Source organism: Enterococcus sp. AZ095a (assembly GCF_050546735.1).
GTDB lineage: Bacteria > Bacillota > Bacilli > Lactobacillales > Enterococcaceae > Enterococcus_D > Enterococcus_D entomosocium.
Genome location: NZ_CP172953.1, coordinates 633500 through 680000, shown reverse-complemented (window position 1 = coordinate 680000; position 46501 = coordinate 633500). Strand labels below are relative to the sequence as shown.

Genomic DNA, 46501 nt, shown 5'->3' with positions numbered 1-46501 from the left:
ATCCCCACCTTCCTCCGGTTTGTCACCGGCAGTCTCGCTAGAGTGCCCAACTAAATGATGGCAACTAACAATAAGGGTTGCGCTCGTTGCGGGACTTAACCCAACATCTCACGACACGAGCTGACGACAACCATGCACCACCTGTCACTTTGCCCCCGAAGGGGAAGCTCTATCTCTAGAGTGGTCAAAGGATGTCAAGACCTGGTAAGGTTCTTCGCGTTGCTTCGAATTAAACCACATGCTCCACCGCTTGTGCGGGCCCCCGTCAATTCCTTTGAGTTTCAACCTTGCGGTCGTACTCCCCAGGCGGAGTGCTTAATGCGTTTGCTGCAGCACTGAAGGGCGGAAACCCTCCAACACTTAGCACTCATCGTTTACGGCGTGGACTACCAGGGTATCTAATCCTGTTCGCTCCCCACGCTTTCGAGCCTCAGCGTCAGTTACAGACCAGAGAGCCGCCTTCGCCACTGGTGTTCCTCCATATATCTACGCATTTCACCGCTACACATGGAATTCCACTCTCCTCTTCTGCACTCAAGTCTCCCAGTTTCCAATGACCCTCCCCGGTTGAGCCGGGGGCTTTCACATCAGACTTAAGAAACCGCCTGCGCTCGCTTTACGCCCAATAAATCCGGACAACGCTTGCCACCTACGTATTACCGCGGCTGCTGGCACGTAGTTAGCCGTGGCTTTCTGGTTAGATACCGTCAAGGGATGAACGTTCTACTCTCATCCTTGTTCTTCTCTAACAACAGAGTTTTACGATCCGAAAACCTTCTTCACTCACGCGGCGTTGCTCGGTCAGACTTTCGTCCATTGCCGAAGATTCCCTACTGCTGCCTCCCGTAGGAGTCTGGGCCGTGTCTCAGTCCCAGTGTGGCCGATCACCCTCTCAGGTCGGCTATGCATCGTTGCCTTGGTGAGCCGTTACCTCACCAACTAGCTAATGCACCGCGGGTCCATCCATCAGTGACGCAAAAGCGCCTTTCAACTTTCTTCCATGCGGAAAATAGTGTTATACGGTATTAGCACCTGTTTCCAAGTGTTATCCCCTTCTGATGGGCAGGTTACCCACGTGTTACTCACCCGTTCGCCACTCTTTTTCTTTCGGTGGAGCAAGCTCCGGTGAAAGAAAAAGCGTTCGACTTGCATGTATTAGGCACGCCGCCAGCGTTCGTCCTGAGCCAGGATCAAACTCTCATAATGATTTGTTTGAATGACCATACGGTCATTAAGCTCATAAAAATTAACTTTGCTAGCTATTGCTTGCATGTATTTGTTTCAATAAATTGAAACGTCCTACACATTGGTTCGTTTGCTTGCTTTGTTCAGTTTTCAAAGGTCTACCGTGCTGTGTTAGCAACTTTTATATCATATCAGAGTGACAGTTGATTGTCAACTCTTTTTTAAAAGTTTTTTTCGCTCGTTGTTTTTCAACTTCGCAGCGGCTGTCTCAGCGACTTCATTAGAATAACAAATGATTTGTTATTTGTCAACAACTTTTTTTAATTAATTTTGTTGATGTATCAACATCGATTAACTGTTTTAAAATTGCGACTTCGTTATAATATCATCTGTTTCATTTTTGGTCAAGTCTTTTTTTGAAGTTTTTTCAAAAGCATTTTTGACCCGCTGACTCAATTGCCAACGTTGACTAATTTACCATTCTTCTTGACTCAGGTCAAGGAAATATTTCATTTTATTTACAAAAAGTTTTCAATAAAAAAAGACCGTCATAACGGTCTTCAGTCTTTTCACTAGTATACAGTTGCTAAAAGAACGGAACGCCTTCAATCTTATAGTCTTCGATGATCTTACGAAAGATATTGGGCTCTTCCCACGCATACCCTTCTGGCAGCTGTTGCGTTTGTCCTGCTTCTTGTGTTTCAAAAACAAATAAAGGAATGTTTTGCGTATCAATGTTGCCATTTGTGAGTTCAACGAGTTCGATCGCTGTCACATCAAGGTGGATACGGTCTTTAAACAATTGTAAGATCGTAGCCAAGCCGGTTTTATCTTCAGAAAAATCCGTTGACGCTAATTCCGCAGTGCCTTCGTGTATTTGCATCAAAAATCGTTTCGAACCATTTGTTAAGTGCATCATAACTGTACCCGCTACTTTTTTGGATCCCAAAATACCCACCTCAGTTATTCATCTGTTTGTAAACTAATTTTAGCACATTTTCAGAAAATATGCACGATTATCTGTTGCTGTTTTCTTTTTCTAACATTTCTTTAGCTTCTTTCACCCACACTGGTAAAGCTTCTCCAACCGTACGGAAACCAATCCGCTTATTCTTATTTGTAAAGTAGCGTTTACGCTTAAAGGGTGGCTGAACAAAACTTGTTTCCAATGTACGGCGGGACAAACTGATCTTTTGGCTGTATTCGTCAATATCAATGATTTGTACATGGATTTTTTGGCCGATCTGTAAGACTTCATGGATATTTTTAGTAAACCCGGATTGGATCTCTGAAACATGGATCAAGCCTTGCGTTTCTTTATCTAACGAAACAAATGCACCATAGGGTTGAATCCCAGTGACTGTTCCTTCTATAATGTTCCCGATTTGATAATTCATAGTCTTTCCTCTCTTTTCCACTTTCATTATACTTGAACTAGTGGTAGATTTGAAGCATCAGAAACAACGTTACACAATATAGGAGGGAAACGCATGATCAATTTTGACAAAGTTCATCCGCGCTTAAATACCAATAGCGTCAAATGGGATACGATTGCAAAAACCTATAAGGAAGAAAACTTATTGCCGCTTTGGGTAGCCGACATGGATTTTCTGGCACCAGAACCAGTGAAAAAAGCTTTAGAAAAAGCAGTTGCCCAAGGGATCTATGGGTACTCCACCATCCCTGATTCGCTGCTTGAATCCATCATCGATTGGCAGCAAAGACGTCATGGTTATACCATCAATAAAGAAGCGATCCTTTTTAATAGCGGTGTCGTCCCTAGTATTGCACTAGCGATCCAAAGTTACACCCAAGAAGGAGATGCCGTACTGATCCACGATCCGGTCTACCATCCCTTTGCCCAGGTTGTCAAAAACAATCAGCGTACCTTAATTCAAGAACCGTTACTGGAAAAAGATGGCCACTTCGTCATCGATTTTGAGGCGATGGAACAAACCATCATCGAAAAGAAAGTAAAATTGTTTCTTCTATGTAATCCTCATAATCCTGGCGGACGCGTGTGGTCAAAAGAAGAACTCCTGATGATCGGCCGGATTTGTCAAAAGCACCAGGTGGTCGTTGTCAGTGATGAGATCCATCAAGACATCGTTTTTGCGCCAAATCACTTTGTCTCTTTCCAAACAGTCGAGCCAAGCTTTGCCGATTTTTCGATCATTTTGACTTCAGCAACCAAGACCTTTAATTTAGCTGGGATCAAAAATTCGATGGTATTTATCAAAGACCAAACCTTGCGCAGCCAATTTGCAAAAACACAGGAACGTAACGTTCAAGGGGAAATCAATACGTTTGGTTTGGTCGCTACTGAAGCAGCGTATCGTGAATCTCAAGCATGGTTAGAAGAACTATTGTCCTACTTAGAAGCAAATCGCACCTTTGTCTGCGACTTTTTGACTGAACAACTCCCAGCAGTGACGTTTCAAAAGCCCGAAGGTACTTATTTGATCTGGCTGGATTTTTCTGCCTATGGCCTAACGGATAATCAGCTACAAAGAAAACTGATTAAAGAAGCCAATGTCGTATTGAATCAAGGAAATATCTTTGGTCCCCACGGCAGTCACCATATGCGGCTGAACTTTGCCTGTCCTAAAGAGCTATTAGAAAAAGCACTCAATCAAATCGCCGCTGCGTTTAAAGACCAACCGATCGATTAACGCTTACGTGTAAAAAAAGAACCCTAAAGCTGCCATTTCAACGGTCTCCTGAGGATGACCGTTGAAACTGCTTTTGGGTTCTTTTTGTTTTATTCGCTGATTTCGATCGTTTCGATCACTACATCGTGCACCGGACGATCTTGTGGTCCCCGTTGCACGCCAGCGATTTCATCAACGACTGACATTCCTTCGATCACATGACCGAAGACTGTGTGACGGAAATCTAACCAAGGAGTACCACCTGCTTGATACGCTTCGATGATTTCAGCTGGATAACCAGCACCTTCTAATTGACCTAACATGTTGCTAGGAACATTTTGATTGTTTACGATGAAAAACTGGCTGCCGTTAGTATTCGGACCAGCGTTTGCCATGGATAAAGCGCCACGAAGATTGAACAATTCTTTTGAAAATTCATCTTCAAAGCTGCCACCATAGATGCTTTCGCCGCCCATCCCTGTACCAGTTGGATCGCCGCCTTGAATCATAAAATCAGGAATGACACGGTGGAAGATGATCCCATCGTAATACCCTTTTTTCGCTAATTCAACGAAGTTTTTCACTGTTTTTGGTGCCAATTCTGGGAACAATTGTACAACTACATCCCCACGATTGGTTTTGATGACTGCTTTATGGCCAGTTTGTTTTTCTAATGCTAACTGTGGAAATTCAGACACATTAACTCCTCCTTCTCTCTCATAAATCCATGATAGCAGAAAATTGAAAAAATGCTAGTTTGGATAATTTTTGCTATAATAAAGCTATTCGTACACTACGAACACGCTTCACCCCAACGTGGTTAGAAAAGAGGAATAACATGGATATTTTTGATATAACGATTATCGGCGCGGGACCTAGCGGGATGTTTTCTGCTTTCTATGCCGGTATGCGTAACGCCAAAACCAAAATCATCGATAGCTTGCCGCAATTAGGCGGTCAGCTTGCTACTTTATACCCAGAAAAATACATCTACGATATCCCAGGTTATCCGAAAATCAAAGCGGGCGATCTTGTCCAAAACCTGGAAAAACAGTTGACGACCTTCAATCACCAATATTGTTTAGAAGAAACCGTCTTGTCGGTCGAAAAACAAGAAGACTATATCGAAGTCACTACCGACAAAGGAATCCATTACTCGAAAGCCGTGATTTTGGCTTTAGGAAACGGCTCCTTCCAGCCGCGCAAACTGACTTTGCCAGAAAGCGAGCGGTTTGAAGGATACGGCTTAGACTATTTTGTCACCGATTTGATGAAGTATGCCGGACGCAAAGTAGCGATCGCCGGTGGCGGCGATTCTGCCATCGATTGGGCATTGATGCTGGAGCCGATCGCTAGTGAAGTCTACTTGATCCATCGCCGTCCTGAATTTCGTGCTCATGAACATAGCGTCAGCAAATTACAAGCTTCTGCCGTCAACATTCTGACTCCTTATGTGATTCAAGAGCTCCAAGGAGAGCAACGTTTGACTGGTGTCTCGTTGCAGCAAGTCAAAGGTGATGAAACGGTCAGCCTTTCATTGGATGCTTTGATCGTCAATTACGGTTTTTCTTCCACATTGAACATCAAGGATTGGGGCATGAAAAGCAGCCGCCAAGGAGTCTTCGTCTCTTCAGATATGAGCACGTCTGTTCCTGGGATCTATGGCTGTGGGGATGTCGTTTTATACGATGGAAAAGTCGACCTGATCGCTACTGGTTTCGGGGAAGCCCCAACTGCGGTGAACAATGCACTCCATTACATTGATCCCAAAACGCGGACGCAACCCGCCCACAGTACGAGTCTTTTTAAGGAGTAGCTGAGATGAAACAAGTTGGTCTTGCCACCTATACTCTCCCTTTACAGGGGGAGACCCTCACTGAGCAAATGGTTCAGTATCTGGAAGCCTTCGATCATGCCGAAACGGCGGTCCACAATCTAGCCGTTGCCCAAGAAGCCAAAGGATTGGCAGAACGGTTTCAAGTCAATGCGGATAAAGCTTACTTGGCAGGACTGCTGCACGATGTCAGCGTCGTCATCCCTAATGACCAGCGAATCGCCTTGCAGATAGCAGTAGGCGAACCGATCTTAGATGCGGAGCGGCAAGCACCTTTTTTGCTGCATCAGCAGCAATCCGCTTTGTTGGCAAAAACGGTTTTTCAGGTGTCTGATCCAGACATTCTGTCCGCCATCAGCTGTCATACCACCTTAAAGGCCCAATATAGTCGTCTCGATCTGATCGTTTTTTTAGCCGACAAAATCAAATGGGATCGCAAAGATCAAGCACCTTTCTTAACCGGTTTATTAGAGCGCCTCGATGATTCCTTGGAATCTGCCGCTGGCTATTATATGGACTGGCTCTTTGCCGGTGACTTAGTGGTCCCCCATCCTTGGGCAGTGGCAGCCAAAGCAGAACTAGCAAAAACCTGTGCTTCAATGGATGTCAGAAGGGACTAAAACCCAAATGGCATTGGCTGCAACTGGAATAAGGCACTACTTATGATTGCAATCCATCAGTCGCATGTTGACTTTTGAATAAACTATTTTTACATGGAGGGGAACTATATGGTATTAGAAAGCAAAACACTTGAAGACAAAGCAAGAGAATTGTTGGCCGACCGCGGTGTCTCACTGCAAGACATCGGGGAATTGGTGATGTTCTTGCAAAAAGATTACATTGAAGGCATCACGTTGGAGATGTGTATCGAAAGCGTCAACGCTGTCTTAAGCAAGCGGGAAGTCCACAACACGATTTTGACGGGTGTCCAATTGGATATTTTGGCAGAAGAAAATCAACTGCTGCATCCACTGCAAGAAATCGTCAAAGAAGACGAAGGGCTTTATGGGATCGATGAGATCCTCGCACTATCCATCGTCAATGTGTACGGCTCCATCGGTTTTACTAACTACGGATACATTGATAAAGTCAAACCGGGCATTTTGAAAGAACTGAATAAGCACGACGGTCCCCGCGTTCACACCTTTTTAGATGATATCGTAGGTGCCATTGCCGCTTCTGCCGCAAGTCGCTTAGCCCATCAACACCCAAGTAAATCTCATTACATTACGCAATAAAAAAAGACCGACGATCCGCCTTCTTCAAAGGAAGTGGATCGTTGGTCTTTTTTTCATTACGCTGTTTTTTTCAAGCCTCGTTTTCCCCACCAATAGAAAGCAAAAAAGAAGACTTCAATCAAGACAAAAAAGAGAATAAAGCAATGCATGAAAAACGTTTCTGGCAATACGTTGATGATCGGATCGGTGGCTGGATTAAATAGCCAATCGTCGTTACTGAAGAAAATCTCATGGAACGTAACGAAAAAGCGATCAAAGCCGACTGCCATCAAAAACCCGAAAATCAGCGGCAATATCATCCCCCATTGAAAAGGACGAATCAAGCGCCATTGCTGTTGGTTTTGTCGTAGCCGATTGACGAACCAGATACTGGGCAGCAACGTGACGATCATCACAGCATAATTTAATAGAAACAACTGTTTTACATCGTAGAAATGACCAGCCCCCGCTTCAGACATTGGAAAATCTGGCAAGGCGAGCGTACTTGCAAAGGGATTGTTTAGAAAATCTAACAATAAGCCATAGTTCTTCAACAACTCTTCTCTTGTTAGCGAGGTATAATCCAGCAGATTTAAGTGATCGACATCAAACCAATATAACGGTCGAAAATTGATCGTTAGGGTGATCGCTAGACTGACCAAAAACAAAAACAAGCAGACAAATCCTAAGCGTTCAAGCCACACTTGTTTTTTCATTGTTCAAAATCCCACTCATCTAAAGAATCAACCACATAGGTTGGTGCTACCGGTAATGTCGGCACCGCCGCTTTCGGGGTAAAGCCAGATAATACGAGCAAAGAATCGATCCCGTTTTGGATCCCCGAACGGATATCCGTTTCGTAATTGTCCCCCACCATCAAGACCTCTTCTTTTGATAAGCCGATGTGTGCCACCGCTTTTTCCATAATGATCGCTTCTGGTTTGCCAATAAAAATCGGTTGCATTTGGGTGGCAGTCTCCACCATTGCAATCAGTGAACCCGCACCTGGCAACAAGCCTCTTTCCGTCGGGATATTTTTGTCTGGATTGGTCCCGATAAAGGTAGCTCCTTTTTGGATCGCTAACGTTGCTAAAACAAATTTTTCATACGTCACGTGGTTGTCTAAACCAACCACGACATAATCCGGATTGGTTTCTTCCCACTCAAACCCAGCAGCTAAGATCAAATCGATCAACCCCGCTTCGCCGATCACAAACACTTTGCGGCCTTTGCCATGGTCTTTCATAAAATCGATCGTTGCCAAGCTTGCGGTATAGATCGTTTCTGGTGCCACGTGAATCGAAAATTCATCCGCCAATCGCTGTGCCACGACTTCGGGACTGCGGGTCGTATTGTTGGTCACAAATAAATAGGGCAGTCCTTTTTCTTGTAAGGATTCTACGAAGCGTTTCCCAGCAGGGATCGGCTCTTTTCCTAAATAAATCGTGCCGTCTAGATCAATCAAATAGCCTTTATATTTCATCTTATTCTTCCCTTTGTCGAATCGTAAACTCTTTTTTGCCTTTTTTCACCGTAGTTGTTTCGGTTTTTTTGACGTTTTTTTCTTTTGGTTTACGATTTTTGATCGTTGGTTTGCTTTTCTTCTGCGGAATTGCTTCACGCTTTTCTTCTATATGTGCGTTTTGTTGTGTAGTTTGATTTTGATTCGTTTGAGCTGGCTTTTTCTTACGTCTTCGGGAGGTACTTTTTTCTTTCTTGCCGCCAACCCTCTGGATCACGAAATAGGCACAACCGAAGTTGCAATACTCATACAAATAGTCTTCCAGCATGTCAATACGCTGATCGGGTAATGCTTTGCGGTTATCCTTTTCAAAAAAGCCTTTCAAGCGTAGCTGTTCATAACCCCAATCACCTACGATATAATCATAGCGTGCCAAAACTTCACTGTAACGCTCACCAAGTTTTTCAGGATCGAAGCCTTCACGATAATCCATGACCAATTTGTATTGTCGATTGCCAATCATTAATTCTTCATCATTCAACAAAGTCACCAACTCGCCTTTTTGCGGTTGTTTCGCTGGTTCTTCAATAATTTCTTCTAGTACAGATGTCATTTCATCTGTGATCGTTTGTTTTTCGGTCATTTTTTCACCACCTGCTGTTTATTATACCTTGTTTTATTCCTCAATGATAGTCGCGGTTTTCCTCAAAAAACCACTGGAGGAGTACCAACTACTGAATAGGGTATTTCTGACTCAAGTAATCACCGACCACCGTCCGAATAAAGTCTGGAAAAAGAAACTCAACAGTTCCAGCAATCTCGATCGTCGGGAAAAACGGAATAAACAAGTAGTGATCCACAAGAGTCAACGTGTAGCTTTGAGAGACATCAACTGGTTCTTGCTTCCACAAAACTTGGTGATTTTTTTCATCAAAGCGAATGCCTTCATAAACCAGTTCACCAAAAATCTTCCCTCGAAAGCCCATCCCCATAATTGGGAAATTGCGCAAAAAGTTGCGATTTTTTTCCATCTCTAAGACCAATCGAATGACATCCGCGCCTTGCAGCGTCACTCGAATCAAATGCATCGGATGGGGCAAAATCGTGTGCAGCTGATCTTGATCGACCCGTCCTTGTGGTAAATCATCTAAAAATAGCCCCGTATTTAAGATGGCGGCATCCGTCTGTCCTTTGGCACATAATGCCAAAAGAGCCTCCCGAACCAAGGAATGTTCACTTTGCCAATCCCTCGTAAACGCTGCTGGAATTTCTGCCACCTGATTTGCCCGCAGCAAGCGATGGCCGATCGATAGATATTCGGCGATCTCTTCCTCATCTTGCGGAAAAGCCACCAACGAATCCGTCGGAATCACACGTGCGCGATGCTTGATCGGGCGGTGGTGATCATCTAAGACCACTTCGACTTCGCCAATGTTAAAACCAAACTTGCCAGCTGCGCCAATTTGAACCCCATTGATGACTTCGCCCTTTTCAAACAAATGGTGCGTGTGGGAACCTAATATAACATCTAACTCTGGAAAGTCCCTCGCAATCTGGCGGTCAGCATTGATGCCTAGATGGCTCATCAAGACCAGCAGATCGACCTCGGGGCGCAAATGCTGCACCAATGAAGGCAAAATCTCCAAGGGTTCGCGAATGTCCCAACCGTTGGGGGCATATGTTAGCGGAAACGGTGCCGTAAAAGCGATCAAGCCGATTTTGGCTCCTTGATTGCTTTCCATGATTTTGTATTCTTGTGCCCACTTTGGCGGACGCAAATCCTTTTTATCAAATAAGTTGCCTAAAATGACCGGAAATGCTGCTTGGTCATACAGATGCTGCAAGACCTCTTTGGGATTGCCGACTCCCTCATTGTTCCCAATCGTCACCGCATCATAATGCCCTTGATTCATCAAGTCGACATTCGCCTTGCCGTCAGTTGCTTCTGTCAAAGGATGCCAGCGATCGACAAAGTCGCCTAAGTCGACCGCGATCACTGTCTCTTCGGTCGTATCCGCTTCTCGTTTTCTTTGATCCAAATAACGCCGCATCTTCGGCCAATGTTCTAGGTGGGAATGCAGATCGTTGGTATGGATAATCGTAATTTTTTCCATTGTGCGCCTCTTTTCAAATACGTCGCCTGAAATCACTATCCGTTTCTCTTGGCATCAAGGGTTGCCAGTAGAAAGACGACGGAATTCTCTACAAAATAAGCATAGCATAAAATCTCTGGGAAACCATTGGAATGCTTGGAAAAGAATGGTGACTTTTTGTAAAAAAGAAACAGTTACAGCGACAGTTGTTCAAAAGAAAAAATCACTTTTCTGACTGTAAAAAGGAAAGTGATTTTTTCTGGTTATTTGGGGGAATTGCAACCGATAACACGGCGGCGGCAATTTGTTGAAGCGAAAATAAAGAGTTCTTGAAACGACGATTCTATCGAATATCGAGAGCAGGTATTCCATGTTTCAGTTCGTCAGAACTACTGATTCTTTGAGAGTACAAAAATCGCCAACGGAAAAGTTATCAGAGTAAGGTTCTAAACAGGAATAAAGCCTTTGTATCAAAAATACAACTTACCCCTCTGAGAGCTGCTATCGATTGCCTAGATTTAAAGCAGAATACAATTAGAACAGCCCTTGGTGTCACAAAGACTTTCAGACAATAAAAAAACCTAAGACAGTCTGTCTCAGGTTTGAATGATCATCGATTCAATTAGTACTACTGCTTTCTTCAAAACAAGCAGTTTTTCAATCAGACACATGGAGAATCCTGCTTAGTGCTGCTTCCTTCCGGATCTGACACGCTTCACAAGACCTCCATTGTCCTAGCCTTTCGGCAAAACTTAGTATAACGTATTTCGTTAGAGATTGCCAGCCTTTTTTTGTTTTTTCTTTTCTCGTAATGCTCGGAAAAAATCTGTTAGCAGCTGGCCGCATGCTTCTTCTAAAATGCCGCCTTCCACATAGGACCAATGGTTGAAGCGCTCATCTTCCAATAAATTCATCAATGTACCAGCAGTGCCGCCTTTGGGATCGTAGGCACCAAAATACACTTCTTCCACCCGTGCCAATAACATCGCCCCACTGCACATCGGGCATGGTTCCAAGGTCACAAACAGCTGCGCTTGTTCTAAGCGCCAACTTCCGACAGTGCGACAGGCTTCCTCGATCGCAAACATCTCCGCATGCGCTGCGGCTTGTTGCTGCGTTTCTCGTAGATTGTGCCCACGACCAATGATTTTGCCATCCAAGACGACGACAGCACCGATCGGTACTTCTGCCAAACCTTCTGCTTTTCGGGCTTCTTTGATTGCTTCTTCCATAAAGAACGCTTTTTCCTCGGCAGTCAAGGTACTTGTTTTTTCCACGACTTCACTTTCACTCCTCTACCTCGCACCATTTCGTGCATTTCCTTGTTAGTATAACGAAAAACGCTTAGAAAGACGAGAAAAACTCGCAAAGACCGATGTCCCTGCGAGTTTCAAATGGAATGATTGGCTTAAAAGACGGAATCAACAAAGCTCGTCAACTTGTCTTTGACATGTTCTGTCGAATCTTTGATGTTGTCTCCGTAAACAGAGATTTTGTTGCGGCCCTCATTGACTTTTTTCATCACACCTAACAACGAATCCAATTCATTGTCAGACAAGCCGTCTACGACATCCAACAATTTTTCATTGCCGTTGAATTTGTCATCGACAAATTTCTTTACTTTGTGTCGGTTGCAAGCGAAGCGTACTTTATTGAATACTTTGTCTGATACAACGACGGCAGTAGTGATCCCAGCGATCGCTGCAATGCTTAATCCAATCGTTACTTTTGATGATGTTTTCATATCGATCAGCTCCCTTATTTTGCTACTTCCATCATAGCACGAGGACTGAAATAAAAACACTATTTCGTTTAAATCGCTTTGAATCTTAATCCTTTTGGAAAGAAGTTTTTCACAGTTCCTTGGACTTGTTTTCCAAAACCGACGGGGATCTCATCGACTGTCAAAATCACCCATCCAGCATTTCCTGGCACGCTCATGGTTTCACCTGCCACATACTGCTGCCATTGCGGCAAAGTGATCGGCACTGTCGGTGCCCCTTCTTCTGCATGGATCGCCAATGCCAACGCATAACTAGGTTCGATCCGATTCTTCTTAACGACGCCGACATGCAAACCTGGGCGCATAAACTTGATCCCTTTTAAAGAAGGCATTTCTTCAGGAACGAGCCAGAGGTTTTCTCCTAGCAGCTGAGGTGTCGCATTCAGTGCCTGTAAAAAAGGAAACTCCTTGTGAAAGGCTTGCCACAACTTTTGAGTCGTTGCATCCAATGGGCTCTTGGCTGTCGCTCCTTTGCCTTTTTTCTTCTTTTTCACTGGCGCTGCTTCTGCTTGGGAGGTCAATTTCGCAGCGAAATGACCTTCTCCTTGGTTTAAATGCGGCCATAAGCGGATGGTTTTCTCGATCCCAGATGCAGCTCCCCACTCGCTGCGCCCATGAGATACATTGGCCAAGTCGATCGCTTCGATTGTGAAGGGATACTCCTCCATTAACCAAGCCATCATCGCTTCGTTTTCTTCAGGGGCAAAGGTACAGGTGGAATAGATCAGCTGGCCCCCCGGTTTTAGCATCGCAACGGCTTGTGCCAAAATGTCTTTTTGCCTGATCGCACACTGATCAGGTGTTTCTGCCTGCCATTCTTCTAAGGCGACGGGATCTTTACGAAACATCCCTTCACCAGAACATGGGGCGTCCACCACGATCTTGTCAAAAAACTGAGGAAAATGGCGGCTCAATTCTTGTGGAGCCTGATTGGTGACGACTACATTCGGAAAGCCCCAACGCTCCACATTTTCTGATAGGATTTTGGCACGCTTCGGGAAAATCTCATTTGCTACAAGCAGCCCTTTTCCTTGTAATTGGCTTGCCAGCTGCGTTGTTTTGCCTCCCGGTGCCGCACATAAATCTAAGACCCGCTCCCCTGGTTGAGCGGCTGCGATCGTTGCCACGATCATCGCACTAGGTTCTTGGCTGTAGACATAGCCAGCTTGATGGAGCAACGAACGGCCTTTGACTTCGCCAATATAAGCCGCTTCTGCATAGGGGGCGGGTACAGCAGCTGGTCCATATTTTGCCAGCATCGCTTGTGCGTGCGGCTTAGCAACATTCAAGCGAAAGCCTTTGACTGGCTGATTATCGGTTAAAGCGGTAAAAAAAGCTGGTGCTTCTTCTCCTAGCAACCGTTGGTATTTTTCAATAAATGGTGTTGGTAATTGCATACTACCCCTCCTCGGCTTTTTTATTCTAGCGACTGAGAAGCAATTATGCAAGAATTCCTTGAGCAAATGGCAAAAAAACTGCAGCTGAGTGAAGTGGGCGACTAAATCGCTTCGACTTCTCTTTGCTGCAGACCTTTTTTTATTTAAAAATCGCTTTTTTGACACTGCTTTCGATGAATGGCTGAGAGACACGGTTGTCCCAGAATTTGATCAGTGGGCCCACTAAAAAGGCACTGATGAAGGTTCCGATCCCGATCGGCCCGCCTGTGAAAAGTCCAATCAAGGCAAAGGCAACGTCTTGAATCACCCGCACCACTCGATAATTGGCTTTCGTCTGATCGACGATTGTTGGGGCGATCGCGTCATAGGGGGCGCTGCCCAAATTCGCTGACATATAAAATGAAGCTCCGAAGGTAAAGAAGATGATCCCGATCAACAAGAACAAACCTTGCTGCCACCAATTATTCGGACCGACGGATAACCAATCAAAAACATTGGTATAAAAGTCGATGAAGAATCCTGTCAGCACCATATTGATGACCGTCCCGATGCCGATATGGCGACGGCCAAAGATAAAAATCAATACTAGGACAGCGATATTGATCATCAATTGATAGACCCCAAGGGATAACCCTAGCAGCTCGCCGACACCGATATTGGCTGCTGTGTATGGGTCTAGCCCCACTCCGCCAACCCGCAGCAATGCCGCCCCGAATCCTAAAATGGCGACACCAATCAACGCATAAAGCGAGCGTATTCCTGTTTCTTTTTTCATTAAAATTTCCCCTTTTTTCTCATCTGTTCTTTCAAGTATAACGAGAAAAAAGCAAAATGGGAATTTCAACGCTTCACAGGGCTTTTTGTATGGAAGGGATCTGGCTTAGTCATCTCCTTTGCTTCTATATGAAAAGCCAGCGGCAATAATCATTGCTATTGCGTATCTTAGTTTTCGTTTCTTACTGATACGCGTGCCTCGTACATTACTCGGGCTTCACTGGAACCATCACTTCAAATATCTGCAATTCTTTTTGTGTGGTAAAGACTTCATCTTGCCATAACAATTCCCAAACATCGCCATCGATTTTCAACTGCTTCTCTTTTAGAAAGGCTTGGATGCGGTGGGTAAAAGCGGCAATTTGTTCTTCTCCCTCACTGACAAATCCAGAAACATACGTACCAGCGGGACGTGTGATGATCAGCTTTTCCGGATAGAGATGTAGCCGATCTTGGGGAATCAAGATCAATGCCCGATAAGGCGATGCGTGAAAAGTCTGATCCTCCAACGTCGTTCCTGCACTTAAAAAGCCGATGGGATAGCCACTGAAGGCATCTTTATAATCCACTAGCGGATAAAAACGGGCGTACACTTGATAAGCAGATTCTGGATCATCGCCAGCGATCTCTTCGGAAACGATAAACGCCTCTGCTTCGTGCTGCGCTATCGTAAAGGTCTCAAAATCGGCTTTCTGTACTTTTTCATAGCGCTGGATGTAGCGATCGAAGGTTCGTTCCAATTCTTGTAGCGCAGCGATTTTGTCACGGACTTGTCCTCGCCGTTCCACAAGTTCCTTTTGCGTGTATTCCGGGTTGCGGTTTTTCAAAAATTGGCGAATGTCTTGCAAGGGCATGTCTAAAGAACGCAACATCAAAATCACGTCTAACTCAAGGCATTGTTCAAAGCCGTAATAGCGATAGCTGTTTTCACCAATCGATTGCGGTTTGAACAAATCGATTTGATCATAATAAATCAATGTGCGCCGACTCACGCCAGCATAAGCGGACATCTCACTGATGGTCAATTGTTTTTTCAAAAAAATTTCACTCCTTGCTTGACTGTAACGTAACGTTACAGTTTATTCTACCATAGAACGACATTTTTGGAGGGAAATCATGAAACAATTACAGTTATTTTATAAAGAAGAAAGACGCTTCTTTTTCAGTTTATTTCTTTTGATGCTAGTCCAATCCTTCGGCACACTCTTGTTGCCGTATTTTTTGGCAAAAATCATTGATGAAGGGATCTTAAAAGTCGACACGACGGCCATTTGGCACAATGGCTGGTGGATGTTTGCCATTGCCATCGGCACCGTGATCGTCTCGGTAGGCGGTAGTTATTTATCTGCCCACCTTTCAGGAAAATTCGGGCATTTTTTGCGGATGCGCTTTTTCAAAAAAACACAAGAACTCTCTGTATCCGCTGTTGATGGCTATGGTACACCCACTTTGCTGGCACGTACCACCAGCGACATCAACAATATCCAACAAATTTTGATGATGGCGCTGCAAATGATTTTGCCAGCCCCAATGATCGTCGCAGCTTCGATTTTTCTAACCGGCACCGTCTCTTTACGGATGATTTGGGTCCCAATCGTAGCGATCCTATGTTTTTCAATGATCGCTTATGGGGTGATTCGCAAAGCGATCCCATTATCACAAATCACGCAAAAACTAGTCGATAACATGATGCGGATCTTACGAGAAACCTTTACCGGCGCTCGGGTGATTCGGGCATTTGACAAAGCGGCTTACGAAAAAGAACGGACAGATCAAACCTTGACGGAATATGCGAAAACCATGATTAAAGTCAATCGCCTCTTTGCTGTCTTGAATCCGACCGTCAACTTAGTAATGGGACTCTCGATTTCGACCATCCTAGTCTACGGCGGCTATCAAAGTCTTCAGGGCCACCTAGCTATTGGTAGTATTACTGCCATTATCGAATACACGATTTTGAGCCTTTGGTTTTTGACCATGGCAGCGATGGTTATCGTGATGGTGCCTAAAGGCTTGACTTCCTTACAACGAATCGAAGAAGTCTTAGAAGAACCAATTGATTTGATTGACGGTGACCAAACCTTAAACAAATCCGCCTTGTCAGAAACGATCGCCGCTTTCAATCACGTGCAATTTACGTATGAAGGCGCCGAAGAACCTGTCTTAGAAGATATCAGCTTCGAGATCCACCGAGGCAAAACGACAGCGATCGTTGGCGGAACCGGCTCTGGAAAAAGCACCATTGCCAAAGCCTTGCTGCGTTTCAAAGATGTGACTGCTGGTTCGATTACGCTTTTTGGCCGCAACATCAAAGAGATCTCTCAAGCCGAATTACGGGACCAAATTAGTTATGTCCCGCAAAAAGCGCTCTTGCTTAGCGGCACGATTCAAGAAACCCTGCGTTTCGGCAATCGTCCGGCAACCCATGAAGCGATGGCAAAAGCCGCTGAAGTTGCCCAAGCCAAGTCATTTATCGAAGGCTTACCTGAAGGTTATGAAAGTCCAGTTGCTCAAAAAGGCAGCAATTTCTCTGGCGGTCAAAAGCAACGATTGAGTATTGCCCGAGCGCTGACAAAGCCCGCAGAAATCTACTTCTTTGACGACAGCTTTTCTGCTTTGGATTATCAAACAGACGCCAACTTGCGGCGTGCATTGAAAGAATACACGAAAGATGCCGCCGTCATTATCGTGGCTCAACGGGTATCGACCGTCAAAAATGCCGATCAAATCATTGTCTTGGATAACGGCAAAATGGTCGGTAATGGAACCCACGAAGAATTATTACGCACTTGCCAAACTTATCAAGAGTTTGCCTCATCTCAAGGAATGGGAGGAATGAAGGATGAGTAAACAAACAATGGATACACCAAAAAACATGAAACATACAAGCCGGCGCCTACTTCGATTACTAATGGAACAAAAAGCCCGCTTTCTGCTGATCATCGTCTCTGCCTTGTTCTTTTCCTTACTGATGTCCATCGCCCCTTTGATCTTGGGACGTGGACTGGATAATCTGATCGCCTTGTTTCAACAAGAAGGCTGGCAGATCAATGATTTTTGGCAAAGTATTTTAGGTCCAGTCGTCCTTTTAGCGGGAACATGGCTTTTGATCAGTCTCTTTTCCTTGCTACAAGAGTATACGATGGCCAGTGTCAGTGAAACCCTGACCTTGACTTTACGCAAACAAATCAGTGACAAATTCAATCGCCTGCCTATCAGTTTTTACGACAAACATCATACCGGCGATATTTTAAGCCGAGTGATTCTCGATTTAGATAAAGTGTCCGAAGTCTTACAAGTCGGTTTGATGCAGCTGATCACCGCAACCATCAGCATTACCTTCGGCTTGATCGCCATGCTTTATCTCAGCCCATTACTGACGATCGGTGTGGTCCTGATTTTGCTTTTGAGTGCTTTTGTGACCACCGTTCTCGCACGAAAAAACTTGAGCTACTTTACCAAAAACCAAGAAACATTAGGTGCAGTCAGCAGTCGTGCGGAAGAGTTTTATACCGCAAATCCGCTGATCAAATCCTACAACCAGCAAATTGCCGTTGAAGCGGAAATGGCGGAATTGAGCGAAGCTCAATTTAAAGCTTTTCGGAAAGCACAGTTCGTCAGTGCAGCGATCAATCCTTTCGTGCGCTTTATCAATCAAATCGGCTTTATCTTAAGCGCCGTCGTTGGTGGTCTGATGGTGTTGCAAGGGCAATTATCCATTGGTCTTGTACAAGCCTATCTGCAATACATCAACCAAGTGTCTGAACCGATCACGCAAGCTTCTTATATTATGAATACCTTGCAAAGTGCCTTAGCATCTCTCGAACGAATTTTTGAGATCCTTGATTATCCTGAAGAAGAAACAGCGACCCAGCAACTGCCGGTACCGCAAACCATCAAAGGAAAAATCGATTTCCAACACGTCTCCTTTGGCTACAACAAGGAAAAACTCCTGATGGAAAACGTCGAATTTTCCGTCAAACCAAAACAAACGGTGGCGATCGTCGGACCAACAGGTGCTGGAAAAACCACCATGATCAATCTTTTGATGCGCTTTTATCCTTTGAACGGTGGAAAGATTTTGCTGGACGATCAAGACATGATGTCCTTTTCGGCACCGGCAGTCCGGAAAAAATTCGGTATGGTGCTGCAGGATACATGGCTGTTCCAAGGAACCATTGCTGAAAATATCGCATATGGCAATCCCGACGCCACTCGGGAAGACATCTTGGCTGCAGCCAAAGCCGCCCAATGCGACCACTTCGTGCGGACCCTGCCCAACGGTTACGATACCGTCATTGGCTCCGAAAGCGAACTGTCTCAAGGACAACAACAATTATTGACGATCGCCCGGGCGATTTTAGCGGACCCAACGATCCTGATCCTTGATGAAGCCACCTCCAGTGTCGACACTCGGACGGAACAAATGATCCAAACGGCAATGGATCGTTTGACCCAAGGAAGGACCAGTTTTATCATCGCCCATCGTCTTTCTACCATCAAAAACGCTGACTTGATCTTAGTGATGAAAGACGGCTCCGTCGTCGAAAAAGGCTCCCATACTCAATTGCTGGCACAAGATTCCCTTTACGCCCAACTATATAACAGCCAGTTTGCAACAGCTTGATAAAAAAGCCGAAAGGTCCAACGATGTCTATGACGAATCGTTGGACTTTTCGGTTATTTGCTTTTCATCCCTGAGTAGCACAAGTGTTCCTATACAAGAAACACTTGTTACCTACTAAAAACCTTTCCCTTGCCTTGCCAGTATCCATATTCCATAATCAGACGTGAGAGACGATCCACCAAACAGACCATATGGGAGTGTTACGAATGAAAAATTTTCAGATGACGTTTATTACTTCTACTACCACCATTCGTTGGTTGAAACTATTGAATCTTTTGGAACGGCATAAGACCCTTTCGAATCGTGAATTATCAAAAGCTGTCCAGAGTTCGCGGCGCACGATCATTTATGATATGGAGGGGCTACGGAGCTACTTTGGAAGTACGCTAATGATCGAATCCACGTCGAATGGCTATTCTCTTCACGAATTACTACCGAAGGAATATCTTGAACGAAAACGAGCGCTCCTTCAGAATGAACCGTTATTCGTTATTCTTGAGCATCTGTTTAAGGGAGAATATCGGACAGTTTCCGAATGGGCAGACTATTTTTATCTTTCTGAAAGTTCCCTTTTACGCTATTTAACGCTTTTTGAAAAAGCCCTGAGGCCCTTTCAGTTATCTGTTGATCACAAGAATTTCCGTCTGATCGGATCAGAAGCGGATATTCGCAAATTTTTTCATACCTTTTATTATGAGTCAGACGCTACGCCTCATACGGTACGTCCAACGATCGCTGTGCAAAACATCGTCTTAGATTTTTTTCGAAATATACGCGGCAAAACCAATAATACGGCTTCATTTTGGTATATCAGTTATTGGTTGTATATTGTCCTTGAGCGTACTCAAGCAGGAGAAACTGTCATTGTCTCCGATCAATTAAAAAAGATCGTCTTGGCAGATGAGCTCTTCCAAGAAATCCAGCCCCTCAATCAACGACTCCAAACGGCTTTTTCCTTGTCTTTACCGTCAGAGGAGCTGGTCTACCTTTTCGCTCTACTAGCAAGTAACCGTGGGATAAACAACTATCTCAGGGAAATATCATTTGTTAACCGCTTTGACCATTGGCCTGAGCTAAAAGAACTGACTGCCAATTTTTGCCAGTTTCAGCAAATATCCGATCATGATCAGTCCCGAGAGTTTATTTTTCTCCATTCTTTCTTTATAACAGAAAAAATAAAACAGCTGATTTCCCCTACCTATAATCTAAGTATGGAAGAAATTTCCAGTTACGCACAAACGCAATACCCTAAAGAGTATGAGGAAAATACAGAGTTTCTTTTTAGGCAGCCCCTCTTTGAAGCAACCGCTCTGTCAGCAATCAGTGCCCGCTTCACTTTATACTTTGAAGGATTAAAAGAAAAATACTGGGGCAACCCACGCCGAATCGCCTTTCTTTTAGAAGGGGATGCGCATATTTGTCTTCACATCAATGCTTTTGCCGTAAAATATTTTGGTCGATATCATATTTTGCAATTTCCTGATTCCAGTGAGTTTTCTTTGGATTATGTGGAACGAAACAAGATTGATCTAGTCGTGACGAATTACGCAGAGTATTTGGAAGAGTATATTTTAGATGTTGAATGCCTCCTGATAAAATCGATACCAGATGCAGATGATTGGAACAATTTCTTGAAAATCATCAACCCAAAAATCATCCATAATTTTGCGTTGCGAAACATCGAAAAAAGCACCTTTTATAATTGAAAAGACGTGTGCGGCACTTGAACGCCGCACACGTCTTTTCCATTCATTTCTTATTGCCGACTAGTATTCTTTCTTCACTCTGGCACACTACTTAACGACCATTCAATCGTTGCACGGTACCATCCCAACTTGGGATTTGCACCAGCAGGCACTTCCAAGGCGACACTGGTGGCTGCCGTCTCTTGATCACCAAAACGATAGACCCATGTTCCCGTACTCTGACTGTCGCCAGTTAGTAGAGGCTGCGCTTCACCTGGCGTCAAAGTTACACTATCATTCACCGTGGAAAGCTCTGGCATACTGGCATTGGAATTTGCTGAGGTCGTCATAAGCCGTTGATTGGCTAAGCTGATTTGAGCACCGATCAAGGGCTCATTGTCTTCATTTTGGAAGCCCTGCGAATCAAGAGTCGCCGATAAACGCCAACTCGTCTCTTCTGCATCGTTACGCTGATCCGTGATTTGCACATAATTTGGACGTTCCTTAGTTTCGGTTGCCCCTTCGGCAAGATTCATATGCTGAGGCAGTGCGTGATACGTTCCTTTGGCACTGCGGATCGGCACCTGACCAAATCGGAACTGGGAAACAAAATCAAGACTGAGCAACCCTTGGTTCTCAGGAATGACCGACGGATTTTCTGGATTCACTTCTACATCCGGTTCTAATGGATCAACCGGTGGCAGTGGTCCAGTCTGGGCGATTCGCAGGGTAGTTGCAGCGGGAAACACAGCGTCCCGAAAAACAACTTCTGAGGCTGGATTCTGATTGCCGTGTTCGTCATTCGTTGTCGGCGGATTGATCACTCCAGCTTCTTTTGCCGAACCAGCAGAATCTTTCAGAAAGACTTGGATCTCATCCCCCGCTTTTAACTGCCGATCACTTACATCAATCGTAAATGTTCCATCTTCATCGATAACCACCGCCTCTGTATCAAACCAGGCACCATTATGTGCAGCACTTAGCTCAACCTCTTTGTCTTCCGTGTGGCCATGGATCTCAGTTGTTTCTTCAAGAAGTACGTAGGAAGCAAAAGCTGCGGGCGTTGGCGGCAAAATAGGGAAAACCTGCACAGACTCGGTCCGTATTTGATGTTGGGCACCTTCTGTCAGTTCGCCGCTGGTTAATTCGACAGCGACGACTCGGACGATGGTTCCTGCTTCCAAAGGAGCCTCAAGAGGAATCTCAAAAATCCCTCCTTGCGGCTCTTCTCCATAGATACTGATCCCCGGTGTTTCTTCTGTATGTCCGACGGTTTTCGCAGTGACTTCTTCCTTCTCACCATCTGCTGTTTCAATTTCAACGGTCACTTTCGCTTCATCATCCCAAGCAGGGCGAGTGCCATCAAAACCAACAGGCAAGCTGACTCGCCCATGAATTTTTTTGTCCGCATTCGTCGGCACCCGTAACTCATCGACGATCGCCCAACGCGCATTGTTTGAACTTACGCGAGAGTACGCTGTCAGTCCCTGATTGCCAAATGTCTCCGTATTCAATATCTCTGGCTTATTCGTCAAACCTAACGTGCCAAAATCAGCTCCTGAAAAAGCAAAATCGAGGGTTGGGAAATTTAGATCGGGATCTCCTAAGAGATTTGACCCGTTTTTCCAAACAGCTAAGTCACTATTCGTCGCTGTTAAAGTTGAAAGATTAGAAACACTAAAGATGTTTCCTCCATCAAGCCGCTCATTACGAAAATCAAAAAAGACTGGATCGTTCAAGAAGACAGATAGTTTACCTGAACGAAACACGCCACCATTCGGGGTACTTGTCCGCCCTTCCACTTGGAAATATCCTTGTTCAACGTAGATCGTTGAATTGAAGTAGGTATGCATGTCAATCCCCGGACCACTATCTGCTACACACATAAATTTACTATCGACACCTACGATTGAAAAATTATTCTCTGTCCCGTTATCATGGATGCCTCTCGCATAAAAAATTCCTTGATTTCCTCCAGCGACATTCCCATCATGCGCGCTGCCGTTTCCCGGATTATAAAGGTCAACGATGCCGCCTTCTGTGATCTCAAAAGAATTTCCTCCACTAGGAATTCGGATCAAGGGTGCGCTCCCCCCTATTTTACGAACTTTTACTATTCCACCATCCGTTACATGAAAGGTCACCAAACCAAAGTATAAAAATCGAATCACTGCATGGTCCCCGTCAGCCTCATGGCTGCTAGCTATTAATTGTCCATTGCTTTTAACTTTAAAAGTAAAGTTCAGACTAGTGATATTGATCGCACTAGCAGTGATGCTTTCGACCTCTAAGACTGCTGATTCACTTAAAGTAAGAGCCCCAGCTTCTGCCGCATTCGACGGTGTCGATAAAACAAAGGATGCTGCTCCTTCTGCCGCTGCAATCTCACTGAAAATCCGTACATGTGTCTCTTCGCCACTAATGGTGACGTCGGCATTTTTTCCGTTGACCCGTAAAGCATTCGCATTTTCGGCGGTCAAGCGTACTTTTGAACCGTTCTGGATCGTCAACTTAGGATTCTCACCAGTCAGAAATACGCCGCGCCTTCTTTGTGTCGTTTCAATCTGCAATAAGGCAGCATCCCCCACAACCATTGTTGGATCCGCCCCCTTCATAAATAGTGCAATATTTTGTTCCTCCGACATTGCTGTGGCTGCTCCCTGACTTTCTACAATGAGCGTACCACCATCAAAAAGATAAAAATTGCTGTTGTCTCCTACTAGTTCGATCGCATTGGCATCTGCCGCCGTCTCATTGTTCACCCGTACTTGTGTTTCATCTCCTGCGATCGTAGCAGAAGGAAAGAAACCATTTAAGAGGATGGCGCTCGCATTCATTGTGTTTATCGTTACGTTTGCACCAGATTGGATCGTCAATTCTGGCTGCTCTCCAGTCAGAACAAGCCCGCGTTTTCTTTCTGTAACCTCGATTGAAAAAACTGAATTCTCTGCTGCGATAAAGCGAGGATTTCTCCCAGACAGAATAACGGCATTATTATTACCATTGGTCGGAGCAGCAGTCGTTCCTGGACTGCGAATAGTTAAACGAGCACCATGATTGAGTTCCATTTGACCATTATCGCCACGTAAATCGATTGTATTCGCATCCCCTAGTCGCGTAGTAATGCTCACTTGCGCACCCTCATCGATCAACAACCTAGGATCTTGAATATCTGGTGCTGTATAAAAAATCCACATATTCGGCTTATTAATAATCACTTGCGCTTGATTTCCGACCTCCACTTCTTTCAGATTGAACAAGGTATCGGAAGCCATCGTCATTGCCTCGAAGCGATTGATCCCACCAGTAAAGTGAACCTTCGCTTCTCGTGCTAAAATAAAAGGTGACCGATTCTCCGAGGCTTCTTCTACTTCCTCTAGTTCAACGACCCAGTTTTTACTCAACGCATTGGTGGTCTGGATCAAAGCGGTATTGCCTATTTTTTGGTATGTGAGATTTTCGATACGAAAAATCGTTTCTTCGTTAACGGTTAATAATTGAAAATAAGCACTATTGTTATTGAGGGTCAATGCATGACCATTTCCTTGAATCATTATCGGACGATCGATGGTCATTATGCTGGAAGTAGATTGGACAAGGTCCGCTTGTAAGGAAAGAATGGATACGGCTGGATCTTGTAAAGCACTAATAAACTCCGCCATGGTCGTTACGTAAGCTGTGCCACCATCAAAGGCGCTTGGTACGATCTCACTAGCCGCCTGTACCGCTGACTCCTCCTGCGGACGCTCAATGTCTGCTACTTTTTCAGCAGGATCACTATCCGTTTCTTGCGATTCTAAGGACTCATTTTCCAAGTCTTTCGGTGTTTCCTCAGTGTCTGTCTCTGCAGCAGCTATTTCAACGATCGCTTCGCTCCCTGCACTGGCTATAACAAAACTTCCAGGAAGTTCGGCAACGATCAAAACAGAAAATGTCTGCCGTGCTTGACTTGCTTTGATCTGCCAGCCTTGATCGCTTTGTTTTACTGCTGTTTGTCCGGGTGCCAATACATCAGTCATCAGCTTGACTTCTGCTGGTAATTCTAGGAAGATTTCTGCCACCGCTTGGTCGCTGACCAAATCGATCGTAAGCGGTTGACCTACCGTACCAGCAAATTTAGGCTCTTTGAACTGCACCGTCCCTTCAGGCTCAGATGTTCCTGTGGCAAACTCCCCCAGAACTCCCTCATCCGCTAGCGGTTGTGCGAGGTATGGCGGCTCGGTTTCAGCAAAAACAACGATGAGCGGGACACTCATCAAGCGTAATCCCATAAAAACAAGCAGCAAGCGAATCCAATATTTCAAGTTTTGCTTTTTCATTCCATGCTCTCCTTTACTTCTTACGTATCCATGGTCGGCTTTTTGTTCTTCCATAACAGCCAAATGATTATTCCAATAAGGAAGATCACTAGTCCTAATGCGCTGATCAACCACCAGTTTTGCCCCTCTTCAATGGTGACATCCTCACGATTCAACTGTCGTGCTGTGTCTGCTTCCACAGTAAACGGATATTCCCATGTCCACTCCTCACCTTCAGCTCGAGCTGTTAAGCTCATTACATATTCTCCGCTGTAAAAACGATCCCCCTGTAATGAAACGGGAAAATGAAAATGTGAATTTGGCGCCATTTGCATCCCTTCACGCTGCGCCTCATATAAGACTTCTTCCTGATCCGCTCGTCGAACAGTTGCCTCTACCTCTAGTCGATTGACAAAACGCGGCAACGGATTTTGTAGCGTTGCCCGAAACGCATTGCGATAATTGACTTGACCGGCAAACACATCCAATAACGCAAGCTCTGGTTCAATAATAGACGCTTCATTGCGGACAACAACGCCTAGGATATAAGCAAACCGATTTTGGATCGCAACACCTTCTTCCTCTGATCCAGTCGCTTCTGCGATGACCTCTCGAATACGTAAACCGCCGACTAGACTACCAGTAAAGGCTTCTTCAGGCATATGTATGGGTAACTCGATCGTCTTTTTTTCCTTAGCTGACAAAATAATCTCTCCAGGTGATTCGATTAGATCAGCTATCGAATAAGGCAAAGTCGGATCAGGTTCTGCGGCATCTTTGCCATATTCCACGACGCCATTTCCGTTAGTGAACGCCGTATGTGCGGAAACTTCGATCGTGATTTCCTTTTCCGCGCGATTTTGAATCGTCACCCCCAGAACATCATCGGTCCCTGGTGCTAGTTCTAGATCAAAATAGCCACTATTCCCATCTGGCAATTGGCTTTTCGGCAAATTGGGGACCACATGAAATGGCAATTCTGATTGTGTTTCTGCCCAACCTGTCATCGGCAATCCAACGAGTACCATCACCAGTAAAACAAACCCAGCTACTAGCCTATTCTTGATTGATCTCTTGCTTTGTGTCTTCATAATGAATCATTCCTTTCAAAATAGGCAGGAACAACTCGTCTCCTGCCTATTCCCTATATCCCTTACTCACTTCCTGATTCGTTTTTCCCTAATCGCAACACGCGTATCATTCGCTATCGCGCTTACTGGTAAAATGATTCGTTAAAATCATGTGCCTTTATTCATGCTTCTGAGCCAAGCTAAAAGACTGGCTTCTTTGCTGTGTTCTTCCAAAAAACTTATCCCTTAATTCCCAGGAGTGGCACTTAAATGCCAAGTCAGAGTAGCCGTATAAGCGGTTGATTGCGGATTCGCTCCTGTCGGTATATGGAGCCAAATCGCTTCATTGAGAATATCCTCTTCCCCAGCTGCATGCTGTTGATTTAGCAGGGTTTGATTGCCCCATTGAACCGTTGAAATTCCCGCCCCTTGGCCAGGAGCCGCAGACATCAAGGTGTTGCCTTCCGTTCCAACATCGATGGTTTGATGGTTAAATTGATCGCTAGGTGCTGTTGGGAAAGTAGCCGAATCTAATGCATTCGAACGAATCTGTGGATTTTGAAATTCGATATAAGCCCCACGTAATACATGATTCGAAGTGGCATCTGTACTTGTAAATTGATCCAAATCGACATTTAACGTCCAGCCGTTGTGTCCACCACGGGTATCCAATACTTGAGCAAAAGAGACATATGGCGCGGTTCCTGACCCATCAGACAGTCGTTCCAGCTCCGCAAGCATTGCGGATTTTCCAGGGCCTGTGCTGATCACTTGGGTTCCAAAATCGAAGCGCTTTGGCACATGCACCAAAGTGAACGGACCGGTTACCTCTGGATCGATCGGATCAATTTCTACCTCTGGCTCTTTTTCAGGTAACTCAACATCGATCTCTTCCTCCTCCCCAGGGATGAAATCTACTTCATTTTCGGTATTTCCTTCCAGGATGGGGGTTGCTGCTGCGGTCACTCCCCCAGATAACACAGCGATACTCATGACACCGATTGTTGCTAAATAAATACGTTTCATAAAAAATTACTCCTTTTACTATTATTATTCGCAGAAAGAATCTACGATGATTACTATTGATTGATGCGTAAACCTTTTTTCGCTAGAACTGGTTGCCAGTTGGCTTACTAATCCTCTCACTTCTTCAAAAACCACAACAGTCGTTTCCTAAAACAAGCGTGCGACCGTATTGCCTAAAGGCTATTTTTCTCACGATCTGATCGTCGTGTGCTTAATTTCAAGTAAGCGACCACACTCAAGAGGACGAGCAGCAGACCTATCCAGCGAATAAGCAGTCGTTGGTGACTGTTCGTTTGCGGAAAACGATCATTTTTTGCGTGACCAGATGAATCATCTTCAGGTACTGGCCATTTTCCTGTCGGCGGTTTTGGCTCTGGCTTTGCAGGTTCCTGACCACCAACAAAACGGATGACCCCTTCTGTTCTAGCGGTGGACACTTCTTTGGCTTCTACGAAATCAGCGACTAGCAGACAACTTAAAACCAACATCGCTACAATGAAATACCTCAATTTATGAAGCGGCATGTATTCCCCCTCATTTTCCTTTCGCCCCTTTTTCTCTTTCAAAAAACATACTTCAGACACAGACGAAGTCCTCCAATTCTTCATTTAAGATGGAGACAACCATTTTAATCGCTTCTTTATACCCAATGTATTTAGGCAAAAAAAATACCTGCGGTTGCTTTTCTATGGAGTAATCAAATGGAATGATATTGGTGATCAAAATATCACAGTCAAGCTGGGTGATCTGTTCCGATGTTAATTGTTCTTCATAGAGCACAGCCATTCGACCACTAAAATGATGTTCAAAAATACTATAGACCCATTCATCGATCACATAATTATTGGCAAGCAACACCACGATTTTTTGTGAAACCCGGATCAATTGATTGCCAAAAAGATAGAGAACGAAGGAACAACAAAAGTCCCTCAAAAATTGATTTTTGAAACATTGCGGAATCTCATTCACTTCCATAAACCTAATCAAAGGCTCATAAAGATCAAAAGGCAAAGAAAACACAAATTGATTCGTACTATCCGGATTTTTTAGGTAGATAGGTGCTAAGCCAACTTTTGCATATTGCCGGACTAAAAAATCTTCCACGACCTGTTGAATTCCACAAGGCTCGTCAAGGTAAGTATTGTGCTGTTCAAAAAAAGCAACAAAGAGTTCAACGAATCGCTTACTCGTTTTTGAAAAGGTATTGAGAGGAATCCTCGTTTTCCCTCGAAGCGCCCACTGCGCATAAAGCATTAAGTAAATAAAGCACGATTCCTGAACGAGCCGTTTTTTCGCAATGGGTTGGAGACTGCTGCTTTCTTGAAGTGTTTCACTGATCGTCAAAAAAAGCGGATCTTGCTGGATCAATGCTAGGATCTCAGGATCAAATATCAAGGTTCCAAAAGTGGCACGCTGAACAGACAAACGAATAATATTGATGACCTTTTTTCTTGAAACGATCCCCACGTTTTGCTCAATTCTTCTTAAAAGCGTTTCTTGAAGCTGATGTTCAATGACCGGCAACTCAAAATAGTGCGTTTCGCAATAAAAATCCCAGAAGAACTTTCGCTGATTGATCTCTTCTCCCATCAGCCCAATCGGTGCTTTGGTTACCACCAAACCGTATTCATCAAGAATCAGCTGTAATTTTTTTATGAGTCGATTTGCCGTTGATTCTGAAATATGCATGGCTCGAATCCAAGCTAAAAAAGGAAACGTTTGTCCCGCATAAAAAGCTTGTACTAATAAAATAAGTGGTTCTCGCTCATAGAAGGAGCGTCGTTTTTTATAGTATTCACCATGATCATTGATTACCAACTTCATCCCGTGATGGGTCCCTTCAAGAGAGATCGCATCACCAAAAAATGTGCGTAGTGCTTTTAAGTCCGTTAAGATCGTCCGCCGAGAAATACTCGCTTTTTCTGAGAGCTGTTTGACACTCAAAATCTGTTCGTTTTCCATGTACGCCAATAGTATAAGGCTTCTTCGATTCACTGAGTTCGTTACCAATTGGAATGTAAGACTGTTCACGGGCGTAATCTCCTTTAGCAAATTTCCTATAAATTTTCCATCAAATCGTAGGTCCCTCCTTTAGTGCTGCCTTCGAATCGTTGCAATGTTTCTTGTTTGATTCTAACAAAATTACCACCTATTTTTTATCCAGCATTTGCACACGAGGGTGCAAAAATATTGACTTTCCGCAAAGAATCATTTGTTCTGCGGGCTCTCAATGGTAAATATTAGATGTTATTTTAAATAATTCAGACACGTTTTTGTTTATTGTTTCTCTTTTATAAATTGCTAGCTGTACTCACCAATAAGCCGCAGCTTTTTTAGTAACAGCGCCGATTTCAACTGCCTAAAGCACAAAAAAACAGCTAGACACTTGTCTAGCTGACTTTATAGAATTATAAGTTAGAGCTAACTCCTATTTCCTTTTCAGTACGCTTGTAAACACACCGCCTACCATGATTGCGCCTAGAATCACCAGCCATGCAGCTCGTTGCTCATTCGTTTTAGGAAGAGCCTTTGCTTTTTCTTGACTGGAAGATTTCGTGGTTTCGCTACTAGCACTTGTTTCAGTAGACTGGCTCTCATGGGGATTTACTAGCGTGGCACCGTCATGGTTTGTGGTCGTTGTACTTGGTTCTGCTATACTTGGCTCGGTCGTACTTGGTTCTGGGGTACTTGGCTCCGTTGTACTTGGTTCCGTTGTGCTTGGTTCTGTTGTGCTCGGTTCTGTTGTGCTTGGTTCCGTGGTACTCGGCTCCGTTGTACTTGGTTCCGTTGTACTTGATTCGGTAATGCTTGGTTCTGTGGTACTTGGCTCCGTTGTACTTGGTTCGGTTGTGCTCGGTTCTGTTGTGCTTGGGTCCGTGGTACCCGGCTCCGTCGTACTTGGTTCCGTTGTACTTGGTTCGGTTGTGCTTGGTTCGGTTGTGCTTGGTTCTGTGGTACTTGGCTCCGTTGTGCTTGGTTCCGTTGTACTTGGTTCTGTTGTGCTTGGCTCCGTTGTACTTGGTTCGGTTGTACTTGGTTCCGTGGTACTTGGCTCGGTTGTACTTGGCTCCGTCGTACTTGGTTCCGTTGTACTTGGTTCCGTTGTACTTGGTTCGGTTTCTTTTTTTGTATTGGTGATTACAAGGGTATCTCCCTCAGTCGTCACACTGCTTTCGAAGCCGTCGGGGATATTGACTTCTTCAACCTGATACACGAAGTCTTCCCCTTGATTGTTGTATTTTGGTAAGTCTGCCATTTGACCAGCAACGGGTATCTTTGTTAATGATGCTTGAAAATCATTGGCTTTTTCAAGGGTCAAACGGTCTGACTGCTGCCAACTGTCTGCTGCCGTAGTGGTGGTTCTTTTGACTTGATAATCGATTTGGTCTGGAATCTCAGCTGCTGAGACATTGACCCACTTTTTGAGAACAGCAAGGGAAACATTGGGTGCCTTGATGGAAGGTATCGGAAAATCCAACGCTTCATCATCACTTGCTGGTGTTAAGGTCGTACGGCCATTGCACAACACCCACGCCTCTCCTTTAAAATCTGGGGCTTCCGTATTCAAGCGAACTTGGTAGGTCAAGGTCAATTTTTCATTTTCACCTAAGGCTATCCCACTGACGGTAATAGTCTGATCCTTTTCAGAAACGGTTACTCCAGTTGCAACTTCCGGCGCCTCGACCCACTCTCCTTGCGCATTTTTGCGCCATCCGACTAACTGATACTGATCAGCATCAAAATTACCTGCCCCTTGCAAAAGAATGCCCTCTCCCATCGGATCTGTAATCGTCCCGTCAGGGATGGTTTTATCGATATGATTGGCGATTTCTGTCAATGCTGAACCCAATCCGCTCAGGTTTTCATCCGTTGTTAAGTAATTGCTCGGTGCAGACGCCAGATTGCGCCCAATGTATTCCCCTCGTGCGGAAGGCGCCGTTGCTACCGAATAATAGGTAAAACCAGATTTTTTAAGCGCGACGATCGTGCCAAGGGTCTCGTCTGTCACCACAGTGTTGCTAACAGGAATGGCTTGCGAATCTGATGGATTTTTACTTGTCGTATGGTAAGCAGTGGCTGACGTTTGAAATTCTTCAATATAGCTTTCCGTGTGATAACCGTTATAGTCACTGATTGCGCCGGTATTTTGATAAACCGCTGCCTCATCTACTGGCAAATAACTACGATTGGCACTGTCGTCACCGATATGAATAAACAGCTTTTCCGCTTCTGGACGACTTTCTTCCAGTAACAGTTGTTGTCCAGCCAATAAGCCTTTTTGCATAAAAGTTCCAGAATGGGATTCGGCCGTCTCACGCAGAAATTGTTCCAAGTACGCGATATCGGTAGAAAAACCGTTGGTAGTGTAAACTTCTCGATTGTAGGCAACGATCCCGATCCGAATGGAGCCATTCGCTAGCGAATCAGCTAATTCATTTCCAAACTGTTGCAGCCCCAACAAGGCGTTGGTTAATTTTTCTCCAGTCATGGAGGAAGAATAATCGATCACCATGACCAGATCAACAGGGGTACTGGTCTGATTGCCTTTGACAGCTAACGTTACATCAAATAGTCCTTGGCCCGCAGCTTCTTTGACACTCTTTTTCAGATAAGCTTCATCTGCATAATTGACATAGTTCTCTTCATCAAAAGCAACCCCCGGCGCCTGTCCATACTTGTAGTTGTACGTATCTCCTTGCGCCGTTCCATTTGTCAAATACTGTCCGGTCGCATCAGTTTGATAGTCAAAATCATACGTGGTGGTTTCACTGTTTACAGTCAGACTGCCCATGAGAACCCCCATCAACAACAGGAAAAAAATCCCTGTATACTTTTGCCAACCTCTTTTGTGTTTCATCACTTTCGCTCCTTTATTTCCGCACTGCTTTCCTCAGCAGACCATGAATGCTGAGAAAAGCGAGTCTTTGTCAGAAAACAGTATAGAAGGTTTTGCTGCGAAAAGGAGACAAAAAATTGCTGATTTCATTTACAAAAAAATCACGTTTTTTGTGCTATCATAAGAGAATCGAGTACATAGAGAAACCTTTAGAACGGAGCTTGAATTATGGAACGGTTTTATCCATTTTTTGGACACACTCTCAAGAGAGATATCGACCTGTTGCGGTTTTTGTATCTTCAAAAACGTTTTGTTCCCATTGAAGAGATCAGTCAAGCGTTGGCTTTGGATCGCCGCTCCATCCAAAAAAGCTTCGACACTTTAAGCAAACGCTCGCTTTCCTTACAAGACGATCCCTCACCGCTTTTGGTTGCCAAACACGGCTTTGGGTTATCCTTCATTGGGACTAAGCGAGACTACAAGCGATTGAGTCGGCAGTTGCTGGAAGCGAATCCCTTTTTTTATTTACTGGAAACCCTTTTGCTGCAAAATGAGATCAATTTGATCCAATTCGCCGCTGACCATTACTTCTCCGAATCAACCGTTCGTAAACGAATCTATGCGTTGCAAAAACTGCTTGCTCCATTGGGATTTCAGCTGCAAAAGCAAAAAGGGACGGTTCGACTCGTAGGCAGCGAAGCCCGTATCCGCTACTTTATGATGGTCTTCTTTTGGCGAACATTTGCCGGTCTGCATTGGCCCTTTACTGGTCTTTCCCAGAAAAAATGTGAAACCATCGCACAAGACTTCTACCAAAACAATCAGATTCCCTTTAACCCGATCGAATTGAAAATGACCACATACATTTTGGCTGTCACTATTTTGCGGTTTCGCAAAGGACAACGGATTTCAGCAGAAGCAGTAGCGATCGAAGCCCCTTTGATTGGGGAAGATCTTTCCCTGTTTCAATCCCTGATTGATGAAGAGACCGCCATCTACAACCATTTATCGTCAGAACTAGCGGAACACTTCTTTCTTGATGAGAATGAACGCCGCTTTTGTTTTCTATGGCTAGCATCGAATCTCGATCGAACGTTTGCCGATGCGCAACTGGACGCTGCGTTTTCCCCAAAAAAACCAACGACGAGCATCCAAAAACTTCTCTGGTCGATGACCGCGTTCGCACCAAAATCCGAGTTGACCCGCCCTTGCAAAAGTAGGATCGTGAATACCCTCTTGAATGGGCTTTTGACTGTCGAATTGTTTGGACCGGTCGACCATACATTAGCCGGCTATAATACTGCCCAGTTTTTAACAGAACATTTTCCTGATTTGCAAAAGCAAGCCGAAAAGCTAGTGACAAAAACTTCGTTATACCAAAAAGAGCCGCTGAAACAAAGCGGATTTTCTCTTCATGTCGCTATGGCGTGGACGCTGATTTTACCGCCAGCTACTTTTCAGCAGAAAATCAAGATCAAACTGGAAACAGACTTGCCGCTGGCGATTTCGCTGACCATCAGAGAACTGATCAAAGCGCCCTTTCAAGGGTTCTACAACCTTGATATTCGTGATCAGTTTGTCGACGACGACTACGATCTCTGTCTAAGCACCACTCCATTGTCTGAAACCTATGAAAAAGCACCGGTCCTATTGATCAATGCACAAGTCACCCTTCCTGATTTGTTAGCAATTCATCAGGCGATTGAAGTATTCCAATCGCAAAAATAATGATTGCTCTGCTCAAATCACTCCAACAAAACGAGACGACGAAGTAATGAAAGTAGGTACTTCGTCGTCTCGTTTTGTTTCATTCATTCAATACAGTATTACTTTTATACAACCAATAGTTAAATCTGTTGCTAGTTCCTTTAACGAAAAGGAACACTCGAGTGTTGCAACTGGATTCGAACGTTGCCGTCTTCATCCAACATATACCCAAATGTATATTCGACCTTTACCTCTTCTCCGGTCTCACCAGATGTAAAATAATAATTGCCTGAAGAAAGTGCTGTATCACCATTTAGAATCGTATCGTGGTTGTCAAAGCGTACATTTGTCCACGGCTCTAAAGCAAACCCGCTGTCTTCTTCAATATCACCACCAACGAAATAAGACAAAGCTTCTTCCTTTGTTGAGCGGAAAGGAATTTCAGCAGCTTTCGTCGGTTTAAAAAGGACTGTTCCTTCATCAAATGCATACAACGTATCAAGGGTTTCTTTAGCTTGTTCTTCTGCAGCTTCCTCACTCTGCGTACTTGCTTCCCCAATAGCTACGATGCTCTCAGCCCAAGCTTCTTGTGCTTCTTCGATTGCAGCGAGGGTGATCGTTGGCACTTCAACCGTATCAGCTTGTGCTGTGTCGTCTTCATTTTGAGCCCCACACCCTGTTAAAGTAACTAAGATTATTGGTAAAACCAGTGTTTTTTTATTCATTTTATTCCTCCTTCTTTATCAATCAGTCTAATAAAGAATAGGTTTGATTGAAATAATAACCATAAAATCTTAACAAAAATAGAAAAATACTCGTATTTTGATTATTAAATGCATTTATCGCAGCTGATAATGAGAGCTCATTATTCAATCCGTTGTCTGCTTTGCTGCATATGTCAAAAAATACTGTTTATACGGACGCCCAATTTTTGTATACACATTTTCACTGCGAATGGCTTTGGTCTTTTCTAAGTGGGCGACATACTTTCTTACCGACACATGGGACAATGCGCAAGCTTGCGCCAATTCTTGGACTGTAAATGGCTGTTTGATAGTACGAATCGTTTCTTGGATCAACTGAAGCGTGTCTTCTGTCAACCCTTTTTCTAGTTCGATCCACGGACTTTTTTGGTTTCCCTGCAGCAGCAGATCGATTTGCTGCTGAGCGATCCGCGGATGTTTGAGGCTTTCGCGTCGTTGCTGAAATACTTGGATACTTTGGGCAAATCGTTCGAAGGAAAACGGCTTGATCAAATAATCCAACATCCCCAAATGTAGGCTTTGGCTGATCAATCGTGTTTCATCGGCAGCCGTGATCATGATCACATCCACAGCCTGTTGTTGTTCCCGTAATGTTTGCAACAGCTCCAAGCCATTGCCATCTTTCAAATGGATATCCAGCAAGAGCAGCTCAATGGTTTCTTTTTGCAGCATTTCTTGTGCTTCTTCCACTGTTTCCACCGAAAAAATTCGCTCAAAAACCGCTAAACGTTCTAAATAGCTGCGATGAATAAATTGAACCATCGGATCGTCTTCAACAATCAAAATATTGGCTTTCATAGCTGCTCCTTCCGATAATCATTCGTGATCGTCACTTCTAGGACGCCTTGCGCTTCCTGAAAAGTGATCGTCCCATTGACTTCATGCAGTAATTGCTGAAAATAGCCTACTTGCTGTAAAGTCACTTGTTCCGCTGGTGTCAACATTTCTTCCGCTAGCTGCCAACTCGTTTGCAACTGATTTTCTTGGTACTCGATTTTCATAAATACCTCTTGAGTCAAATGCTTTTGCAGCAAAAGATGATGTATATATTGATAAAGGTTTAATAAGACTTTGGTTTCATGTGCAACGGCCCCTTGGGGAATCTCTGGAAAAATTTCTAACAACAGCTGGCATTTCTTTTCCAAAAATTTTTGCCGCTCGCCAATCAAAAACCCTGCCAACAAAGGGTTTTTAATAAGAATCGCTAGCCGATGAGCAAATTCTTTCTCTGGTTTCAAAATATCATCCAAATAGATCGTCAACTCTTCATAGGCTTCTAAGTCCACCAAACCATAGATGACATGCAGTTTATTCATAAATTCGTGGGCTTGACTTTGCAGTGCCGTCGCATAGGCTGTCGTATTTGCCAACTGATCCGCAATAAATAAAGACTCTGTCGCATTTCTTAGAAAAATAATATGCCCTATCTGCTGATTTCTCACGATGATCGGTGCCGATGAAAAGACATAGTCCTGCCCTTCTTGCTGTACTAACCGCTCTTGCTTCTTGTCAAAATCGACGTGCTGCAAAGCAGGCAAGATCGTTAGCAGGGATTGGCCAACCAAGCCATCTTCTGATGCAGTAGCAAGCGGCAATGCCGTGGCAGCTCGATTTGCCAGCAAGATGTTCTTCGCTAAGTCTAAGACAAAAACAACATCCTTGGTTTCTTCCAGCATACTATTGCGTTCTTCTAACAAACGTGAGATTTCTTGCGGTTCCAGATTATGCAGTTGTCGTTTCAAATAAAATGCCACGAATAATGCAATCCCCCCGCCTAATAGCAAACTGATGAACAATGCTTTCCGATAGCCTTTTTGCGATAGTAAGATTAGCGATTGCAGTGAAGTCATTTTAATCCCTAATGCCACGACGCCAAGTTGTTCTCCATCTTCTTTCACTGGAACGAACCCACGTAAGGACTGTCCTAAGGTGCCGTTGCCAATGGAGAGAGACTCCTTGCCTTCAATTGCCGGTGTTTCATCGCCACCTGTAAAAGGTTGACCAATCTTTTCAGGGTCTGGGTGCGTGATCCGAATAGCGTCTTGATCCATCAAAACAATAAAATCCAACCCATAATTTTTTGCTAATTCATTGGTATATGATTGCAACTGGGGACTGGCTTTCTTTTCCCGCAGTGCTTGCTTGACCTCCGCTTCTGATGCTAACTGACGACCGATCGATAGCAGCAGCGTTTCTTCATCCCGGTGCATTTGCTCTTTTTGTTCCATCATCATCAGTACATAAAATAATGTTAGAACGATACATAAGGTACTGGTAAAAATTCCTACTAACAGCACCCACAGCCGAACTGGCCGCTCTCGCATAGTCGTTCCTCCTCAATTGCTAATAAGCGTTCATTACACGCTCATTTTAACATAGGAATCTTTTTCCGAAGGTCTTTTTTTAAGTTGTATTTAATTAAATTAGTTAAATAATCTTCTTTGTTTGTGAGCGCTTCCTTATACTGGAAACATCCAAAGGAGGTATTTGAATGAAACAAGTCGTCGCAAAACAACCCGTTGTTGAAAAAAAGCAAACCAAAGCAAAGTGGTGGTCTTTCTATGTTGGTTCCGTTCCTTTGCCCGTCTATCTGGTAATGTCTGCCATTATCTTGATCACTGCTTTTCTACAGCAACTGCCTGTCAATATGTTGGGGGGGTTCGCCGTTATCCTAAGTTTAGGCTGGTTATTAGGAACGATTGGTGCCAACATCCCCATCATCAAGAATTTTGGTGGTCCCGCTATTTTTTCTTTGTTGATTCCGTCAATCCTGGTCTTTTTTAATCTCATCAATCAAAACGTATTGGAATCAACTAATATCTTAATGAAGCAAGCAAACTTCCTTTATTTCTATATCGCCTGTTTGGTTTGCGGCAGCATTTTAGGTATGAATCGCAAAATCTTAGTCCAAGGGTTGATGCGAATGATCATTCCTATGATGTTAGGCATGGTCTTAGCGATGGGCGTAGGTACCCTTGTCGGTGTCCTGTTAGGGCTAGATTGGAAACACACTTTGTTCTTTATTGTAACTCCTGTTTTAGCCGGCGGTATTGGGGAAGGAATCTTACCGCTTTCCTTAGGATATAGTGCCATCACTGGTTTAGGTAGCGAGCAATTGGTCGGTCAGTTGATTCCAGCCACTATCATCGGCAACTTTTTCGCGATCGTTTGTACTGGCTTGTTGACTCGCTTAGGGGAACAAAAACCGCAGCTTTCAGGAAAAGGCCAACTCGTCAAAATGAGTGATGGGGATGATTTGAAAGATGCGTTGGTTGAAGATCAATCACCGATCGACGTCAAATTGATGGGTGCCGGTGTGCTGACCGCTTGTACGCTCTTTATTCTCGGCGGTTTGCTGGAACACGTCACTGGGTTTCCTGGACCTGTTCTCATGATCGTAGCAGCCGCTTTCTTGAAATACTTGAATGTCGTACCTAAAGAAACACAAAAAGGATCAAAACAGCTTTACAAATTCATCTCTGGTAACTTTACATTTCCACTCATGGCAGGATTAGGACTGCTTTATATTCCTTTGAAAGATGTCGTCGGTATGCTGACCTGGCAATACTTTTTAGTCGTTATTAGCGTCGTTTTCACTGTGATTGCCACGGGATTTATCGTTTCTCGCTTTATGAACATGTACCCCATCGAAGCAGCCATCGTTTCTGCTTGTCAAAGCGGAATGGGTGGAACCGGCGATGTCGCGATCTTAAGTACCGCCGACCGCATGAATTTGATGCCATTTGCCCAAGTAGCTACACGTTTGGGTGGCGCGATCACGGTTATCTCAATGACCGCACTTTTACGACTATTATTTTAATTGTTTGAAATCGGAAGGGAGAAATCAAGAATGTCAACGATGAATGTCAAAGAAGCAGCTATGAAACAAGCCGAGGAAAATGGGGGCAAATTAGCCGTCGTTTCTAAAGTCACTATTGATTCAAAAGAAGATTTAAGTATTGCCTACACCCCAGGAGTCGCAGCTGTTTCATCAGCAATTGCTGAAAACGAAGAACTCGCCTACACCTTGACCACCAAGAAAAATACTGTCGCCGTGATCAGCGATGGCTCAGCGGTGTTAGGTTTGGGCAATATCGGTGCCAAAGCAGCTATGCCGGTCATGGAAGGCAAAGCGGCCTTGTTCCAGCGCTTTGCCGGAATCGATTCGATTCCGATCGTCCTAGATACGCAAGACACCGAAGAAATCATTCAAACGATCAAAGCGATCGCACCAACCTTTGGTGGGATCAACCTAGAAGATATCAGCGCCCCTCGCTGCTTTGAGATCGAACGACGCTTGATTGAAGAATTACCGATCCCCGTGTTCCACGATGACCAGCACGGAACTGCCATCGTGGTATTAGCCGCTTTGATCAATAGCCTGAAGCTGATCGAAAAATCCTTTGAAGAGGTCAAAATCGTGATCAACGGCGGTGGTTCTGCTGGCCTTGCCATTACCCGAAAATTTTTGGCTGCTGGCATCAGACACATCACTGTTGTCGACAAAGCAGGGATCATTTCAGAAACGAACCATGAACTTGCGCCCCATCACGCAGAAATTGCCAAAGTCACCAATCGTCAACATCTAACAGGAACACTAGAAGATGCCCTCAAAGGAGCAGATGTCTTCGTAGGCGTTTCAGCTCCCGGTGTGCTGCACCCTGAGTGGATCAAAACGATGGCAGAAAAACCAGTGATTTTTGCTATGGCGAATCCAACGCCAGAGATTTTCCCTGATGAGGCACTAGCAGCTGGCGCCTTTATCGTCGGTACTGGTCGCAGTGATTTCCCTAACCAGATCAATAATGTCTTGGCCTTTCCGGGAATCTTCCGAGGCGCATTAGACGCTCGAGCAAGAGACATCACGATCGAGATGCAGATCGCAGCAGCACAAGGGATCGCTAGTTTGATCCCCGAATCAGCATTGACTCCAACCACTATCATTCCAGATGCGTTTCAGCCTGATGTCGCTAAAGTCGTGGCAGAAAGCGTGAAGAATGCGGGGAAAAAAGATTAAATAGATTGGTATCATTAGTGACTGCAGCGCTAGTTGTTTGATACCAATAAAATGAAAAATAGCTACAAAAATGTACCGACTATGAAAACTAGTCGGTACATTTTTGTGTCGGATTTTACAGATAATCGAAAGTTTCCTCCCAGAAGACAGTCCGAAAAAATACTCCCTAACTTCCCATTCACTATTGCTTCACTTGGTTCACTTCACAGAGGGCACTCTTTAGTTTGAGGATATAATCGACAAATCACACGCTCCCAATCTTTCTTCGTTGGTATGCTACTTAACAAGATATAATCATCCGTCAAACCATAATCCAGGATATAGGGACGATAATTTGTGACGATCAAAACCTTCTGGTCCGCTTTTAATCGTTCTTCTGTTAATTCGTGCAATGAAAGAAAAATGACTTGATACTTGTTTGCAAAGAGCCGAATTGCTTGTAGTCGAATCATTTGAACGACCATTGAGTCCCCTTCTATAAGAAACAAAATATTTTTTTTCGGTTGATAATAGTCGCGTAGTAAATCACTTACCGTTGTAAAACTGATAGCAATATCTTCCATAAATTCTGTCGCAAAAGCTAACTCTTCTTTGTACTTTTCCAAAAATGGTTTATTTTTGTAGTAAGATTCTCGATGGTATGTTTTTATTGAGGCGACTTCTTCAGCTTGTCGCTTGTTCAAAGATGGACAAATCACTTCATTGAGTTTTCTAGACACCAGAAAGGAGGTTAGATAATCTTCTAGCAGTGACTGATCCCAGCCCTTAAATTCGGCACCAGCAAAATACGCTTTTACGATCGGCTTCACTTCTGGCCAGAAATTAAATCGAGCTAGAAAAGTTTTTTCTCGATCGTATTGATTGATTGTCCGCGTACATATAATCATGTAGTGAAGCCAAGCAAGTTCTTCTTTGGGTAAAGATACCCCATACTCTTTGAAAATGACTTCTTTCAGAATCTCTAACAATTTAAAATCATTTTCTTGATAGACAAGCTCTTTTGCCCATTCAGGAATCGAAACATAGTGCTCCTTTTGCGCCCGTACAATCGTTATATACAGCAGTGAATAAAAAGCCGAGATCGTCAAGCCAGTCCCTACTTCATATTTTCCCAATTTATCAGAAAGTCCCTTTAGAATTACATGGTGCAGTCCTTCTGGTGGTCTGATCGTATAGGGGGTGGACTCACCTACGTAGTAAAAATCAAAAAAGAATTTACGAATGCTTGCTTCATCGCCTACCAAAGTAACCGGTGTGAAACTTAGAGAAAGTCCATACTCTTTTAAGGCTGGTTGCACACGTGCAATAAACCTTCGTAATGTTGTTTCCGCATAATTGTATCGATAAGCCAATTCATTCAGATCAACTACTTCTCCATAAAAAATGTTCCCAATGATTTCAAATAAAACTTCCTGATTTAATAGCTGCTCTTTTTTTTCTTTAAAGAGAACACGATTTCGTTCTTCGAAATGAAATCCGCTATTACCTGATACCAATTCAATACATTCGCCAAAATGCTCTTTGATCAAGCGTAGGTCTTTCACCAATGTCCGCTGAGAAATAGCCAATCGCTCAGAAAGAATCCCAACTTTAAAAACTTGTTCTCGTTCAATAATCGTTAATATCTGCATCCAACGCTTTGTACTCGGACTTGTAATAAAAGACATCTGAAGTTCCCTCATGCCATTTCTTCACTCATTTCCTTTTCTGACTTGGCTCTATTCATTCTACCATACAACAGAAACCCCTTTCTTCGCTACGTCAAATGAACTTCTTTCTAAAAACATAAGATGTGGCACGAAACATCCATTGTCAGAAAAGTTCGCTTTCGCTTTTTTGAACTTGCTGCGGGCTTTCTTTCAATCCATAGCAAGGCAAGCACCATTCTTTTCCTGGATCAAATGATAGCATTGCGACACGCGACAAATAAGAAAAGTGCTGACACCCATGTATACACACAACCTTTTGCCTGTGCGCAACAGATTTTCTATTGCAGATTCAAATAAAAAAGCTTAACACCTCGTAGATGTTAAGCAGAATCAGCTATCATTCTATGTTTGTTCAATACTCGGTGCCCGATTTTCATTTGGCATTCTTCTCTGGATCGGATTTAAAACCTCACAACCGCTTTGACCAACGGATCATCTTCTAACGTTTGGCGTTCTAGCGCCTCTTGCAGTTTTTCCAATGGGTATTCATCCGTGATATATTTTGTGGGATCGATCATGCCACTAGCAATCAAATCGATCGTTTCTTCAAACTCTTGGCGGGTGCATGAAACGCTGCCGATGAGCTTGATTTCTTGCAAGACCAACCGATTTAATGAAAAAGGAATTTCGGGAGCAACGGAATTTCCGATCGCCACGATCGTTGCGCCAGGACGAGCAGCCTCAACGCATGTCGCTAAGGAACTGCTGGAACCGACCGCTTCAAAAATCAAATCGAACCCACCAGCAGACGCGTCTTTCAATACTTCCCCGCGGTTTGGATCCTTAGCGTCAAAGTAATCGTCAAAGATTCCCAATTCCTTGGCTTTCTCAATTTTTGTATCGTTGATTTTGGACATGGCCACATAAGAAGCCCCAGCTTTTTTTGCCAATTCGCCAATCAATTGCCCGATGATCCCACTTCCAGAAACCAAGACTTTGTCATTTAACTTAATATTGGATTTACGGATGGCATGATAGGCAACCATCAAGGGATCAATCAAGCTAGCTGCTGTATCTGAAACTGTATCTGGCAATTTATAAGCATTGGACGCTTTTCCGACAAACCGTTCGGCATAGGCGCCATTGCAGACAAAGCCGATATAATTGGTGCCGTTTACTTCCCGACACAAATGCTCTTGCCCTTTTTGGCACATCTCACATTTTCCACAATAAAGATTTGCCCAAAAAGCGACGCGATCGCCGATTTTAAAGGAACTATCGCCTGCATCCGTCACGACACCGCAAAACTCGTGACCCATGATAAAATCGGACTCCCCTGTTTTGCCCCAACCTTTCCCTGCTTGCCACATATGCACGTCACTGCCGCAGACGCCGCAAGCTGAAACTTGGATCTCGATCAGTCCTTCTTCCACTTTCGGCACAGGTACTTGTTTGACCTCGATCGTTTCTGGTCCTTTTAATACAGCAGCTTTCATGTTTTTTTCTGTCATCTCTGTTTCCTCCTCATTGCTTTTTCCTTTGCTTACTGTCATACTAACATTAAAGTTAACTTTAAAGTCAACGTTAAGGAGTGAAAAAAATGACCTATACGATATCCCAAGTTGCGAAAGCCTTAAATATCCCCACGTCAACCATCCGCTATTACGACAAAGAAGGCCTTTTGCCGACGTTAGCGCGCAAAGAATCTGGCTACCGTTTATTTTCAGATACCGAAATTGAGATGCTGGAATTGATCGAATGTCTGAAGGAAACAGGCATGACCATTAAAGAGATCAAAGATTATGCACAATTGACACGCCTTGGTGATGACTCGCTGCAAGAACGCCATAAAATGTTTCTTGAACAAAAAAAAGCGCTGCAAGCGCAGATAGACGCTTTGCAGCAATCGATGGCGTTGATCGACCATAAGTGCTGGTATTATGAATCAGCGATCGCAGCCGGTACAGAACAAATCCATTTCCCAATCAAAATGTCGTTGAGAAACAAAGAAAAGTTTCAAGCGATCACCGCTCAAAGCGAAGATCGCTAACGTTATGTAACGTTCACAGTACTATCTGCCTGCTTCTAGTGATCCGAAGCAAACCTATTCTTGGTACTTTTCAAATACTTGCTTGTCTGCTAGTGAATAGACTTGTTCATACAAATAATCAAAGAGAGTATTCATGTTCTCTTTCGTATCGCTCACTTCATCAAGGATCTCTTTTGCCGTACGATGGGCGATATTCAAGCGCATTTCGGCGTTGTAGATCATCCGTTCTGCTTCAACCTGCGCTTCTTCAAGTGTCCGGTCTGCTTTCTTTCTAGCAAACAGCAAGATCTCTCGCATCTCCGCTTGAAACTGCTGATTTTCTTTTTGTAACTCTTGGTTTTCTTTTTGCAGCTCATTGACCGCTTTGCGAAGCGCAGCGGCTTCTTCTTCCTGAGGGCCTCGATCCTGCTCCTCCAGCTGTGCTTCTTTTTCAGCGAGTTGGTTCGCCAAATTTGTGATGACCTCTTCTTTTTGGAGCAGCAGCTGTTTTTGTTCTTGGGCTTTGCTTTCATACCATTGTTTTTCTCTTGCCCAATCCAAGCGTTCAAAAATCGCTTTTTCTTTCACTTGCTGGATATCCGACTGTGAGCGATGCAAGGTTTCTGCATGGAGCCGCTTTTCAAGTTCTGTGATTCTCGTTCGTGCCAACACTAACTCTTGATGGGTTTGTTCAAAGCTCATATCTGCTGGTGAGACAGGCGCCAGCTCCATCTGCTCCTCGTTCGCTTCCGCGGTAAACGCTTCAAAAGAGCGTTTTTCTTGATAGCTAGGCAAGGGCGCATTGACAGTTTCATTACGCTTTTTGGTGCTTTTACGCTTTCTCTTCCCTTTACTGCTTACTGGATGTGGCATGCCAGTTTCTGAGGACCAGGGTTGCGTCGAGTGCTTAGGCGATCCTTCTGGCTCCAATCGTTCCTCTAGTTCCGCTTGTACTGAAGGAGACGGTGCCGGCGCCTGTCCACTTCGTTGCCCTTGTTTTTTGCCTTTTTGGGGTTTACTACTGGTACCCGTCATTTCTTGATCATTGCTAGTAGCTTTCTTTTTTGCGGTATCGGCGAAGGCTTCTTTCGCCGGTCCATTGGCAACAGCTGTCTCAGCGGTTCTGTTTTCTTTCTCATACGTTTCTTCAAATCCTTTTAATTCTTTCAATGACACTTGGTTCATTTCGTCGAATAGCGTCTGAGCAGAAAACCACCCACGTCCCTTCTTCTTACTCATCCCTTGAATCCCTCCCTTTCGTCAATAACTCTTTTGATTGTTTCATTCTAAGTTCCCGTGTCTGAAGCTTGGACAAGCTCTTTTCGGTTGAGTACTTGCCACTGTCCCTGAGCATTGCGGACGATCGTTTGTTCAAATGACGTATCGGGCGTATCTGCTACTTGCAACACGAAATGGCACCGTTTCACGCCTTGCGCCTGCGATAGATCATCGATGATTCGCTGCAAATTAGCTTCCCAAGCAGGAAAGTCCGCAGAAGAGTTCAAATGACTTGAACTCGTTAGGGTGATTTCTTGCAGCGGTTGGTCAATATGGATCAGCACGACTGTCGGTCCTAAAAAAGGCGTCACTTGCGTCCCAAATTCTTCTTCTAGCTGAAAACGCGCTTCTCGATCATCCGCCATCAGCAGCGTCTGCCAAGCAAGATTTTCAAAAGGGAGACCTGCAGACGGGTACACCGATAACGGTCGTTGCGTCCCTTCAATCTGTTCTTTTTGTAAATGTAAGATTTCCTGTTTCATCTGCTCCCTTTCCTCTGCTACCCTGCGGCTTTGCGCATGTATGGAAACATGAGTAAAAGTCAAAAGCAGCAAACTCATAAGAAACAGACCACTCACCATCAGTAACGCTAACGGATGTTCATTACGAATCTTATGCTTAAAAAAAGCCAGTTTTCTTTTTTCCAACTCCGTCATATTTGTTCGTCGCTCAAGTCTTCGAACAAAGATTTCGAGGTATCCCCGTTGAGCAAGCACCCCGATCGCCACAAAACAAAGCAGCAGTATGCTGACATAAACAATCTTCACGGACATCCCCCTTTCCATCTTTTGTCCATAATTGAGCCTCGATTTTCAAACAGACACGCTGACTGACCACGTTGAATCCTTAAAAGAAATTCAAGACGACCCCACGAAGCGCCTCGCTCGTCACCATACCAAATTCACGACTATCGATCGAGTGCATGATCGCATCCCCAACGACGAAATACTCTCCTGGCTGCAAGATGCCTCCGACCGGCAATTCCCTCGCCGTTTCTTGCGTCAGTGTAAAGGTATAGGAAAAATCATAATAGGACCCTGATGCCCCCAATAGCAAACGATTGCCACTGCGCGCATAGGAATCCCCAGGAACCCCGATCACTCGTTTTACGATCAGCAGCCCTTCATGCTCAAAAGCGACGAGATCATAACGATGCGGCAACTGATTCTTTTGAATAACGACTAACTCGTTGTTTTGAATAATGGGGGCCATCGAATCACCGCTGACACGAGCCATTTTGTAGTTTGAAAAGAAATAGAACAGCAGCAGTAGCAGACAACCTATTCCCAACACACGAAGTGCCCATTGCTTTTGGAATCGACCCATGATACCTGTTGCTCCTCTACCATAATTTTACGTCGTACGTAGCCTTTGACTATTTATACCGTTGGCTCTATCGCTTTTAGCGAGAGGCAGACGCTGCTGGAAGCTCTTCACTAGGAACAGAGCCTTCACATGAACCAAGAAAATCGGCTAAAATTGCCTTGCCGAGGCGTTTGATGGAGTTTGGCTCAATCGGTCGTTCCAACCGATAGATGGGCTGTTCCAATTCCAGCAAAAAGAGCGGTTGATCGGTGACCAACACCTGGCGGGCGGTGAAAATTGACAGCTCACTCGTAGCCTCGACGACGACATCTACTCCTTGTGCAACCAGCCAATCCCTCAGACGTTGCTTGATCCAGCCTTTGATTTTCTCATTTCCACTCAAATGATAGGTGATCATCAGCTGCTTGTTTTTTAACTGCTGCTTGTTTAGATAGGACTCGCCTATTGTCTGCAAATAGTGAGAAGCAGCGCTAGAAAGTACCTTAGACTTTCCAATACCCGACACTGCTGGCTTTTTACAATCCCGCAGCAAAGGAGGTGGCACATGGAAGAGCCGATCCAGTAACATGACTGCTAACGCCACTTGCACGAACACGCGATCTTCTCTCAATGTCTCTGCTTGCTTGGGAAACGTCTCTCGCAAGCTATCGATTGGATCAAACGGCACCGTTTCTTCGATCCACGGATGTTTTAATAAAAACGAAAGTACCCCTTCATCTGCCATCATCAGGAACAGCAGGACACACCGTTCTTGCTGCGACAAGGACCTGCAGACCTCCAAGCCTTCGATGA

At 44.3% G+C, this 46501-nt stretch carries 38 protein-coding genes, 1 rRNA gene and 1 other RNA gene (2 of these 40 cut by a window edge); 11 read left to right on the top strand and 29 right to left on the bottom strand.

Features of this window, described 5'->3' with window-relative positions; translation table 11 throughout:
* The 3 genes from IGJ26_RS03130 to IGJ26_RS03120 all read right to left on the bottom strand — a co-directional run.
* A 16S ribosomal RNA gene (locus IGJ26_RS03130) occupies nt 1-1206 on the bottom strand (it extends 354 nt beyond the left edge of the window).
* Nucleotides 1207-1771: 565 nt separating this feature from the next.
* Nucleotides 1772-2134, bottom strand: a complete 363-nt coding sequence (locus tag IGJ26_RS03125; RefSeq protein ID WP_008378091.1) for a hypothetical protein — start codon at nt 2132-2134, stop codon at nt 1772-1774.
* 67 nt (nt 2135-2201) lie between these two features.
* Nucleotides 2202-2582 (bottom strand): CvfD/Ygs/GSP13 family RNA-binding post-transcriptional regulator, encoded by a 381-nt coding sequence (locus IGJ26_RS03120; protein ID WP_087665110.1) that lies wholly within the window; start codon nt 2580-2582, stop codon nt 2202-2204.
* 93 nt (nt 2583-2675) lie between these two features.
* Here IGJ26_RS03120 and IGJ26_RS03115 point away from each other — a divergent pair, with 93 nt between their 5' ends.
* On the top strand, nt 2676-3857 hold the full coding sequence (locus IGJ26_RS03115) for a MalY/PatB family protein (RefSeq protein WP_429947388.1): 1182 nt from the start codon (nt 2676-2678) through the stop codon (nt 3855-3857).
* 89 nt (nt 3858-3946) lie between these two features.
* Here IGJ26_RS03115 and IGJ26_RS03110 read toward each other — a convergent pair whose 3' ends face one another.
* Nucleotides 3947-4534 carry a peptidylprolyl isomerase gene (locus IGJ26_RS03110; RefSeq protein ID WP_005227659.1) on the bottom strand — a complete coding sequence of 196 codons (588 nt, stop codon included), beginning with the start codon at nt 4532-4534 and terminating at the stop codon, nt 3947-3949.
* A gap of 140 nt (nt 4535-4674) precedes the next feature.
* Here IGJ26_RS03110 and IGJ26_RS03105 point away from each other — a divergent pair, with 140 nt between their 5' ends.
* The 3 genes from IGJ26_RS03105 to IGJ26_RS03095 all read left to right on the top strand — a co-directional run bounded on the left by IGJ26_RS03105 (nt 4675) and on the right by IGJ26_RS03095 (nt 6908).
* Nucleotides 4675-5652 carry an NAD(P)/FAD-dependent oxidoreductase gene (locus IGJ26_RS03105; protein ID WP_008378083.1) on the top strand — a complete coding sequence of 326 codons (978 nt, stop codon included), beginning with the start codon at nt 4675-4677 and terminating at the stop codon, nt 5650-5652.
* A 5-nt stretch (nt 5653-5657) separates the two neighbouring features.
* Complete coding sequence (gene yqeK / locus IGJ26_RS03100) at nt 5658-6290, top strand: bis(5'-nucleosyl)-tetraphosphatase (symmetrical) YqeK (protein WP_087665108.1); 633 nt, start codon at nt 5658-5660, stop codon at nt 6288-6290.
* A gap of 108 nt (nt 6291-6398) precedes the next feature.
* Nucleotides 6399-6908, top strand: a complete 510-nt coding sequence (locus tag IGJ26_RS03095; RefSeq protein WP_005227653.1) for a phosphatidylglycerophosphatase A family protein — start codon at nt 6399-6401, stop codon at nt 6906-6908.
* A 56-nt stretch (nt 6909-6964) separates the two neighbouring features.
* Here the strand turns inward: IGJ26_RS03095 and IGJ26_RS03090 are convergent, their stop codons facing one another.
* The 10 genes from IGJ26_RS03090 to IGJ26_RS03045 form a co-directional block, all read right to left on the bottom strand.
* Nucleotides 6965-7603, bottom strand: a complete 639-nt coding sequence (locus IGJ26_RS03090) for a TIGR01906 family membrane protein (protein WP_008378077.1) — start codon at nt 7601-7603, stop codon at nt 6965-6967.
* Nucleotides 7600-8370 carry a TIGR01457 family HAD-type hydrolase gene (locus tag IGJ26_RS03085; protein ID WP_008378075.1) on the bottom strand — a complete coding sequence of 257 codons (771 nt, stop codon included), beginning with the start codon at nt 8368-8370 and terminating at the stop codon, nt 7600-7602. Before IGJ26_RS03085 ends, IGJ26_RS03090 begins: the two co-directional genes overlap by 4 nt.
* Before the next feature lies 1 nt (nt 8371).
* Entirely contained in the window at nt 8372-8992 is a 621-nt protein-coding gene (locus IGJ26_RS03080) for a YutD family protein (protein WP_005231988.1), read from the bottom strand.
* A gap of 88 nt (nt 8993-9080) precedes the next feature.
* Nucleotides 9081-10463, bottom strand: a complete 1383-nt coding sequence (locus IGJ26_RS03075) for a bifunctional metallophosphatase/5'-nucleotidase (protein WP_016619940.1) — start codon at nt 10461-10463, stop codon at nt 9081-9083.
* Between the two features lie 633 nt (nt 10464-11096).
* Nucleotides 11097-11183: signal recognition particle sRNA small type (gene ffs, locus IGJ26_RS03070), an RNA gene on the bottom strand.
* 29 nt (nt 11184-11212) lie between these two features.
* Nucleotides 11213-11719 (bottom strand): tRNA adenosine(34) deaminase TadA, encoded by a 507-nt coding sequence (gene tadA / locus IGJ26_RS03065; RefSeq protein WP_015509027.1) that lies wholly within the window; start codon nt 11717-11719, stop codon nt 11213-11215.
* Nucleotides 11720-11850: 131 nt separating this feature from the next.
* Nucleotides 11851-12186, bottom strand: a complete 336-nt coding sequence (locus IGJ26_RS03060) for a hypothetical protein (RefSeq protein ID WP_005227636.1) — start codon at nt 12184-12186, stop codon at nt 11851-11853.
* A 68-nt stretch (nt 12187-12254) separates the two neighbouring features.
* Nucleotides 12255-13622 (bottom strand): RsmB/NOP family class I SAM-dependent RNA methyltransferase, encoded by a 1368-nt coding sequence (locus IGJ26_RS03055; RefSeq protein ID WP_034878061.1) that lies wholly within the window; start codon nt 13620-13622, stop codon nt 12255-12257.
* A 139-nt stretch (nt 13623-13761) separates the two neighbouring features.
* A complete protein-coding gene (locus IGJ26_RS03050) occupies nt 13762-14397 on the bottom strand; it encodes a YczE/YyaS/YitT family protein (RefSeq protein ID WP_228100639.1) in 636 nt (211 codons plus the stop codon).
* Between the two features lie 205 nt (nt 14398-14602).
* Nucleotides 14603-15406, bottom strand: a complete 804-nt coding sequence (locus tag IGJ26_RS03045) for a MerR family transcriptional regulator (RefSeq protein ID WP_016611256.1) — start codon at nt 15404-15406, stop codon at nt 14603-14605.
* 106 nt (nt 15407-15512) lie between these two features.
* Here IGJ26_RS03045 and IGJ26_RS03040 point away from each other — a divergent pair, with 106 nt between their 5' ends.
* From IGJ26_RS03040 to IGJ26_RS03030, 3 genes are all read left to right on the top strand, one after another.
* Nucleotides 15513-17246: an ABC transporter ATP-binding protein gene (locus IGJ26_RS03040; RefSeq protein ID WP_005231995.1), complete on the top strand. Its 1734-nt coding sequence runs from the start codon at nt 15513-15515 to the stop codon at nt 17244-17246.
* A complete protein-coding gene (locus IGJ26_RS03035; protein WP_005231996.1) occupies nt 17239-19023 on the top strand; it encodes an ABC transporter ATP-binding protein in 1785 nt (594 codons plus the stop codon). Before IGJ26_RS03040 ends, IGJ26_RS03035 begins: the two co-directional genes overlap by 8 nt.
* Before the next feature lie 206 nt (nt 19024-19229).
* Nucleotides 19230-20729, top strand: coding sequence for a helix-turn-helix domain-containing protein (locus IGJ26_RS03030; protein WP_194187952.1), 1500 nt, complete (start codon nt 19230-19232; stop codon nt 20727-20729).
* Between the two features lie 74 nt (nt 20730-20803).
* On the opposite strand, the gene IGJ26_RS03025 is transcribed toward IGJ26_RS03030, so the two are convergent.
* From IGJ26_RS03025 to IGJ26_RS03000, 6 genes are all read right to left on the bottom strand, one after another.
* On the bottom strand, nt 20804-25027 hold the full coding sequence (locus IGJ26_RS03025; RefSeq protein ID WP_228100638.1) for a WxL domain-containing protein: 4224 nt from the start codon (nt 25025-25027) through the stop codon (nt 20804-20806).
* Nucleotides 25028-25047: 20 nt separating this feature from the next.
* A complete protein-coding gene (locus IGJ26_RS03020) occupies nt 25048-26097 on the bottom strand; it encodes a WxL protein host-binding domain-containing protein (RefSeq protein WP_016619932.1) in 1050 nt (349 codons plus the stop codon).
* A 225-nt stretch (nt 26098-26322) separates the two neighbouring features.
* Nucleotides 26323-27102: a WxL domain-containing protein gene (locus IGJ26_RS03015; protein WP_194187951.1), complete on the bottom strand. Its 780-nt coding sequence runs from the start codon at nt 27100-27102 to the stop codon at nt 26323-26325.
* Between the two features lie 173 nt (nt 27103-27275).
* A complete protein-coding gene (locus IGJ26_RS03010; protein ID WP_228100637.1) occupies nt 27276-27626 on the bottom strand; it encodes a cell wall protein in 351 nt (116 codons plus the stop codon).
* A gap of 52 nt (nt 27627-27678) precedes the next feature.
* Nucleotides 27679-29133: a helix-turn-helix domain containing protein gene (locus IGJ26_RS03005; RefSeq protein ID WP_086299129.1), complete on the bottom strand. Its 1455-nt coding sequence runs from the start codon at nt 29131-29133 to the stop codon at nt 27679-27681.
* Nucleotides 29134-29530: 397 nt separating this feature from the next.
* On the bottom strand, nt 29531-31960 hold the full coding sequence (locus IGJ26_RS03000) for a VWA domain-containing protein (protein WP_194187949.1): 2430 nt from the start codon (nt 31958-31960) through the stop codon (nt 29531-29533).
* 207 nt (nt 31961-32167) lie between these two features.
* Here IGJ26_RS03000 and IGJ26_RS02995 point away from each other — a divergent pair, with 207 nt between their 5' ends.
* Nucleotides 32168-33667 (top strand): helix-turn-helix domain-containing protein, encoded by a 1500-nt coding sequence (locus tag IGJ26_RS02995; protein ID WP_016611264.1) that lies wholly within the window; start codon nt 32168-32170, stop codon nt 33665-33667.
* A gap of 140 nt (nt 33668-33807) precedes the next feature.
* Here the strand turns inward: IGJ26_RS02995 and IGJ26_RS02990 are convergent, their stop codons facing one another.
* From IGJ26_RS02990 to IGJ26_RS02980, 3 genes are all read right to left on the bottom strand, one after another.
* A complete protein-coding gene (locus IGJ26_RS02990; protein WP_086372633.1) occupies nt 33808-34371 on the bottom strand; it encodes a hypothetical protein in 564 nt (187 codons plus the stop codon).
* Between the two features lie 144 nt (nt 34372-34515).
* Nucleotides 34516-35208: a response regulator gene (locus IGJ26_RS02985; RefSeq protein ID WP_086299718.1), complete on the bottom strand. Its 693-nt coding sequence runs from the start codon at nt 35206-35208 to the stop codon at nt 34516-34518.
* Entirely contained in the window at nt 35205-36734 is a 1530-nt protein-coding gene (locus IGJ26_RS02980) for a Spo0B domain-containing protein (RefSeq protein WP_008378028.1), read from the bottom strand. Before IGJ26_RS02980 ends, IGJ26_RS02985 begins: the two co-directional genes overlap by 4 nt.
* 167 nt (nt 36735-36901) lie before the next feature.
* Here IGJ26_RS02980 and IGJ26_RS02975 point away from each other — a divergent pair, with 167 nt between their 5' ends.
* Nucleotides 36902-38230 carry a 2-hydroxycarboxylate transporter family protein gene (locus IGJ26_RS02975; protein ID WP_008378026.1) on the top strand — a complete coding sequence of 443 codons (1329 nt, stop codon included), beginning with the start codon at nt 36902-36904 and terminating at the stop codon, nt 38228-38230.
* Nucleotides 38231-38260: 30 nt separating this feature from the next.
* The gene (locus tag IGJ26_RS02970; protein WP_087665098.1) at nt 38261-39427 is read left to right on the top strand and encodes an NAD(P)-dependent malic enzyme; all 1167 of its coding nucleotides are present in this window, start codon (nt 38261-38263) and stop codon (nt 39425-39427) included.
* A 203-nt stretch (nt 39428-39630) separates the two neighbouring features.
* Here IGJ26_RS02970 and IGJ26_RS02965 read toward each other — a convergent pair whose 3' ends face one another.
* Nucleotides 39631-41109 carry a helix-turn-helix domain-containing protein gene (locus IGJ26_RS02965; RefSeq protein ID WP_194199922.1) on the bottom strand — a complete coding sequence of 493 codons (1479 nt, stop codon included), beginning with the start codon at nt 41107-41109 and terminating at the stop codon, nt 39631-39633.
* Between the two features lie 428 nt (nt 41110-41537).
* Nucleotides 41538-42587, bottom strand: coding sequence for a zinc-dependent alcohol dehydrogenase (locus IGJ26_RS02960; RefSeq protein ID WP_228085394.1), 1050 nt, complete (start codon nt 42585-42587; stop codon nt 41538-41540).
* Between the two features lie 89 nt (nt 42588-42676).
* Here IGJ26_RS02960 and IGJ26_RS02955 point away from each other — a divergent pair, with 89 nt between their 5' ends.
* A complete protein-coding gene (locus tag IGJ26_RS02955) occupies nt 42677-43126 on the top strand; it encodes a MerR family transcriptional regulator (protein WP_008378019.1) in 450 nt (149 codons plus the stop codon).
* Nucleotides 43127-43180: 54 nt separating this feature from the next.
* Here IGJ26_RS02955 and IGJ26_RS02950 read toward each other — a convergent pair whose 3' ends face one another.
* The 4 genes from IGJ26_RS02950 to IGJ26_RS02935 form a co-directional block, all read right to left on the bottom strand.
* The gene (locus IGJ26_RS02950) at nt 43181-44344 is read right to left on the bottom strand and encodes a hypothetical protein (RefSeq protein WP_061053774.1); all 1164 of its coding nucleotides are present in this window, start codon (nt 44342-44344) and stop codon (nt 43181-43183) included.
* A 47-nt stretch (nt 44345-44391) separates the two neighbouring features.
* The gene (locus IGJ26_RS02945) at nt 44392-45156 is read right to left on the bottom strand and encodes a hypothetical protein (RefSeq protein WP_176374325.1); all 765 of its coding nucleotides are present in this window, start codon (nt 45154-45156) and stop codon (nt 44392-44394) included.
* Nucleotides 45157-45229: 73 nt separating this feature from the next.
* Nucleotides 45230-45709 carry a signal peptidase I gene (lepB, locus tag IGJ26_RS02940; protein ID WP_086299120.1) on the bottom strand — a complete coding sequence of 160 codons (480 nt, stop codon included), beginning with the start codon at nt 45707-45709 and terminating at the stop codon, nt 45230-45232.
* A 76-nt stretch (nt 45710-45785) separates the two neighbouring features.
* On the bottom strand, nt 45786-46501 hold the 3' portion of the coding sequence (locus IGJ26_RS02935; RefSeq protein ID WP_194199920.1) for a helix-turn-helix domain-containing protein. The gene runs 703 nt beyond the window's last position; the window shows 716 of its 1419 coding nt (coding positions 704-1419); its start codon lies off the right edge, out of view; the stop codon is at nt 45786-45788.

Excerpts from the sequence above, each read along its gene's own strand:
- IGJ26_RS03120 (WP_087665110.1), bottom strand. The coding sequence starts at position 2,582 with ATGAATTATCAAATCGGGAACATTATAGAAGGAACAGTCACTGGGATT.
- IGJ26_RS03115 (WP_429947388.1), top strand. The coding sequence starts at position 2,676 with ATGATCAATTTTGACAAAGTTCATCCGCGCTTAAATACCAATAGCGTC.
- IGJ26_RS03105 (WP_008378083.1), top strand. The coding sequence starts at position 4,675 with ATGGATATTTTTGATATAACGATTATCGGCGCGGGACCTAGCGGGATG.
- yqeK (WP_087665108.1), top strand. The coding sequence starts at position 5,658 with ATGAAACAAGTTGGTCTTGCCACCTATACTCTCCCTTTACAGGGGGAG.
- IGJ26_RS03095 (WP_005227653.1), top strand. The coding sequence starts at position 6,399 with ATGGTATTAGAAAGCAAAACACTTGAAGACAAAGCAAGAGAATTGTTG.
- IGJ26_RS03090 (WP_008378077.1), bottom strand. The coding sequence starts at position 7,603 with ATGAAAAAACAAGTGTGGCTTGAACGCTTAGGATTTGTCTGCTTGTTT.
- IGJ26_RS03085 (WP_008378075.1), bottom strand. The coding sequence starts at position 8,370 with ATGAAATATAAAGGCTATTTGATTGATCTAGACGGCACGATTTATTTA.
- IGJ26_RS03080 (WP_005231988.1), bottom strand. The coding sequence starts at position 8,992 with ATGACCGAAAAACAAACGATCACAGATGAAATGACATCTGTACTAGAA.
- IGJ26_RS03075 (WP_016619940.1), bottom strand. The coding sequence starts at position 10,463 with ATGGAAAAAATTACGATTATCCATACCAACGATCTGCATTCCCACCTA.
- IGJ26_RS03060 (WP_005227636.1), bottom strand. The coding sequence starts at position 12,186 with ATGAAAACATCATCAAAAGTAACGATTGGATTAAGCATTGCAGCGATC.
- IGJ26_RS03055 (WP_034878061.1), bottom strand. The coding sequence starts at position 13,622 with ATGCAATTACCAACACCATTTATTGAAAAATACCAACGGTTGCTAGGA.
- IGJ26_RS03050 (WP_228100639.1), bottom strand. The coding sequence starts at position 14,397 with ATGAAAAAAGAAACAGGAATACGCTCGCTTTATGCGTTGATTGGTGTC.
- IGJ26_RS03045 (WP_016611256.1), bottom strand. The coding sequence starts at position 15,406 with ATGTCCGCTTATGCTGGCGTGAGTCGGCGCACATTGATTTATTATGAT.
- IGJ26_RS03040 (WP_005231995.1), top strand. The coding sequence starts at position 15,513 with ATGAAACAATTACAGTTATTTTATAAAGAAGAAAGACGCTTCTTTTTC.
- IGJ26_RS03035 (WP_005231996.1), top strand. The coding sequence starts at position 17,239 with ATGAGTAAACAAACAATGGATACACCAAAAAACATGAAACATACAAGC.
- IGJ26_RS03030 (WP_194187952.1), top strand. The coding sequence starts at position 19,230 with ATGAAAAATTTTCAGATGACGTTTATTACTTCTACTACCACCATTCGT.
- IGJ26_RS03025 (WP_228100638.1), bottom strand. The coding sequence starts at position 25,027 with ATGAAAAAGCAAAACTTGAAATATTGGATTCGCTTGCTGCTTGTTTTT.
- IGJ26_RS03020 (WP_016619932.1), bottom strand. The coding sequence starts at position 26,097 with ATGAAGACACAAAGCAAGAGATCAATCAAGAATAGGCTAGTAGCTGGG.
- IGJ26_RS03015 (WP_194187951.1), bottom strand. The coding sequence starts at position 27,102 with ATGAAACGTATTTATTTAGCAACAATCGGTGTCATGAGTATCGCTGTG.
- IGJ26_RS03010 (WP_228100637.1), bottom strand. The coding sequence starts at position 27,626 with ATGCCGCTTCATAAATTGAGGTATTTCATTGTAGCGATGTTGGTTTTA.
- IGJ26_RS03000 (WP_194187949.1), bottom strand. The coding sequence starts at position 31,960 with ATGAAACACAAAAGAGGTTGGCAAAAGTATACAGGGATTTTTTTCCTG.
- IGJ26_RS02995 (WP_016611264.1), top strand. The coding sequence starts at position 32,168 with ATGGAACGGTTTTATCCATTTTTTGGACACACTCTCAAGAGAGATATC.
- IGJ26_RS02990 (WP_086372633.1), bottom strand. The coding sequence starts at position 34,371 with ATGAATAAAAAAACACTGGTTTTACCAATAATCTTAGTTACTTTAACA.
- IGJ26_RS02985 (WP_086299718.1), bottom strand. The coding sequence starts at position 35,208 with ATGAAAGCCAATATTTTGATTGTTGAAGACGATCCGATGGTTCAATTT.
- IGJ26_RS02980 (WP_008378028.1), bottom strand. The coding sequence starts at position 36,734 with ATGCGAGAGCGGCCAGTTCGGCTGTGGGTGCTGTTAGTAGGAATTTTT.
- IGJ26_RS02975 (WP_008378026.1), top strand. The coding sequence starts at position 36,902 with ATGAAACAAGTCGTCGCAAAACAACCCGTTGTTGAAAAAAAGCAAACC.
- IGJ26_RS02970 (WP_087665098.1), top strand. The coding sequence starts at position 38,261 with ATGTCAACGATGAATGTCAAAGAAGCAGCTATGAAACAAGCCGAGGAA.
- IGJ26_RS02965 (WP_194199922.1), bottom strand. The coding sequence starts at position 41,109 with ATGAGGGAACTTCAGATGTCTTTTATTACAAGTCCGAGTACAAAGCGT.
- IGJ26_RS02960 (WP_228085394.1), bottom strand. The coding sequence starts at position 42,587 with ATGACAGAAAAAAACATGAAAGCTGCTGTATTAAAAGGACCAGAAACG.
- IGJ26_RS02955 (WP_008378019.1), top strand. The coding sequence starts at position 42,677 with ATGACCTATACGATATCCCAAGTTGCGAAAGCCTTAAATATCCCCACG.
- IGJ26_RS02950 (WP_061053774.1), bottom strand. The coding sequence starts at position 44,344 with ATGAGTAAGAAGAAGGGACGTGGGTGGTTTTCTGCTCAGACGCTATTC.
- IGJ26_RS02945 (WP_176374325.1), bottom strand. The coding sequence starts at position 45,156 with ATGTCCGTGAAGATTGTTTATGTCAGCATACTGCTGCTTTGTTTTGTG.
- lepB (WP_086299120.1), bottom strand. The coding sequence starts at position 45,709 with ATGGGTCGATTCCAAAAGCAATGGGCACTTCGTGTGTTGGGAATAGGT.